Source organism: Neobacillus cucumis (genome assembly GCF_016908975.1).
In the GTDB taxonomy this organism is placed as follows: domain Bacteria; phylum Bacillota; class Bacilli; order Bacillales; family Cytobacillaceae; genus Neobacillus; species Neobacillus cucumis.
In genome coordinates, this window is the sequence record NZ_JAFBEX010000026.1 from 1 (window position 1) to 57,671 (window position 57,671).

Here is a 57,671-nt window from a genome sequence, read left to right on the forward strand (position 1 = left end):
TTGATTCGCTCGACTTGCATGTATTAGGCACGCCGCCAGCGTTCGTCCTGAGCCAGGATCAAACTCTCCAAGAAAGTTGATTAGCTCATTTTGTTCGTTGGCTTCATTTCACAAGAAATGAATATTATTGTTTGTTGACGTTTTTGTTTGTTTAGTTTTCAAAGAACAAGGCTTCTACGCTTGAAATATCTTCTCGAAATGCATCCTTAATTAGCTTCTTGCAACCTTGCGACAAGCTGAACATTACAGCTTCGAATATACAGTGGCGCAGGAGCAATTTCAAGTTGCTTTTTTGAAATTTCTATTTCTTCGCTCAAAAGCGACTTCCTTAATTTATCACATCACTCAACTTAATGTCAACAACTTTTTAAATTTCTTTTTGTTGATTGACTGCCTCGTTGAGGACGAGATTTAATATACCATGATAAAAAAATGATTGCAATAGATTTTTATATATTTTTTTATGTGCCTTTAATATTTTAACAAAGGACTTTCTGTTCTTCCCTTTTTCACTATATCTAGTTTAGAATCATCTTAAGCACTATCATCTAATCACCTTTGTATCGGAAGTGAATTGATATGAATACTACAGATGGCGATATATTGATTAAATTGGGAATTTCAGCAGTTTTCGGTCTTATTATTGGTCTTGAACGGGAACTAAAGAGAAAACCTGTAGGATTGAAAACAAGTCTTGTTATCTCGGTTGTGAGTTGCTTACTAACGATTGTATCGATTCAGTCTGCGTATATGTTTCCAAACTCAGATCATGTAAAAATCACTATGGATCCTCTAAGACTCGCTGCTCAGATTGTTTCAGGAATCGGTTTTTTAGGTGCAGGAGTTATTTTAAGAAGAGGCAATGATAGCATTTCAGGTTTAACCACAGCTGCGATGATTTGGGGAGCTGCTGGAATTGGAATAGCAGTTGGAGCTGGATTTTATCTAGAAGCATTTGCTGGTGTCGCTCTTCTGATTATCAGTGTGGAATTAGTTCCCTTTTTGATGAAGCTATTTGGTCCAAAGCAATTACGTGAAAAGGAAATTTCTCTCCAACTATTTATTAGAGACAAAACTCAAATTGAGTTAGCTATTTCTTTTTTAATAAGTAAAAAATATATTATTAGGCGGCTAAGGATAAAAGACTTAGATAACGGGGACCATCTTGTGCAAATCCTAGTTGCGGTGGATTATCGGGAAAAAACAACTGATGTTTATGCTGCTGTTTCAGAATTAGATGGGGTTAATAAAGTGGAAATCGAAAGTTTAAGCTAAAAAAATAGCTTATTCTTTAAATTTCCACTTGCAAGATTCTTATAATCCATATATAATTTTCATTGTACCAGATTGACGGGGGCTTAGCTCAGCTGGGAGAGCGCTTGCATGGCATGCAAGAGGTCGTCGGTTCGATCCCGATAGTCTCCATATTAGAAACTCTTTGCGATGGCAAAGGGTTTTTTATGTTACTTTGACGTCAACTTTCAAATAATAGTAAAATTATACTATTTTCATTATTTTCTATTGCCTATTTATTTCCATTTTTACTATAATGAAAATGCGATTTTAATTTTTTGAAAAATCAGAATTAACCAAGTGAGGAGGATTGGATACCGGTTCTATTTTATTGCTGCATTTTATTTAATGAGAGGGGGCTTCCAATGGAGGCGAGAAAAACGAAAATGAATTCTGAAAGCGATTACACTTCGATTGTTCATTCAGACGCATTTCAAAAATTACTCTCCGAAAAGAAAAAGTTTATTATTCCAATCACAATTTTCTTCTTTTGCTTTTATTTTGCATTGCCTATTCTAACTTCCTATTCTACTATTCTCAATCATAAATTTATTGGCAGTATTACTTGGGCATGGGTTTTTGCCTTCCTACAATTCATTATGACCTGGGGTTTATGTATGCTTTATTCAAGAAAAGCAGCTAAATTTGATAAATTAGCAAATGATGTGGTCGAAGGAGGAAAAGACGAATGAATACTCCTGCCTTTATCATGTTTCTTGGAATTGTGTTTGTTACCCTAATCATTACCTACTATGCATCGAAAAAAACGAAAAATGCCAATGAATTCTATACGGCTGGCGGAGGTTTAACAGGTTGGCAAAATGGCATGGCCATTGCAGGGGATTATATGTCAGCAGCCTCTTTCTTAGGAATCGCTGGAGCGGTTGCATTAACGGGGTTTGACGGATTTTTCTACAGTATTGGTTTCTTGGTAGCCTATTTAGTAGTTCTTTATTTAGTTGCAGAACCATTAAGAAATTTAGGGAAGTATACCTTTGCAGATATGATAGCAGCAAGGTTTGATGCTAAGAAAATTCGCGGATTTGCAGCAATGAATACAGTGGCTATCTCCGTTTTTTACATGATTGCTCAGCTTGTCGGAGCAGGTGCACTTATAAAATTATTATTAGGATTAAATTATACCACTTCAGTTTTAATTGTTGGTGTCTTGATGACTGTCTATGTGATATTTGGCGGAATGCATGCAACAAGTTGGGTTCAGATTATTAAAGCGATCCTTTTAATGGGTGGTACCTTCTTAATTTCTATTATTGTACTCGCTAAGTTTAACTGGAGTATCACTAATATGTTTGACCAGATGAAAACTGCTACACCATTGAAAGATTCTTTTTTAAATCCTGGTGTTAAGTACAAAATCGGTCTCGATACCATCTCTCTGAACATGGGATTGGTACTTGGAACTGCAGGTCTTCCTCATATTCTCGTTCGTTTCTTTACTGTTAAAGACGCGAAAACTGCCCGTTCCTCTGTTGTTTATGCCACATGGATCATTGGAATCTTTTATGTCATGACCATCTTCCTTGGCTTTGGTGCAGCCGCATTTGTTGGAAATTCAGAAATTATCACTGCTAACCCTGCCGGAAACATGGCTGCACCTCTATTAGCAAAAGCGATTGGCGGAGACATGCTGTTTGCTTTTATTTCAGCGGTTGCCTTTGCAACTATTCTGGCTGTTGTGGCCGGACTTGTGTTAACGGCAGCATCTGCCTTTGCTCATGACTTCTATAATGAAATTTTACGGAAAGGTAAGGCATCTGAAAAGCAGCAAGTCAGTATGGCACGATGGGCAGCCATTGGTGTATCTATCATCTCCATCATTCTGGCACTAGGTGCACAAACGCTTAATGTTGCTTTCCTTGTGTCACTTGCCTTTGCGGTTGCTGCAAGTGCGAACTTACCAGTCATTATTTACACCATTTATTGGAAACGTTTTAATACAACGGGTGCCATTTGGGCGATGGTAATAGGCTTAATCTCTGCAGTGGGACTAGTGCTTATTAGTCCGAATGTTTTCAGCCCTGAAGCAGGAAAAGCCATCTTTGTGGGCAACCCTATTTTCCCTTACACCACTCCTGGCATTGTTTCTATCCCACTAGGTTTCATTGCCGGCTATTTAGGAACGATTTTCTCAAAACAAAAAGCCGATGTGAAAAAGTTCGATGAGGTTCTTGTTAAATCGAATACTGGTATAGGGATTCGCGGCTAAAAAGTAAGGGACTGATTTGTGTAATCAGTCCCTTTTTGTGTCATAGTCTAGCGGCTCCTTTTACTTCTTCCTACTGCGGTTTTGGTGCTTCGCTTATTGGACTTGCTAGGAGAAGAAAAGCTAGGAGATTTTCCTTTATTAGATGTGTTCTGTTTTTTTCCTCTATCAGGTGTTTCTTTACGACTAGCCTTGTTCGTCCTTTCTGACCCACGCTCGTTTTTCCCCTTTGCACTACGGCGGTTTTCGTGATTACTGCTTTGCTTTTCTCTTATGGGTCCCCGAGTTTTGGCTGGGGCATGCCGACGTTCTCTTTTCCCCTCACCTGTATGTTCATTATCTTTTTTGTCATGGCCCCCATTTTGTTTCGGGATAGTAATCGATAGCTCTTTTTCCATTTCCTCAAGTACTGGTCTGTCGTCAGAAGAATATAAAGTTACAGCCAATCCGGTCATTCCGGCCCTGCCTGTCCGCCCAATTCGATGGACATAGCTTTCCGCATCTTGTGGGATGTCATAGTTAAAGACATGGGTAATCCCTTCGATATCTAGTCCTCTTGCCGCCACATCGGTTGCGACCAACAATTGGATTTCCGCATCTTTAAATCGTTTCATGACTTTTTCTCGTTTGGCCTGCGACAAATCTCCATGCAACTCGTCACATGAGAATCCATAGGCTTTTAAGGCATCGAATAACTTACTTACTCTACGTTTCGTCCGGCAAAAAATAACAGCTAAAAAAGGACGATAGGTTTCAATTAATTGAATCAGGGTAGCTTGTTTGGCCCTGTCGGTGGTATGAATGGCGATTTGTTTGACACTAATAGCGGGACCTTGCGTTTTTTCAATCTGAATATATTCGGGATTACGCATATACTGTGCCGCAAGACTCCTTACTTCCGGAGGCATGGTAGCTGAGAATAACAGGGTTTGTCTGGTCATTGGAGTTTTCTTGATAATCTCCTCTACTTCGCCCAAAAACCCTATATGGAGCATTTGATCGGCTTCATCTAAGACTAGATAAGAAGTTTTCTCCAGTTTAACTGTTTCTCTCCTGATATGATCCAAAAGCCGACCAGGTGTCCCCACAACAATTTGCGGATGCCTTTTTAGTTTTTTTAACTGCCTTTCAACATCTTGTCCTCCATAAACCGCTAAAACACTTACACCTTGAATTTCCGCAATTAATTTTTCGACTTCCTGTGTAATTTGTAAGGCTAATTCTCTTGTTGGCGCAACGATTAGCGCTTGGACATGGGAAGCGCTGCGATCTATTTTTTCCAGAATGGGCAGAATAAACGCAAAGGTTTTCCCTGTTCCAGTTTGTGCCTGGGCGATGACATCTGCTTCCTTTAATACTAATGGAATGGCTTGTTCTTGAACTGGTGTTGGAATGGCAATCCCATGATTCCGCAACTGTTCCACAAGCTCATTTGAAATACCTAACGATTCGAAATCTGACAAAAATACCCCTACTTTCTAATTTACCTACACCTAATATTGATTGTTTATAGTGGCAATTGCAAATATCCATTACCTATTTGTAGCAAAATAAAAAAAACATCTGTTGCCAATTTTGACTAAAAACATTATAATCTTAATAATACCAACTTAATCAATCGGAATAATGTAAATTAAAGGAGGGGTATAATGAATCAACAACATTTTCTTATTATTCACGGGTTAGGGGGAAGCGGTCAAGATCATTGGCAGACATGGCTGGCGGATACCTTAAGGGAAAAAAACTATCAGGTTACATATCCAACCTTTTCTTCGTATGATTCACCTGATTTAAAGATGTGGTTAAAGGAACTAGATGAAGCTATTGACACCATTCCGGCCAATACCGAACTCACAGTGATTACACATAGTTTAGGGTGTATTTTATGGCTTCATTACGCTGCAATAAAAACGAAAAAGTTAGCTAAACGCGTCATTCTTGTGGCACCGCCTTCTCCGGCAATTACGCTTACCTCAGCAAAAACTTTTTTTCCGGTTCCCTTAAGCAGTGACCATTTATCAAGAACTGCTGAAGATATTTTGTTTATCCTCTCAAATAATGATCCTTATTGCAATATCGAGGATGCAAATAACTATTTAAGTCTTGCACATCCCTCCATCGTCATACCAAATGCGGGTCATATCAATCCAGCATCAGGACATGGAAAATGGCAGACCATCCTTGATCTATTATTATCACACAAAATAGCTATCATGAATTAAGGAGTGGTATTCATCACTTCTTTTTTTTAATAAGCTCTGTTATTATTCACTGTTATTTGCGTGTAGGTATGCGAATTCATAAGCGGAGAATTTCCGGTTAAAGTATATGCTTGAAACTTAAGAACCAGATATAAACGGAGATATTCCGCTTAACTGCTCTAAATAAAACAAAATCCAAAGATTTGAATCATATAAACGGAAAAACTTCCTTTATTTTTAAGAAAATAGGGGTATTTCCCAATTTAAACGGAATTTTTCCGTTTATTTTTCAAACACAGTGAAATCAACATTCAGTTACAACAGAGCCTTTTAAAATAAAATAAGGGAAGAACGTGTTTCTCCCCTTTAAAGTAGAATACCTATTTCTTTTAGTTTCTTTTTATCGATTTTCCCCACATGGGTTTTTGGCAGTTCTTCTAAACAGATAAACTGTTTGGGAATTTTATATCGCCCTAATTTGGTTTCACAATACCTTTTTAATTCCACTTCATCTAATGTAAAAGGTTCTTTGAATGAAATAAAGGCCGTAACCGCCTCTCCCCATTTTTGATCAGGCAACCCAATGACTGCTGCTTCATTAATAGAAGGATGAGCGGCAAGCCAATGTTCGATTTCGAGTGGATACACATTTTCTCCCCCGGTAATAATCATATCCTTTTTCCTGCCGACAATATAAAAATAACCGTCTTCATCCCGTTTAGCTAAATCACCGGTATGAATCCACCCCTCCTGAATCGTTTCATTAGTAGCTTCTTTTTGGTTCCAATAAAACGAGAAGGAGTGCTTGCCTTTTATTAGAATTTCTCCTACCTCATCCGCTTTTGTCTCAGCTCCGTCTGATTTTAACAATTTAATCGAATTAAATAACATTGGCTTCCCAACAGAGCCCCGTTTGACTTGAGCATCCTCGGGACTAATGTAAAAATTATTGGGACCTGCTTCCGTTAAACCATATCCTTCCTTAAACGCTAACCCTTTCTTGTAAAAAGCTTCGTAAATCTGAAGCGGACAGGGTGCCGCTCCCGATAAAAAGATTTTCATAAAGGGAAAGCTGCTCTCTTGAAATTCCTCTGTTTGAATCATTGTATGATACATGGTCGGGACGAGGAGTACAATTGTACATCGATACTGGTTAAGGGATTCAACTGCTTTTGGTCCTTGGAAGTCGCTTCCGATTACAACCGTCCCGCCAGACATCAGAATCGGTATGCTCAAGGCATTTAATCCTCCCGTATGAAACATGGGTAGGTAATTGATTGTGGTATCCTCCATCGAAAGTCCCCAACTGATAATCGTGTTAATTCCATTCCAGACAATGGAGCGATGGCATAACACTACACCTTTTGGTTTACCGGTTGTTCCACCAGTATAGATCATAGCGAGCGGGTCAGTTTCTATAATTTCTTCCTTCAAAGCAGTGTCAATGGGATAAGAAACAATCTCTTCATAACTTGTATCTCCGATTAAAAAGGAGCTAAACGTATTGTTGGCTAATTGTGAACGGAGCACTTCAAATTTAGGATGAAAACCGATTAAGATGGGTGTACAATCCGCTAATATTTCCTTTAATTCACTGTCTGTTAAACGCCAATTTAACGGCACAAAAATGGCACCCATTTTTCCGCAGGCAAATAATAAATCAAAATAGCTAATATGATTAGGCGATAATAAAGCGATTCGATCCCCTTTTTTAACACCTTTATGATGCAGCCAGCTTGCAATCGAAAGGGCTCGATTATTTAATTCTGTGTAGGTCCATACTTTGCCCGAGTCCTCTTCGATCACTGCTGTCTTTCTAGGTGTTAATCTTGCTCTATGTTCCAACCAATCTAATTCCCACCACACCGAACAATCGCTCCTTCACCAATAAATAAGATAGCTCCATTTTACATGCTTTTAGTTACATAGAAGTTACAAAATGAGTTTATGAACAAATTTTCGGTGGATTTTAACAAATTTTTGAACTTTATTAACAAAAATACCGGATATATAAACAAATTTTTTGCACTTATTAACAAAACTCTGATTATATTTACAAAATGTAAAAAACGACCCTGAAAGGCCGTCGTTTCTCATCCCAAAAATTCGGTTATAACCGCTAACAATTGCGGCAAATCATCCACCAGCGGGGAATGCCCGCAATTTTTCAGTTCAATAAACGTTGCCTTTTCCCCTAGGTCTTTTATGATTTCTTGTGTCATTTCCGCTGTAACGACATAATCTCTTTCTCCACGCAATATCAGAACTGGGACATTTATGTCATCCACTTTACCATTTCCTTTTACAAGACCATTGTGACGATGGCTAATATTAAAGGTATTGTTAGAATGATGGACTTCTGCTAAATTTCGCTGTGTTCTCATATCTTGCAAATACTCCTCATACCGCTCGGATGACGGCTGATGATGTGTATAGATTACAGAATTCCAAATAAGCTTCAATAGTTCCGTATTATTGGTGTCATAGGCTGTTTGTACTGGGATGGTTTTGGTTACATCTTGTTTGATCTCTGCATGGGTGATAAAGCGCCGCTGTTCATCTTGTTCTTTTATTTTACCGTCAAAAGGATAGCCTCTCGTCGATTCGGATGCTAATAAAATAAGTTTGTTGCAATATCCAGGATAATCTGCTGCAAATTGCATGGCCACTGCGCCGCCAGTGGACCAGCCCACGACCGCAAAATCCCGTAAGCCCACCTCATCCACGAACAGCTTCACATCATCAGAAAAATCCTTAATAGACATGACTAGATTATGATAGGTAGACTTGCCAAAGCCTCGCAGGTCAACGGCATAAAGCTTATATTTGGCATCCATATTTTCATAGACTAAATCCCAGTGCTTCGATGATGTCATATTTCCATGAATCAGTAACACCTTTTGCTCCCCGCCTGCCCTTTCTCGATAAGCAAGTGTCTCTCCGTTTGGCAGATGAACTTCTTTCATTGTGACCTTCACCATTCCAATCATCCTTTCCCCCATTTAATGGCTGCTGCTCCCCAGGCATACCCGATACCAGCACTTACAAGAACGACAAGATCCCCATCCTTTATTTTCCCTTCCTTATTAGCAAGCTCTAATGACAAAATCTGATCAATTTGCCCGATATGGCCATAATCTTCAAGATAAATTGATTGTTCGGTAGACAAGCCTAGTTCCTTTAAAACATATTCATGGGCCGATCTTTTCATGTGAAGAATCGCTAAATAAGCAATATCACTTTCTAAATACCCGCTTTTCCGAATTGATTCCCTAATAACCTTCAAAAAGTTCGCCATTGATTTTTGTTCAAGACGAGACTTCATTCCCTCCGGATCAAGAACATCGAGCATATTAAGCCGATGCTCGATTGCCTCTTTGGTAATGGGATTCTTTGTCCCGCCTGATACAACGACCACATCTTCTGAAAAAGAACCGTCCGTAATCAACTCTGTTTCTAGCAATCTATTTTCCTGATGATCCTTTTTTAAAAGGATGGCTCCGCCGCCGGCACCCAGATTATACATAAATCGTGTCCTGGGATTTTCATAATCGATAAAGTCCACATTGCGATAGCCTCCTGCAAGCAAGACTGTTCGAATACCCTGGTCGGCTATCATCAGGCTTTTCGCAAGTTTTAAGGCCATTACGGTCGTTCCGCACCTTAAAGCTGCATCAAATGCCCAGGCATTCAATGCCCCAACCTCATGTTGAAGCTTAATTCCTGCTGTCCAAAGCGGATATTCCTTATGCTCTTCACCAATATAAATGACAACATTAATTTCCAAGGGATCAATCCCAGCTTTGTCGATGGCCCGTTTGGCTGCAATTATTCCCATTTCACAGGTATGGTCATCTTCTCCTGGGACATACTTTTTCTTTATCCCCATTTTTTCTTCCACAACATGAACCGGTAAACCTGACATTTGAGCAATCTGTTTACCCGTCACGAACTTCTCAGGCAGATAGATACCAGTACTAAGAATCCCGATGTTCAAACGTTCTGCCTCCCATCCTAGGCTTTTTCCGCGGTATTCTTCATATATTCCATCGCATCTTCCATACTTTCAAATAAAGATTCACATTCCTCTTGGACATGTGTAACCTTAATTCTCCACTGTTTTCTGCTAGGGCCATTTTCAACTGATGATAATTGAATCCGGACAACAAAGGAAGCAATTTGATTAATCTCCATTGGTCCCTCCTTTATCCCGCCACTTTTTCCTTCTTTTTCATAGCAGGTGGTTTGTTCCGTTTCCACGTGTAAGTACTTAATGTCCCCACAATTCCCTTTGGAAAAAACATAACGACTAAAATATAGATAATGCCGAAGAAAATAATCCAGCGTTCAAAGATGACATGTTCCTTCGCAAGTTCGGTCAACCAGTCATGTGCAAATTCTATCAACCCTGCCCCTATGATGGCCCCGACTAATGTACCCACTCCGCCAATAATCGTCATTAATAAAGCGTCTAAAGTAATATCCATAGAAAAGACGCTTGTATTGACAAATCTTAAGGAAATAGCATATAAAATTCCCGCTATTCCAGCTAATACTCCAGAGACGACACTAGCGGCAATTTTATAATGCAGCACTTGATACCCTAATGATTCGGTTCTTTGTTCATTCTCTCTAATGGCTTGAAGCACCCGGCCAAGCGGAGAATTGGTAAATCGCTTTAAAAATAGAAAGACGAGGACCATCATGATTAAGCAGAGCCAATAAAAATGAGTTCGGTCAATAAATAGGTCAGGAACCCGGAAAGTAAAGCCATCGTTTCCATACGTCATCGACCGCCATTTTTCTGCGAGTACTAAAAAGAGCCCGGAAAGTGCCAAGGTTAGCATCGCATAAAAATGACTTTTTAAGCGGAGGGTCAACAAGCCGACGATAAAGCTTACCAATGCCGTGATGATAATCGTTGATAGGACGGCTAAGAAGAAGTACGGCATGGTTGGTTCAAATTTTTTCATAAAAATCCCCATCAAATAGGCGCCAATTCCAAAAAACATCGCATGACCAAACGAAACAATTCCCGTAAAACCTAATAACAAATCATAACTCATGGCAAAAATGGCAAAAACAAATATTTGTGTTAATAAGATGAATAGGTTTCTTGACTCATAGACAAATGGCAGAATAATAAGAAGGGCTGCTATGACAAGAAAAGAAGCGGTCATTTTATTTCCTTGTACAACTTTCATCGGCTCACCCCTCTTGCACCAAATAAGCCCTGCGGCCGAATAATGAGCACAATCGCCATGAGCAGCATATTCACTGCCAATGACAAATCCGGTACATAGTAAGCCATGTACGAACCAGATAATCCTACTAAAATAGCAGCTAAAAGGGATCCCTTAAAATCTCCCATCCCGCCAATCACCACCACAATAAAGGCTAAGATGGCAAAATCCATTCCCATTCCAGCATGAATCACACCAGAGTATGGGGCAAACAAGACACCGCCAAGAGCTGCCATTCCCGCCCCCATCATAAACACAAACATAAAGACTTTTTGAATATTAATGCCAAGCGCTTGGACCATTTCTTTATTCATCACACCAGCCCGGACCACAAGGCCGAGCTTTGTTTTTTTTAGAATAAATTGAACGACCGCGAAAATAAGCAGTCCGACTATAATGATAAAGACCCTGTACTTAATAATAATGATTCCGTCCCATTCCCAGCTCCCTTTTAAATAATCAGGTGGTGCGACAGTCAATTGATTAGGACCCCATATGACTTTTAACATTTCGGATAAAACGAGCATAAGCCCAAGGGTAATCAAAATTTGCTGCACATGATTTCCATATACGGGTTTGATAATCCATTTTTCCGTAAGTATTCCAAGGATAAAACCTGTCATAATGGCCCCGATAATACCGATTACAAAACTGCCTGTTCGCTGATAAATCCAAAGTCCGCTGTAGGCCCCCCAGGCAAACAATCCACCATGGGCAAAATTCAAGACATCCATCAACCCAAAAATAAGCGTTAACCCGGCTGCTAATAAAAAAATCAGCATTCCGGTCGCAAGGCCATTTAAGGTTAAATTGGTTAATAAGTCCATCTAGTGGGTCCTCCTTTCTTTAAGCAATACCTAAATATTTTCGCTTCATCTCCTCATCTTCTTTTAATTGCTTCATCGTTCCAGAGCTGACCGTTCGTCCGTCATCAATCATATAAAAACAATCGCCAATGGTGCTGGCCATCATGAAATTTTGCTCGACTAACACGATGGTCGTTTGGTTCTTTATTTGTTGAATCGATTCCATTACTTTTTCCACCATAATGGGCGCAAGTCCCTTACTCGGCTCATCAATTAACAATAATTCATTTTCAGTAACATAGGCTCTGGCAATCGACAACATTTGTTTTTGCCCGCCGCTTAAATAGCCTCCAGGTTTTTTCCAAAACTTTTTTAGGTCAGGAAACAAATTTAAAATCCATTCCATTCGTCTGCTTGTTTCATCATTTTCTTTTTGCATGGCCACTTTCATATTTTCCTCAACCGTTAAACCTGCAAAGATTCCCTGATCTTCTGGGACATAGCCGATTCCCTTTTTCGCAATCTGATAGGTTGGCAGTGACTGAATTAACTCTTCTTTGAAGACGATGTTTCCTTTTGAAGCAGGATTTAGTCCCATAATTGTTCGTAATGTCGTGGTCTTTCCCGCCCCATTTCTTCCAAGAAGCACTGTCACTTCGCCTTTTTTTACTTGAAAAGATATTCCTTGAAGAATATGATATTGGCCGATATGTGTCTCCACTTGTTCAAGCTTTAACAGGTCGTTCATCTAGATGACCTCCTAAATAAGCAGACTGAACCGTTTCATTTTCCATGATTTCTTCAGGCGTCCCATCAGCAAGCAGCCTCCCATTAAATAGGACCATGACGGAATCTGATAAATCTAAGATCATATCCATTTTGTGTTCGATTAGGAGTATGGTCCGATTTCCTTGGTTTTTTATTCGTTTGATGACCTCTAAAATGGCTGGAACTTCTTCTAAAGACATGCCGGCAGTAGGTTCATCGAGTAACAAAAGCTCCGTTTCAAGTGCGAGTAGCATAGCGATTTCAAGCTTTCGTTTCTCACCGTGAGCGAGGTTCATGGCGAGCGAATCCTTTTTATCGTCAAGCAGGACAAGCTTTAGCCACTCTAGTGCCTTCTCTTCAAACCCCTTGTATTTTTTATGGTGAAACAGCATTTGATAGCGGACTCCCGCCTGTGATTGAACGGCCAATCTGACATTTTCTAATACGGTTAAATTCGGAAAGACATTTGTAATTTGAAAAGAACGGCCAATTCCTGTCCGAGTTCGGACTGTAGGTGAGAATTTGGTGATGTCTTTATCACGATAATAGATGTTTCCCTTTGTTGGGACTAATTGGCCGCTCAGAAGGTTAAAAAAGGTGGTTTTTCCCGCTCCGTTTGGTCCAATAATGGATTTAAAATGTTTTTCTGGAACGGCAATGCTGACTGAGTCTACTGCGGTATGTCCACCAAAGATAATGGAAAGATCTTTCGTTTCGATCAATGTTGACATTCGTTTCACCGCCTAAATGGTTTGCGTTAGAAAAAGGTGGTTGACCACGGTTCACATGGTCAACCCCACTCGTTTTTACACTGTTACTTATTCCGGATTGGTGGTGCAGTTTCTTCAGGAGAAAGTTCCCTCATGAGGACTGGTACTGGGTAAGGAACCCCGTCCTTTTTCTCCAGCTTAATAGCATACAAGGTTTGCAATGCTTGGTGGTCTTCCTTACGGTAGGTCATTTTGCCTTTAGGTGTTTCAAAGCTCATCCCTTCCATCGTACTGATTAATTTGTCAGTATCTGTGTTCCCATTCGTTTTCTTCAAAGCCTCCACAATGGAAATCGCGGCACTCATACCGCCAGGTGTAAACAAATCAGGTACATCCCCGTTAAATCTCTTTTTATGTTCAGCGACAAGCCAGTCATTAATTTTGTTTTTCGGCAGGTCATAGTAGTAAACAGTAAAGCCTTCCATCCCAATCAGCGGCTCCATTGTGGATAGGGCCGCAATATCAGGCGCACCCGTAGAAATCTTAATCCCCTTTTCTTGGACCTTCATGTCTGATAGCTGCTTCCATGGAGAGTTTGCTCCGGCCCAAACGACAAACAAATAATCAGGCTTCGCATCGATGATTTTTTGAATATTGGAGGTAAAGTCAGTAGCAGCAGGGTCTGCATATTCTTCTTTTACAATTTCAGCGCCAAGCTTTTGCGCCGCTTCCTTAAAAGCAGCCACTCCGTCCCGGCCAAAAGAGTAATCTGGCGCAAGTGTGGCAATTTTCACTCCTTTTTTAGCAATAGCGGCTGCACCAGCAACAGCATCTTGTGAAGAATTACGAGCAGAATGGAAAATATATTTATTAAATTCGGAACCTGTAATACTATCGGCAGCAGCCGGTTCTACCACCATTACCTTTTGATATTCCTCAGCAAGCGGAAGCACCGCTAACGTATCGGCTGAGCTGGAAGATCCTACTAAAAAGTCGACTTTATCTTCTTCTAATAGTTTGGTAGCTTTTTGGACGGCCACCTCTGGCTTTGTCTCTGTATCTTCTACAATAAATTGGATTTTTCGTCCAGCGACCTCGCGTTTTCCATCTGTTGCATAATCAAGCCCAAGTTCAAACCCTCTTAATGTTTGTTTTCCATATGCTTCTAAGGCACCTGTCTTCGAGGCTAGTACGCCAATTTTAATGGGGCCCTTTTTGGTGTCTCCCTTTGACTCTGATGATGATGAATTGGAACTGCAAGCGCTCGCAAAAATCATCATAAACATAAGCAAACCAACTAATGCCCATTTCCCACTAAACACCTTCACATATTCTCCCCCTTAAGATTTTACATTTTTAAAGCTTGATTATATGATAGAGAAATGCAGTTACATTTGAGTTACAGAAAGAAAAAAGCAACCCTAATTTTTAAGGCTGCTCCATCGAATGGATTCGTTCTGATTCAATAATCATTTGGTACATGTGCTTGGTCGGCTCTAGAGGGGTTACACCTAGTTCCTCTTCTAGTACTTCTGTACATTTTTTGTACCATCGCATCGCTTGGGGCCGATTATTTTTTCGATAATAACAGTACATCAATAAACGGTAAGCTTCTTCCCAGGTACGGTCACGATTCAAGATTTTTTCACACCAATTGATGGCGGCGTCATATTTTTCCGTTCGCACCATACCTTGAGCCATTTTCTCCGCACCTCGTAAAAAAAAGACTGCCATACTCTCTCTTTTACTTATACACCAATCATCATAGCGTCGATCAGGTAAATAATCACCATGATAGAATGCTAATCCCCTTTCTAAAAAAGAAATAACCTTGTCAGGATTGTTCTCATTTAAACCAGCCTCAATCCATTCCTTAAATGGTGTGGTATCCATCTCAATGACTGCATTCGGGTTTAATCCATAAAACATCCCTTCTCTTATAATAAAAAAGGGTGCTGCCCGAGCCTTGCGGTGTGGTTCAAGGACATGATGAAGGCAATTAAGCGCAACTTTAAAATCACGGTCCGCGCTTTTTTTATCCTGACTAGGCCAAAGAATGCTAATGATTTCATCCTTCGCCATTAATTCATTCACTGTAATCAGTAATTGAAAGAGCTCCTTTGCCTTTTCTCTCTGCCACTCTCTTTCGGACACCTCTTTTTCACCAAGCCATAGTTTAAACTGCCCCAAGGTCTGAACGCGCAGGGAATATCCCGGGTGGGAATCATAAGTGGTTATCCCCATATCCTGCAAAATTTTTCGAACAAAGGATGGCTGAATCTCTTTTTTCATACATTCAATTAAGAGCGGCACATAAATCTGTAAGTCTCTAGGTCCAAATACAGATCTTTTATGAAATAAGAATTCATAATCATACATTTGCACAAGCTTTAAAAAATGACTAATCGCAGCTTTAAACATCTCCTCCTGTTTTCCTAGGTAATAATGATAGGCCAGCCAAAATTGGCTTAGTGTTTGTCCGTAACAGTCCTCACATTGCACAAAGAGCCCTTCCGCTTTTGTCAATAGCGATAGTGTCTTGGGATGCTGATCATTATATACACAAGTAATTCCCAGACAGAGCGTAATAAAGGCTGACAGCCAAACATCGTGAACCTTATCTGTTTCCTGCAATGCTCTCCTGCCTGTTTCCAATGCCCGTTCTAGTTCACCTCTTGTTCCGTACAGAATACTTAAGCCCATAAGAGGCTCTGCTTTTCCTCTATCCACACGGAGCTGGTCCATGATATCCAACGCGGTTTGATAGCAGCTCTCAGCCAAACTCACATCATATTTATTCAGTAACTGGACCGCATGCCCCATACGAATCCAGCCGCACGCTTCTACAAAAGGGGCTTTATTGCTTATTCCTTGCTGAATCCCCGCCTGAGCGAGTTCTTTTGCTTTAACACCTTCTCCAATAAAGGCTTCGATTAAAGAGAGTATTAAATCTGTTTCACGATGCGATTGTGGCAGTGAATGGATGGTAGAACCTTTTAACTCTTCTTTTTTCTGTAGAAGTACGTTCTTAGCCGCCGTAAACCGTCCCGTTCTTAAGTACAATCTTGCTTCTAAATGGGCATCAGGCTGGAATTGGTTTACTCCCTTTGCTTTTTGAATCCATTTCTCCGCCTCATGAGCTTTTCCCGAGTTTAGTAGATTCTCAGATAATAAATGATATAATTGCCCCTTTTCCGTTTCTGCTCCCCTGCATTTTTCCCGCTGGTATATCGCTTCATATAATAGTTCTTCAGCTTGATGAGGCTGAATCGTATCGAGGAATATCCTGGCTTTTCCTTCAAGTGCCATGCTCATCCCAAGGTGATCCTTGTTCCTCTTGGCACCAGCAAAGGCCTTCTCATAACATTCCTCTGCTTCTTGATAGTTCGAACGATAGCGGAGGACTTCTGCTTTTAAATACCACAGCTGATAATAGATCTCCATTTCCGTTTCTGAAAGGATTCTTAACTGATCGTACAAGCTTTTCAGCTTTCCATTTTCAAGCATCCTTAAACCGATGTCTTGTAAAATCGAACTAATCGCTTTTAAGTGATTGATTTTATTATAATGATGAAGGGCTTTTTCCCATCGTTGATGTTTTTCATAATAACGGGCACAGCGCTCATGCAAAGCCGTATAGGAAGCTGGATTATTTTTTTGAAAGGTATCTTCCAGAAACTCCTTGAATAAGGCGTGATAGCGATATTGATTTATTCCAACCTTCTGAATAAATAAATTTCGGTCTTTCAGCTGCTCAAGAATACTAGAGGCCCCGTGGAAACCGATCACTTCATCACATATTTGTTCATCAATTTCTTCAAAAATGGACGTTTGTTCAAGAAACTGTTGAATCAGTGGCGGCTGTTTCGAAAAGACTTCCATAATTAGATATTGAAAAAAGTCTTGGAGCGATTGAGAGGAGTGTTGTAATATTTCGGTTATGTCCGTTTGTAATGGTATTTGCGCGGCAATCATGCAGAGGGCAATAATCCACCCCTCTGTTATGTCATAAATTGATTGTAGATCCTTTTGGTCTATCTCTAATCCATAAAGATCCGTTAATAATAATTCCATTTCATCCATTGTCAACACTAGGTCTTCCCTAGTTATTTCTAATAATTGACCGCATACCTTCATTTTTGTTAAATGGCTCCAGCCTGGACGGCTGCGGCTCGAAATAACAATATGTAAATTAGCGGGAATGTGTGCAAGCAGTCTTTCCATCCATGTATTAATCGTATAGGAATGTTCAATTTGATGGAAATCGTCAAGAATCAACGTGATCTCGGTCTTACACATGAGAATATCATTAATAAAAAGCGAACATAAAATGTTTAATTCCTCATCGCGTATATAACGATTCATGTTATCAAGAACAACCGACAACTCTTTTCCAAACGAAGGGTCCACTTGTTGAATCGTTTGAACCAGATGGGAGAGGAAGGTGAGGATATCATCATCCAAAGATGAGATCGAGTACCAGCATCCTGGTATTTTTTCATCCCGCAAAAATAAAGCAAGCGCCGTACTTTTTCCAAAACCCGCACCGGAATGGATAATGGTCAAAGGATACTCAGAAATCGTTTTCAATTTTCGAGTAAGTTTTGCCCTTCTGATAAACTCATCCTTTACCACCGGAATTCGTAGTTTTGATTGAATAATCGGCTGCTTCATAAGATCCCCCTTCCCTTTTTTTATCATATTTACACTATTTTACCATATTCTAGTGTAATCTTGGAAACTACTTTTGAGAGGTAGCTACTGGTTTATTCTTCCACATACATCATTTTTCTAGTCATCCCGCCATCGACGACTAAATTAATCCCTGTTACAAAATCATTGTAGGGATCGGTCAAATAAAGACAGGCACGAGCAATATCACTTGGTTTTCCTACACGTCTTGATAGATGCTGTTCATGGTCAGCCTGAGAAAGTTCCGCTTCATTTCCATTGTGGATCCAACCTGGTGAAATGGCATTAACGGTGATTCGATCTTGACTGAATGAGGCAGCAAGAGCATGTGTAATCGCGACGATTCCGCCCTTTGAGGCCCCATATGCTTCCGAGTTAGGCTCTGACATTAACGCACGAGTGGACGCCAAGTTTACAATCGCTCCACCTGTTGAATTTTTACGCATATATCGTGCCGCCTCTCGTGAGCAAAGAAATACACTGCGTAAATTCGTGTTAAGGACATCATCCCACTCCTCTATCGTTAATTCATACGGAGATTTAAATACACCTTTCCCAGCATTATTAATGAGAACATCAATGCGCCCATAGGATTTTTGGGCGGCTTCAAAAAGACGGATAATGTCCTTCTCGATTCGGACATCTGTTTGGACATAAAGGATATCTCCACCCCATTGTTGAAATTCATCCTTTGTTTGGGTATTGATTTTGGCTTCTACATCCGCGATTACCACTTTTGCGCCCTTTTCAGCATAAGCTTTTGCCACTCCCAGTCCAATTCCTCTCGCTCCACCGGTTATCACAACCACTTTATTTAAAAAATCCACTTCATTACCTCCTTATAGAAACCGTTACCTTTTCTTTATAGCATAATCAGCAAAATAGAAACAAAGCTTTTTTTCGCAAATTGGATATTTTTCCCGAGTAATAAAACCTTCCAATCCGAAAAAACTACAAAAAAGTAAAGCTTAGAAAGGGGTCTGATTATGGTGGAAAAATGCTTCTACTGTACAGATGACATCGAGGAAAAACAATTTCATATCGTTCCATTTGTTACTATGAACGAAGAAAGAGATGAAACACTATGTAATGATTGCTACAAGGAGTGGCTTGAGGGGATTAAGGGATAATTTCTTAATGATCATAAGAAATATCATGTACCTCTAAAGTCATAGTTACTGGAGTGTAGCAACATGTCCATTAAGAAAAAAATACCGTTGATCTTTTTTGTGCTTGTTTTGTTTATTTTAATAGTGAATAATACCTTTCATTATATTCGGTCAAAGAACCAACTTCTAGAAAATAATCAACGGGAAATATCGGTCATTACAAATGAAGTATCGTTCCAGGTTGAAAAAACGCGAGAGGGTTCACTATATGTTGAAAATATTCTAGGAAGAGACTTGAGAATTGCTTGTCTAACAATTGAACAAGCTCTTCCCGCAACCTATCAGCAGATCACTAATGATCAATTAAGGAAATTAGCAAGTGAGGTACGGGTATCACACATCACCCTATTAGCCAAAACGGCCAATGATATTATCGGTGTCCGTTCATCCGATCCCGAGGAAATTAATATGTCTACAAAGGGCTGGGGGTATTGGTATAAGGCGTACCAACAGTTATTCGCTCTAAAACCGGTCTCAGTAGGAAAAGGGTTAACGTTACCACACTATTGGTCTGGTCCAATTGAAATTGCGTCATCTGATCCTGATCATATTGATAAATGGGGCTATTATTATGATGGAACCACAAACTATATTATCAATCCTTATTTTCGTGATAAGGAAGTATTGGAGTTTGAAGAACGATTTGGACCAGGTAAAATCATTGAAGGCTATACAAAGGAACGTGGGATTCTAGAAATATCCGTTTTTAATCCTAAAAATTTCGGAAAAAAGAGTGAAGTGGTTCATTTAAACGGCAACAGCTATATACGAATTTCTGCAAGGCCTATTTGGTACGGTACATATAAATATCGCAATATTAACACAGATGCCGGTTATATAAAGAAGGCTGTTAACACCAAAAAGGTTCAATCCTACAATAAAAACTTGAATAAGAAAAGGGTGTTAAAAACCTTTGTTCCGGTCTTCCCGAAATCAGGACAGCCCTTTGTTATTGGACTTGTTTATAATTATGGTCTGATTCAACAGGAACTACGGCATGAGTTGTTTATGCATATTCTCCTCTCGCTTGGCATTATGCTAATCGTGTTCATCGTCAGTTTAATTTTTTCCCGTTCCATTACTCAGCCTATCGCTTATATTGCGGAACAAGTAAACGAGATTGCACAAGGAAATTTTGGGAAGCACTTCCACTTAAATCGAAAAGATGAATTAGGTCTTCTTACCGAAAATGTAAATGCAATGTCGACCGATTTACAACGATATGTGGAGGACTTACACCAAAGTAAAGCACTTATCGAATATCAAGCAAATCATGATCCCTTAACAGGATTTTTGAACAGAAGGTACCTGCAAGAAAATTTGAGCAGCATTATCTCCCAGGCGGATGAAAAGAGTAAAGGTGTCTCCGTTTTATTTTTGGACATGGATCGTTTTAAACAGGTAAATGACTCCTATGGGCACAACAAAGGGGACATACTTTTAAAAATCATCGCCGCGCGGATAAAAGATTGTGTTGATGAGAAAAACAGTCTATTAATTCGGCAGGGTGGAGATGAATTCATTATCGTACTTCGGCACCATAATCTAGAAGAGACGAAGACAATGACCGAAAGATTAATTGATACGCTTAAAAAACCCTACATAATGGATGGGAATGAAGTTTACCTCGGTGTCAGCATAGGAATCAGCCGTTATCCAGAACAAACAAACAATTGGAACACCTTGATTAGCTACGCTGATATGGCCATGTATAATGCCAAGAAGAACGGCGGAAATAAAGCGATTTTCTACTCAGAAAAATCTATGCACAGCGATTTTGATAGACCACGGCTTGAAGCCCATCTAAGAAGGGCGATTGAGAATAAAAAGATTGAAGTGTTTTATCAGCCGAAAATACAGGTCGATACGGGACTAGTTTTTGGTGCAGAAGCACTAGCGAGGTGGACAGACGAGGAATTCGGAAATGTTTCACCTGTCGTTTTTATCCCTATTGCGGAGGAAACAGGCTTTATCCAACCCCTATGGGAACTAGTCATGGAAAAGTCTTGTGAACAAATTAGTAAATGGAATCAATCTCGTTCACACCCTTTATCGGTCTCCGTCAACTTTTCAGCACGGCAGTTTCAAGAACCAGAATTAATGCTTAGGACTGTCAAGAAAATTCTTAAAGAGACCAAACTTTCACCAGAACATTTTGAAATAGAAATAACCGAGAGCATTTTATTAACGAATTCGGCAGAAATTGTAGAATCGCTTCAATCAATGCAAAATCAAGGGATTGCGATTTCAATTGATGATTTTGGAACAGGCTATTCTTCACTAAGTTACTTAAAAGATCTTCCTATTAATACCTTAAAAATTGATAAATGCTTTATTCAAAATATTAATGCGAGCTTCGAAAATACGGAAATACCTGAGGCCATTATTAATCTGGCCCGCGGTCTGCATTTGGATGTCATTGCAGAAGGCGTTGAAAAAGAGCATCAAAAAGAGTTTTTACTATCGAAAAATTGTGTCCTAATGCAAGGCTATTTATTTAGCAAACCTTTGAGCAGTGCTGAGTTTGAGAGGTTTCTTAGTGACTTTGAAAAGTAAGAAAAGCGCAAGCGCCTTGATTAGCCCCGACAAGCTTAAGACGCTCCCAAAAGGAAGGCGCTTTTTGCTTTCCTTTTGGGAGTAGCTTAAGACCTCGAGGGGCTAGGCGCTGGAGCTGGACAATTCTCAAAGTCAAAACATATGCATTCTTAGTATTCAACAAACGAGGGCAGCCCACTTCGCTGCCCTCGTTTGTTTTATTTGACTAATTCAACCACATTGCTGCCAGTATAATCAATTAATAGTTTTTTGGCTGTCATTGACGGAAAACCAGCTTCTAACGCCTTCACTAGGCCAGTCGCCTTGCCTTTTTCCGTAAAACAAATCATTGTCGGTCCTGCCCCGCTCAAGGCAGTCCCAAAAGCCCCATTCGCTTTAGCCGTTTGTTCAATTTCGTCATAACCATGAATAAGAGACTTTCGATATGGCTGATGGAAACGATCACTTTCCATCATTTTTCCGGCTAACTCCCAGTTATGGGATAATAAAGCCGCAACTAATAGATTAGCTGTAGAAGAAGCTTCAATCGCTTCCTGGCGAGTGTAGGAATTAGGCAAGACATCACGAGATGCCTTGGTTAATAAGATTTCTTGAGGGATTAACACCACTACCTCGATAGGCAGGTTTGTTAATGCAAGCATATCCACCTCATTTTCCTTGTAACAGCCAATCACAAGCCCCCCATAAATCGATGCTCCTACATTATCGGGATGACCTTCCCATTCTGTTGCAGAAATAAGCTTCTCATGTTTGGTTAACTGCAGTCCCCCAACAGTATCGGCAAGCTCAATCCCTGCGACAATCGCCGACGCACTTGAGCCAAGCCCTCTAGCTAATGGAATATTACTATCCACCTTGATTTTACAAGGAGGCAGCTCCACACCATAGTGAGCAGCTGTTTTAAGTGCTACCTGAACAATAAAATTGTCCTTCCCTGTTGGGAAGTCCTTTAGCTCCTCACACGTGGAGTAGCAGTGCCACTCTTTACTCTTCTCAATTTCTAATGTTAAATATAAATCCAATGCAAGCCCCATTGAGTCAAAACCGGGTCCTAGATTCGCTGTACTTGCAGGGACCTTAATCATGATGCGGTCATTGAGTCTCATAATGATTTCCTCACCACTCTGTATGCACTCTTTATTTCTTTTACTGCTGCCAAATCATTCAACTCTACTAAAATTTGATCGTAATTGGTTAACGAAGCCTTGTGTGTTACTAGCACAATTTCAGAAGTTTCATTTTTCTTGATTGGAAGCTGCAGGATTTTTTCAAAGCTTACACCGTATTTAGCAAAAATAGTCGTAATATCCGCGAATACGCCTACTTCATCCTGAACATGAATTCGTAAAAAGTATTTAGAAAACTTTTCTTGGTCTTCCTTAAGTCTTTTTGGATATTGCGGGGTAACCGCACTTCTGCCATTTACACCAAGCCTAAAATTCTTAATGACACCCACTAGGTCTGAGACAATCGAAGTCGCTGTTGGCAGGCTTCCTGCACCAGGACCATAGAACATCGTTTCGCCCACTGCTTCACCATATACATAAACCGCATTATATTCATTTTGCACTGATGCAAGAGGATGATTATTGGATAAAAAGGTTGGGGCAACACTTACTTCTACCTTTTCGCCTTCCCTATGGGCAAAACCAATTAATTTCATGGTATATCCTAGCTGTTTTCCGTAACGCAGGTCTTCTTCTGTAACGGAAGAAATTCCAGAGACTTTGACATCCTCGAGGTCAATATGCATCGAGAAGCCAAGTGTGGCAAGAATGGTCATTTTTCTTGCGGCATCTAGTCCTTCTACATCAGAAGTAGGGTCTGCTTCTGCAAAGCCTAGCTCTTGCGCTTCCTTCAAAACTTCCTCATATGAACGACCTTCATCGCTCATTTTCGTTAGAATATAATTGGTAGTACCATTGACAATCCCCATCATTTGCGTAATCCGGTCGGAGGCAAGACCATCAACCAAACCGCGTAAAATCGGAATACCGCCTGCCACACTTGCTTCATAATACAAATCGCAGCCATATTCTGACGCAACAGTTAAAAGTTCAGAGCCATGTAATGCCATTAAATCTTTATTGGCAGTGACGACATGCTTCCCTTGGCGAAGAGCTGTTATTAAGTAATCCTTTGTTTTACCAACTCCGCCCATTACCTCTATCACTACATCAATATCCTGATCAAAAAGAATATCTTCAGGATTAGACGTTAAAGAATTCGGATCCACATAAACCGGTCTGCTTTTATGTACATCTTGAACCAGAATTTTCTTGATGACTACCGGACAACCCACTTGATGGATTAGTTTATCCTGATGATTTTTAATAATTTTTACGACACCTGAACCGACGGTGCCTAAACCTAAAAGACCAATAGAGATTGCTTCCATGCTATTCCCTCCTACGCTGTCTATCTGAAGCGCACAATTGTTTTTCTATTGTAGACATTATATGATTCTCTTTATTTTTTTACAATAGATTTATTTTCCATTTCTTTTAATGTAACCGTTAAAAACACCGCTGTAAATGAATTATAGCAAACTTTTTAAATTTTTCAGAATTTTTTTGGTTTTAACTTTTTCCAGTCATTCCTGTTCGAAGTCTCTTGAAGAGAATAAAAAGGAACGGCGCCATTCCCTTTTTTATTAAACACTTTAATTTCAATTCCCCCCTTGACGGAATCTCAGTTTGCTTTTATACGCTATCGTAACATAGCAGACATAGTAATTTGAAGATATTGTCATTTTTCAAATAAAAAAGCCAATGAACAATCAATGTCAAGGCAGTGATTGTTCATTGGCAACATTTTCATAACCTAAATATCTAAACCTATGGAGATATATTTTACTTCTAAAAACTCCTCAATACCGTAATGTCCGCCTTCCCGACCAAGTCCGCTTTGTTTATATCCGCCAAATGGAGCTTGAACCACCGATGGCAAAGCATCATTTAAGCCGATAATTCCATATTCAAGCTGTTCAATAATTCTAAAAGAGCGGCTTAAATTTTCCGTATAGACATAAGCAGCCAAACCGTAGCAGGAGTGATTGGCCCGTTCAATTACTTCTTCTTCCGTTATAAACGTTGAAATCGGTGCGAGCGGTCCAAATATTTCATCTTTCATACAATCCATGTCATCATGTATTTGGGTTAAAATGGTCGGAGCATAGAAATACCCTTTTTCCTCCTCGGGTTTACCACCGCTATAGATCACCTTGCCGCCTTTTTTCACAGCATCATGGACCAATGATTCTACTTTTTTATAAGCGGATTTATCAATTAACGGACCGATATCTGTACCTTCTTCTAACCCATTGCCGACCTTAAGCGTTTCTAGCTCTGCTTGAAAAAGCTTAATAAATTCGTCCGCTACACTTTCCTGTACATAGACGCGATTGGTACAAATACAGGTTTGACCGGCATTGCGGAACTTTGATTGAACAAGACCCTTTGCTGCCTTTGCTAGGTTTGCATCATCCATTACGATAAATGGGGCATTTCCGCCAAGCTCAAGTGATACCTTTTTGACATTCTCTGCTGCCCCGCGCATTAAGGTTTTCCCGACTTCCGTTGAGCCAGTAAAAGTGATTTTCGTTACCCGCGAATCTTTTAACCAGACATCCCCAATTTCCGAAGATCGTCCCGTAATGACATTTAATACTCCTTTAGGGATGCCGGCTTCATGGGCCAGTTCGGCCAGCTTTAAAGCCGTTAATGGCGTTTGATTTGCTGGTTTTACAACCGCAGTGCATCCTGCTGCAAGGGCTGGGGCCACTTTCCTTGTAATCATCGCTGCCGGAAAATTCCACGGTGTAATAGCAGCAATTACCCCCACAGGCTCTTTTCTTACAAGGATTCGTTTATTAGGATGTGAGGCAGGAATGGTTTCGCCATAGACCCGTTTCCCCTCTTCCGCATACCAAGAGATAAAGCCGTTAGCATATGAAACCTCTCCTAATGCTTCGTTTAACGGTTTGCCTTGCTCGATCGTCATAATCCGCGCAATGTCTTCTTTATTTTTTTCAATCAGGTTATACCATTTCATTAAAAGCTGATAGCGTTCTTCTGCAGTCCGCTTCGACCAAGTTTTAAAAGCGGCATGGGCAGCATCCACAGCCCGTTCTGCTTCCGCGGCACCACCTGTTGGTACAGCACCAATAATTTCTTTTGTTGCGGGATTAATCACATCTGTAAAAACTTTATACTCTTCGCCTTCCCATTCACCATTTAAGTACATCGGATAGGTTTTTTGAAAGTGCTTTTTCGTTACATCCATTCTATTCTCCTCCAACTGATAAGGCAGGGTTATTTTTATAAACGGCTTCGATTGCTTCTTCAAGAATTTGTAATCCTTCCTCAAGCTGCTCATTAGTAATCGTTAATGGCATCAGGAGGCGGATGACATTGCTGTAGATTCCAGCGCTTAACAGCATGAGACCGCGACTGGCTGCAGCTTTAATAATTTTTCCAACGGTTTCTTTATCAGGCTCCTTCGACTGTCGATCCTTGACGATTTCCATTGCACACATGGCTCCTAAACCTCGAACATCGCCAATCCCCTCAAAACGAGTGGCAAGCAGCTGCATTTTTTCGATTACTCGCTCGCCTAAAATTCGAGCTCTGTCATTAAGTTGTTCACTTTCTATAATGTCTAAGACTGTTAAAGCAGCCCGGCATCCAAGCGGGCTTCCGGCGTAAGTACCGCCAATTTCCCCAATGTCAGCCGTATTCATGATTTCTGCCCTGCCAATAACCCCGCTGATAGGGACCCCAGCCCCCATTGATTTAGAGATGGTAATGATATCAGGAATTACATCAAAATGTTCAATGGCAAAGTATTTTCCCGTTCTTGCAAAACCTGTTTGAATTTCATCCGCAATAAACAATATTCCATACTGTGAACAGAGTTCTCTTACTCGCTTGACAAAGGCCTTATCCGGAATGATAAAGCCTCCTTCCCCCTGGACGGGCTCCATTACGACAGCGGCGAGCGTTTCCGGGGCGACCTCTGCCACTAAAAATTGTTCAAATTGATTTATGACCATGTCACTATATTGCTGTTCAGTCAACCCTTCTGGACGACGGTATACATATGGATACGGTGCCTTATATACTTCCGGAGCAAATGGTCCAAAGCCAAACTTATAAGGCTTGACCTTGCTTGTCATGGTCATCGTCATCAACGTTCTGCCATGAAATCCCCTTGAAAATGCAACGATGCCTTGACGTTTTGTGTATTTTCTAGCGATTTTAACCGCATTTTCTACAGCTTCCGCACCGCTATTGAAGAATGCCGCCTGTTTCTCAAAATCACCAGTAGCAAGCTTACATAGCCGCTCTGCTAAAGTTATATAGGATTCATACATCATGACATTAAAACCAGTGTGGATAAATTGGCTTGCTTGTTCCTGTAGAGCACTCACTACGCTTGGATGGGAATGACCAACATTAATCGATCCAATTGCACCAGCAAAATCAATGTAGTGGTTACCGTCCACATCTTCAACAAGTGCTCCTTGTGCTTTTTTTACAAAGGACTGGCAATTATTGCTGATTCCTTTTGGGACATATTTATTTCTTCGTTCCAAAATTTCCCGCGATTTAGGTCCTGGTATTTCGGTTTGGAGCTTCACAAATTTTCTTTCCAATTTCGTACTCCCCCTTTTATTAAAAACGACTAAATATTTACCGCTTTCAACATATATGGCATAGATATTACTATCTATATGTTCCATATGACGTTTATTTAGGATTAAATTGGATTTGTAGGTATAATTTCTATTGCCGGAAAGAAAATTCCTCCTTTTAGGAATATAAAAAAAGCAGTGAAATCCCATTTACTGAATGAATTTCACTGCTTTTATGTGTATATCAAATATTTTCATTGAAGATACTAATCATCGAGCAAATACATGATTTCCAATTCTAACTGTTACAGGACGTGATGCAACCCAAGAGCTTGTGGATGTTTTAGGATTGTAAAAGAATAAAGATCCGTTTCCTTTTCCAGTTAAAGCGATGGCTTCATTTACTGCTCTTTTAGATGCCGCATCAGCTGGCTGATTAATCTGTCCGTTTTCGACTGGTGTAAAGGCATAATGACCATTCGCAACTTGATAGATTACACCTCGCACTGTATTAGGAAAATCTGCACTTCTGACTCTATTAATAATAACTGTCGCAACCGCTACTTTTCCTGCATACGGTTCGCCCACAGCTTCTGCATGAACTAAACGAGCCATTAAGTCTTTTTCTGCAGCCGTGTACGGAGAGTTTGGTAATGTCATAGCTTGACCGGCAATAAGTGCCTTGCTATTATTTGCATTCATTACATTAGATACAGGAAGACCAAAACCTTTTGCGATATTCCAATATGTTTCACCATTTTGAATAGTATGTGTAGTTGCTGCCTCTGTTTGATTAGTTAATGTAAATGCTGAAATAGATACCAATAATCCAGCGGCTACTATTAGTTTTTTTAATTTTTTCATGTATATGACCTCCTAGTAGTCGTTCGCTTGTCTACTATTAGGCTATCAGATGTAATATATCTGTTCATGGTCCAAAACTTGGTAATTTAATAGAAATGCTTTCAACCTTTGCTATTAAACAACTACACTAGATAAAGTTAAATTTATCCACCTCTTTAAAAATTGAAGTAAAATCCATCAGAGGAAAAATAGTGTTCCATTTTTACAAAAGATTTCAGTCTGTAACATTCAAAATGGGGTTAAGAACACATCTTTCATTGAAAAACTTCACAAAATTGCCACCAGATCAGTTAAAAATGGTAGGATTTTCTTTTCAACTTTGGTAATAATAAAAGGGAAAGATATTGAAGGAGGAGATATCGTGGAAAATCAGTTAGTACAAGTTCTAAATAAACAAATCGCCAATTGGTCTGTTTTGTATATGAAGTTACATAACTATCATTGGTATGTAAAAGGGGATCAATTCTTTACCCTGCATGCCAAATTTGAAGAATTCTATAATGAAGCAGGACTTCATGTCGATGAATTAGCTGAACGATTACTAGCGATTGGCGGGAATCCTGTAGCTACTATGAAAGAATGTCTCGAACTTTCATCCGTCCGTGAAGCATCTGGCAGTGAAGCGGCTAGTGAAATGGTCCAGTCGATTATCAATGATTTCTCCATTATTATTGGAGAATTAAAAGAAGGCATGAGCCTTGCTGGAGAATTAGATGATGAAACAACCGGCGACATGCTGCTGGCAATTCACTCCGGATTAGAAAAGCACGTATGGATGTTAACTGCATTCCTCGGTAAATCTATTTAAACCTTAGCTAAGTTAAACGATACTGTTGTTTTTTACTCTGTTGATTGGAGCGGAAGGCGCTCGACTCCTCGAAAATGCTATCGCATTTTCTTCGTGCGTGGGCGAATTCGAGGAAGAATTTCAATGTCCTGTGGGAGTAGACCCCACAGGAGCTTCAGCGAGGCCACTGAAAAAGTCTGCGAAATTTAATGCGAAACTAATTCCTGAAAATTCCATCTCCACTTCCAGTTTATAATTAGTGGTAAAATAGACTGAATTCCCCCACTTTGATATTGGAAAACGGTGATATTTTGGGATTAGGTTTTTCGGAAATTTCATTATTAAACAGAAAAGAACTTTTTCAGTGCCCTCAGCTTCAGCGCCGAGGAGGCTCCCCGGCACGCCCGCGGGTAGCTTAACGCCTGGAGCGAAAATCAACAGCCAAATTTAACAGAGCCTAAACCTTTTTTGTCCAACACATGGTTGTTGGACTTTTCTTTTTCATCCCCTATTGTCAGAATCTGTCGTAAACTGTACAATTTTAAAATAACATTTATCCAATTTAAGGATTTACTGGGGGAATATCCATGAGACCTATCATTCTTTTTGTTCTTTCTGCACTAATACTTAGTGCATGCACTTCAAAAACCAATACCCAAAACTCGAAAGTGGAAAAAGCAGCAACAGTAGATAAAGGTACTAGTAATCAGGCAGCGAAACCTACAGAAAAGGTTGTTTCTAACCCATTAAAAGAAACAACTACTACAAAGAACAATAATGCTGAACAAGTCCAACAAGGTGCAACAAAGCCAGAACAACAAGAAACAACAAAACAAGAACCACAAGCATCCACGAAGCAAGAGGCCCAACCAAAAGTAGTACAACAAACTACAACTAACCAGCTAACCCATGAGCAGGCGGTACAGCTTGTCAAAGCACATCTAAATATACAATCCAATTCTAAGGTAAAAGCCGTCTATAAATATGATGCAGAAAATGGCGATTACATCATCCAAGTTTATGAATTTGTGGTAGATAATCCAAGTACCGGTGAAGGTCATACAGCTACACGAGGCTGGTATGGTGTGAACAAACAGACAAAAGTTATTTATGATGCTATGAAGTAAGAAAAGCGTAAGGCGCTTAGCTTTAGGCGACAAGCACAAGAGAAGCCGGCCGAAAGGTTGTTCTTTAACCTTTTGGACGGATTGATCTAAATGTGAAGGCGACTGTTCTGGGACTCTAGGCTAAGACGTACCCTGTAAGAAGGCGTTCTTTGCCTTCTTCAGGGAGTGGCTTATGACTTAAGTCCCAAGGGGCCCCAACTGGATAAGCTTGTGACCTCGAGCCGATGGCGCCTGGAGCTGGACAATTCTTAAAGTCTAATTATACCTTCTTATCTTTTAACAAAAGGCTGACTCTAATGAGCCAGCCTTTTTCTGTGATATCCTTAATCATTACTCCCATTCATAAATGGCGGTCTTGGATGGGTCCTTCTCCGCCTGCGAGCGGGGATTCCTCTTGCCTGCAAAAGGGTAAATGCCCCCCCGCCAATCATCATCATGACCCCTGCTGTTTGATTCTGTAACATAATCTGCGTACCCGATATGAATACACCAGTACCAAATACAGACAGAACGATTTTTCTTGTTTGTGTGTTCTGCTGTTGGAGAATTCTTTTTTCAAACGATTTTGATGGCTGGATTCGAATATCTCCGGATTCAAACTGATCCACTAGAGTAAATACTTTACGGGCAGCCGGAATAACTTGAAAGAATGTGTTTTTGACTTGATCGATAACTGTATCTTTTGCTGGATTTGCACTAGGGTTCCCCAAAATGTCTTCTACATATGGTTTCGTATTTGCGACGATATCAAACTCCTTATCCAAGCCATTTCATATACTAAAAACAGTCATAATAGCCTTGCCTAAAAAGGTCATCCGTGAAGGAATTTGAAATGGCTGTTCGTAAAGAAACTCCCGTAACTCTTCAAGAAAACGTTCATTATTAATCCTTTCAAAATTAAAACTCCCGTCCGAAAAACTGGAGATAATGACTTTTACATTCTTTGCTAAGAGTGATTTATCTGCCGTTTTTCTTAAAAAGCCGAGTTCATGAAAGGCCTCTACAATCCCTCCGGCATCCTTTAGATAAATTGACATAGCCAGCTTCACCATATTTTCCTTCATGTGATTCGAGATGGACCCAACCATGCCAAAATCAATATAAACAAGCGTTCCATCCTCTTTCACTAATAGGTTTCCCGGATGAGGATCGGCATGAAATACCCCATCTTCTAGTAATTGCTTTAAATAAGACAAATACAAAATCGATGCTAATTTCTTTTTATTGATGGAAGCTTGCCCCTTTAGAACAACTTCATTTATTTTGATCCCTTCAATAAACTCCATTACAAGCACCTTACTGGTGGTTAGCTCCCAATATACCTTCGGTGTTGCCACACCAGGAAACTCATCGAACGATTCTTTAAAAACTTCCAGATTTTTGCCCTCTGTCAGATAATTTAGTTCCTCCGTAATCACTTCCTCAAACTCTTGATAGACATCCTTTAAGTCTACAAATTGGCCAACCTTTGTGAAGCGGCTGGCAAGAGAAGTCAATACCTTTAATGTTGACAGGTCAAGTGCTACGATGGTTTCAATACCAGGACGCATTACCTTTACGGCAACGTCTTCTCCTGTTTTTAACACGGCCCGATGTACTTGTCCAAGAGAGGCTGCTGCAACTGGTTCCTGATTAAAAGAAGTAAATAAATTAGCTATTTTTCCAGACAATTCTTCCTCAATTCGGCTGACAGCCAATTCAGTGGGCACGGGTGCCACTGAATCCTGAAGCTGTGAAAGGATATCTGTATACTCTTTTGGTAATATATCCACCCTGGAACTGACAAACTGACCTAGTTTAATAATTAACCCGCCCTTTTCGACGGCTGCTCTAGCAAATTTGGCTGCCTGTGACGTATAGACGGCCTTATATTTTTTAGATGCTGTTTCTTTATGTAAAAATCTTTTTGTTTTCCCCAGCCACCAAAATTGAATAAAAAATCCAACGAACATAAAAAAAGTTGTCCGAAATCTCTTGTTGAACAGTAAGCGCATCATTTCACGCATTCTTGTCCTCCCCTTTCTACTAAAAGCCCCACGGGACAAGCCTGCGTGGTTATCTGATGTCTCATGATTGAAAAATCCTATTCTTCTTTATTCTCTTCTTCCACTTCCGTCTCGGTCTTTTCAAAAATCTCTCTTGCAATTTTTTCAAATCGCTTGGACTTGTTAAAAAAGAAATTAGCAAACTTATTCATTATTTCTGATTTTACTAGAATAACAGTCCCTTTCCTGGCATCACCAAAGACAACAAATTTCTCCCCTGATTGGATGCCCAATTCCTCTCTCGCTTCAGCGGGTATTACCACCTGACCTCTTTCACCCATACTAGTAGTTCCAAAAATTTTCCCGTGATTCATGATTATCACTCACCTTTCTCTTGTAGGATATATCATACTTTTCATACCAACCATACATGTCACTAAAAATACATATGGCGATTTTATGGCATAAAGAAAACTCGCCAATTGGCGAGCTCCGTAAGAGGCGGTTCATGAAGCGTTGTTGCACTTATGCCTGATAGAAAAGTTTAATTTCATATTGGTCATTGGTCAAAGTTTTCGGGTGCTTTCATATTTAAAGACACAAGTATTGACGGATGGATCGAGTGGGGCCGCACTTATCGGTTGGGGGATCGGGTTAAGAACCCGATCTGATAAATAGACGGAAAAATTCCGCTTAATTAGGAATTATTATTAAAAAAAGCTGAAATAGACGGAGAGATTCCGCCTATTGACTCGTGAAAATGCAAAAATAGGGAATTTTGCTTTGCATAAGCGGAAATCCTCCGCTTATTTACCCCCTAAACGAGCTTCATGCTACATTTAACCGGAAAATCTCCGCTTATTTCACTTTCGCGAGTTACTCGATTAAGGACAAGACATCTTATTTAAAAGGGACTTAGGGAAATATGGAATTTTTACGCAGTCTATGCACTTGTCCCTTTCCATTTACCTGTATCTTTCATAATTTATACTACTAGGATGTAGGAGGTGGATATTAATGAGCGACGGCAGACACAACAACTTTGCGCTAATCGTTGTTTTGTTTATTCTTTTAATCATCGTTGGTGCATCTTGGATGTACTAATTGATTAAAACCATCTTTGTTGCAAAAAAAGGGGTGAAAAACGTTAAGTTTTTCGCCCCTTTTCATTGTAATCTATATAATTAGAGATTTTCACCATTTGTCTCAATAACATCTTTGTACCAGTAATAACTTTTCTTTTTAATCCGGCGAAGGTCGTGGTCGCCCTCTTCGTGCTGGTTCACATAGACGAAGCCATAGCGTTTTTGGAAGCCATTCAGCCAGCTTAACAGATCAGTAAATGACCATGTGCAGTAGCCAAGCATTTCAACCCCATCAGTGATCGCAGCCTGAACCGTATTAAGATGGGAACGCAGGTAATCAATTCGATAATCATCGTTGACTACATCGCCTTCCTCCAATTTATCATACTCACCAAGACCATTTTCACTAATTAAAATTGGCAGCTGATAACGGTTGGTGATGCGGCGAAGACCGATGCGAAGTCCCGTCGGATCAATGTTCCAATCCCAGTTGGTTCTTTCCAGATTTTCGTTTTTAACGGTTTTAAAGATTCCAGGGATCCCCGTATCCTGTGATGTTCCTTTTTTTCCTGAAGTATTAAATACTCCTTCAGTAACTCCCCCGACAAGCGGATTCTGTTCATACGTAGTCGTTTGATAATAATTGACGCCCATAAAATCAGGGGTGCCCTCACGCAATAATTCAAAGTCCCCTTCTTCCACTTGAGGTGCTAAACCTTTACTTTCCAAGTAGTTCCAGGCCGCTTTCGGATATTTCCCCCATGCATAAACATCCATCCACCAATGATTGTTTAACTCTTCGGCATTCTCGGCTGCCAAGATATCTTCTGGTTTGGAGGAAGCAGGGTATGCCGGTCCATAGGCAAAGCTTGGACCGATTTTTCCATCTGGAACATATTTACGGAATTCTTTGATCGCACTGGCATTGGCAAGGTTAGCGTGATGGTTAACTTGATAGAATAGTTTTTCATCTTTTACACCTGGAGGATGTAGAGCCATTCTGTAGCCTAAACCAGTAAAAATATTTTGTTCATTTAAGCTGACCCAATATTTTACACGGTCACCAAAATGCTTATAAAGAGTAACCGCATAATTCGTAAAATCTTCGACAATTTGGCGTGATTCCCAGCCGCCGTATTCGTTTTGAAGTGCTTGTGGCAGATCCCAGTGATAAATGGTTAGAATTGGTTCAATTTTATATTTGATTAATTCGTTAATTAAATTGTTATAAAACTCAATTCCCTTTTGATTTACTTCCCCTTTACCTTGAGGAAAAATCCTTGTCCAGGCAACTGAAAAACGGTAAGCCTTCATCCCCATTTCAGCCATTAAACGGACATCTTCTTCATAACGGTGATAATGGTCAACCGCTACATCACCGTTTGTTCCTTTAAAGGTTTTCCCAGGAATTCGGACAAATAAGTCCCAGTTGGAAGGTCCTTTTCCATCTTCATTCCATGCCCCTTCTACTTGATAAGCAGCTGAAGCAGAACCCCATAAAAAGTTTTCTGGAAAAGCCTTTTGTTTTTCATGTATCATCAATGTCACTCCTTGAATAGATTTATGAAGCCCTTAAAACATAAGGAAGTTCCGGTAAAATCCATACCGGAACAGTAATTTATTACAGGAAGCAAGCGATGCTTTAAATGAAGCACATCTATCCAAACTTCTTGTTATTTATTAATAAGCGCCTGTGCTGTTTTTAATACTTCTGCACCATTACACATTCCGTAGTGAACAGGGTTAATGGCATCAACTGGAATTCCTTTTTCTTCACCTAATTTTTTCATTTGAGGTAATAGGTAACGAACTTGTGGTCCTAGTAATAATACATCTGCATTATCGATATGGCCTTTTACTGCATCAGCACTTTCTGCCCAGATTTTGCACTCTAAACCTTGATCAGCTGCTGCTTTTTCCATTTTAGTTACCAAAAGACTTGTAGACATTCCTGCTGCGCAACATAATAGTATATTCATTTTAAAATTCCTCCTAATATATAATCCATTTTTTAATCCAAGAGAAGGTTATCTCTTAAAATTTAAAATATAATTACATTCATTTTTATTAAACTCTTCATGTACTTTTTGTTTCCCTCTCTTGATGTCTTAATTATATTGTAAATGCACTCCTATGAAAACGCATTCTTTTTCCGTAACATAACGGAAATCGTTGTTCAGCTAAACGAAAATCAGTCAGCATAGTGCCCCTGCAAGAAGCGCACAAAAAAGTTCCGATAAAATCTTTACCGGAACTTACTTTTTTACGCTGACAATTTTAATCCCTTTTGTTATGCTTTCACGCCACCAGAAAGTTTAATAGTTTCATATAGATCAACAAATTCTGAAGCTAAATCTTTCATTGTGATGGCATTCATTAAGTGATCCTGTGCGTGTACCATAAGTAATGAAACCTCTGTTCTTTCGCCACGTACTTCATCTTGAATTAAAGAAGTTTGGATATGATGTGCTTCATTTAACGCATCGCTTGCTTCTTGTAATTTTGCACGAGCTTCAACAATATCTCCTTGCTTCGCTGCTGCAATGGCTTCCATTGAACAGCTTTTACCGTTTCCGCCGTGTAAAATAATTTGAAAAATAATGCCTTCTAAGTTTTCCATTTTGTATTCCTCCTGTTTTGGCATAATCCCCCACTAGATATAGCGGGGATTATGCGTTCTAAGATGGTTCGATCGATTAACTTGCTTTTTTAGTTGTTTCAAAACCCTTTTCTTGGTTATATAATCCCTTATCCCACATCTTATAGAATGGCAAGTAGATTAAGAAGTCGACAACGATATTGATTAGCTGCATGATTGAACCTGAAATATGTCCGCCAGTTGCCAAGTATCCACCGATGAGTGGAGGAGTTGTCCAAGGAATGGCGATACCAGCTGGCTTTACAACTAAACCTAAATCCATACCAACATATGTTAAGATAACGTTTGCAATTGGTGCTAAGAAGAATGGAATAATCATTAATGCGTTCATTACCACTGGCATACCGAAAATAATCGGTTCGTTAATCATAAACACGCCTGGAGGCATGGCAAGTCTTCCTAATTGTTTCATCTGTAAGCTCTTAGACCACATTACCATGATGATGACAAGACCAAATGTTGCTCCAGAACCACCAATGTTAACAAATACATCTAAGAATTGTTGAGTAATAATATGTGGAAGTGGATGTCCAGCTTTATACGCTTCCATGTTATCCCCAGTAGCGGCAAGCCAGATTGGGCTCATTACGCCCCCTACAATGTTGTTTCCATGTAAACCTGCTGACCAAAGAAGTTGAATTAAGAATACTGCGATTACCATACCCCATAAGCTTCCACCTAATAAACCAAGTGGCTTACCTAAAACTAATCCTACGATATCATGAATGCTTGAGATACCGAAATGTTCAACGATTAAACGAATAACCCAAATAATAAGAATAACTGCTAATCCAGGAATTAATGCAACAAATGATTTGCTGACTGCTGGTGGAACACCATCAGGCATTTTAATGACAATATTTTTCTTAACGATAAAACGATATACTTCAGTTGAAAATAAACCGATTAAGATGGCAACGAATAAACCTTTACTTCCCATATATGCGACTGGAATGGCTCCGCCGACTTCAACAGCTGTTTTTGCACCTTCTGGTGTAAATGGAACATTGAATGGTGTTGCAAGTAAGAATGCACAAAGGGAGATAACTCCTGATGTAATACCATCAAGACCATACTTTTCAGCTAAGCGGTACGCGATACCAAATGATGCGATCAGACCCATCATATTGAAGGTTGCATCTGTTGGGTAGGATAATTTGGTTAACCACTGATCACCAAATGTTTTGGCCATAAAATCAGCATAACCTGGAATCGGAAGGTAACCTAAGATTAGGAAGATGGATCCGATGATAATCATTGGCATCGCGAGGATAATACCATCACGAAGTGCCTGTAAATGTCTTTGCGCGGCTAACTTGCCGGCAACTGGCATGATTGTATTTTCTAAAATCGTCATAAATCTATTCATAGATGTTCACTCCTTATTTGTTTACAAGCCCGATAGCTGTTTTTAATACTTCTGCACCATTACACATTCCGTAGTGAACAGGGTTGATCGCATCAACTGGTATACCTTTTTCTTCGCCTAATTTTTTCATTTGAGGCAATAAGTAACGAACTTGAGGTCCTAATAATAGTACATCTGCATTATCAATATGACCCTTTACTGCATCAGCACTTTCTGCCCAGATTTTGCACTCTAAACCTTGATCCGCTGCTGCTTTTTCCATTTTAGTTACTAAAAGGCTTGTAGACATACCTGCAGCACAACATAATAAGATATTCATTTTAAAATTCCTCCTAATATATAATCATTTTTTAATCCAAGAGAAGTTATCTCTTAAACTTCGAAAATATAATTGTATTCATTTCAATTAAACTCTTCATTTACTTTTCTGTTTCCCTCTCTTGATGTCTTTATTGTATTTTAAAAACGTTTCCATGAAAACGCATTCTTTTTCCGTTACATAACGGAAATGGTTATTTAGACCTAAACGGAAAATAGAGTATTTTCCGTTTAAGATTTATCAAGCTATTACCCCCGCTAGGTGCAAAAAAAAGCTCCGGTAAAATCTTTACCGGAACTTACTTAATTAAGCTTCAACTTTTTTAAAGAATTGTGGTAAGTATTCTTTATGTGCTTCGAGCATTTCATCTAAGATTTCCTTAGCGACTTTATCAGATGGTACTAGTGGGTTAATCGTCATCGCTAATAGAGCTGTATTGTAATCACCTGTTACTGCTGCTTCTGCAGATACACGTTCGAACGATTTAATTTGTTGAACAAGTCCTCTAACTGCTACTGGTAGGTCGCCAACAGACACTGGTTTTGGCCCTTCTTTTGTGATAATACAGTTTACCTCAACGGCAGAATCATCTGGAATGCTCGCAATGGCACCATTGTTACGAGTATTAACCGGCTGAATATCACGTTTATCATTATAGATTGAGTTAATTAAGTTACATGCAGCATCACTATAGTAAGCTCCGCCACGTTTCTCAAGTTGTGGAGGCTTAATGGCCAACTCTGGATCCTTGTATAATTCAAATAATTCTTTTTCTACCTGTTTTACAACTTCTGCACGAGTCCCGTTTGTAGCGGCTGCTTCAAGTTCTTCCTCAAGCATTTCCTTCGTTTTGAAGTAGTAACGGTGATAACCGCATGGAATGGCATTTAAAGCGCGAAGAAATTCTGGCTCCCAACCAACAGCTGCAATATTTTTCATCGATAAGGCATTTTCAGGATCTGCCATTTTTTCAATGACTTCGTTAAGAACACTTACACCATCTAGATAAACATTTAAACCAAAGACCATATGATTAAGACCAGCAAAATCAACTTGAATTCTTTCTGGAGAGACATCAAACATTTTAGCAATACCCATGCGCATTCCTACTGGAACATTACATAGACCAACTACCTTTTTAATGTTGCTGTAGCGTAACACGGCTTCTGTCACCATGCCCGCTGGATTGGTAAAGTTAACGAGCCATGCGTTTGGACATAGTTCTTCCATGTCTTTACAGATATCTAAGATTACTGGAATGGTCCGTAAACCTTTAAATAAGCCGCCTGGTCCGTTTGTTTCTTGACCAATCACATTATATTTCAGTGGGATTCTTTCATCCTTAGCACGCGCATCTAATAGACCCACACGGAACTGAGTAGTTACGAAATCGGCATCCTTTAGTGCCGCACGGCGGTCTAATGTTAAATGAACCTCAATTGGAAGCCCTGCCTTTTCGACCATCCGTTTTGCTAATGAACCAACGATATTTAATTTTTCTTCTCCAGCTGGAATATCTACTAACCAAAGTTCACGAATTGGCAGTTCATCATATCTTTTAATAAATCCTTCTACAAGCTCGGGAGTGTAGCTGGATCCACCGCCGATGGTTACAATTTTAATCCCTTTTGTCATGCTTTAACGCCTCCAGAATGTTTAATAGTTTCATATAAATCAACAAATTCAGCCGCTAAATCTTTCATTGTGATGGCATTCATTAAATGATCTTGTGCATGTACCATTAATAGAGAAATTTCTGTTTTTTCGCCACGTACTTCTCCTTGAATTAAAGAAGTTTGGATATGATGTGCTTCATTTAAAGCATCGCTTGCTTCCTGTAATTTTTCACGCGCTCCAACAATATCACCTTGTTTGGCAGCCGCAATCGCTTCCATTGAACAGCTTTTACCATTTCCACCGTGTAAAATAATTTGAAAGATAATGCCTTCTAAGTTTTCCATTTTTTTGTCCCTCCTGTTTTCGCATACCCTCACTAGAAATAGTGGGGGTATGCGTTCTAAGAAAGTTGGATCAGATTAACCTGCTTGCTTAGATGTAATACCGTTTTCTTGGTTATACAATTGCTTATCCCACATTTTATAGAATGGCAAGTAGATTAAGAAGTCGGCAACCATGTTAATTAACTGCATAATGGAACCTGAAATGTGACCGCCAGTTGCTAAGTATCCACCGATAATAGGAGGAGTTGTCCAAGGAATGGCGATACCAGCTGGTTTTGCAACCAAACCTAAATCCATACCAACATAAGCTAAGATAGCGTTTACAATTGGTGCTAAAAAGAACGGAATAACCATGATTGCGTTCATTACAATCGGCATACCGAATGTAATCGGTTCGTTAATCATGAAGAAACCTGGAGGTAATGCAAGTTTTCCTAGCTGTTTCATCTGTAAACTCTTAGACCACATTAACATGATGACTACAAGTCCAAATGTTGCACCGGAACCACCGATATTAACAAACACGTCTACAAATTGCTGTGTAATAATGTGTGGAAGTTCATGTCCAGCTTTATATGCTGCCATATTATCACCAGTGGCCGCAAGCCAGATTGGGCCCATTACGCCTCCAACAATGTTTGCACCATGCAAACCTGCTGCCCATAGAATCTGCATTAATAATATCGAGATAATCATACCCCATAAACTTCCGCCTAATAATCCAAGCGGTTTACCTAGAACTAATGCTACGATATCGTGAATGCTTGAGATACCGAAATGTTCAACGATTAAACGAATAACCCAAATAATAAGAATAACTGCTAAACCAGGAATTAATGCAACAAATGATTTGCTGACTGCTGGTGGAACACCATCAGGCATTTTAATGACAATATTTTTCTTAACGATAAAACGATATACTTCAGTTGAAAATAAACCAATTAATATGGCAACGAATAAACCTTTACTTCCCATATAAGCGACAGGAATGGCTCCGCCGACTTCAACTACTGTTTTTGCACCTTCTGGTGTAAATGGAACATTAAATGGTGTTGCAAGTAAGAATGCACAAAGGGAGATTACCCCTGATGTAATACCATCCAGATTATACTTTTCAGCTAAGCGGTACGCGATACCGAATGCTGCAATCAGACCCATCATATTGAAGGTTGCATCTGTCGGATATGATAATTTTGCTAACCACTGATCACCAAATGTTCTAGCCATAAAATCAGCATAACCTGGGATTGGAAGATAACCTAAGATTAGAAATATGGAACCGATAATGATCATTGGCATTGCGAGAATAATACCGTCACGAAGTGCTTGTAAGTGCCGTTGCGCGGCTAGCTTGCCGGCAACAGGCATGATCGTATTTTCTAAAATCGACATAAATCTATTCATATAGGTTCACCCCCTTATTTGTTTACAAGCCCGATAGCTGTTTTTAATACTTCAGCTCCATTACACATTCCGTAGTGAACTGGGTTGATGGCATCAACTGGGATTCCTTTTTCTTCACCTAATTTTTTCATTTGAGGTAATAGATAACGAACTTGTGGTCCTAGTAATAATACATCTGCATTATCGATATGACTTTTTACCGCATCGGCACTTTCTGCCCAGATTTTGCACTCAAAACCTTGATCCGCTGCTGCTTTTTCCATTTTAGTTACTAAAAGACTAGTAGACATTCCTGCGGCACAACATAGTAAGATATTCATTTTAAAATTCCTCCTAGTGTATAGTCATTTTTTCAAGAGAAGTTTGATCCCTTAAAATTCGATAATATAATTTCAGTAATCCTATTAAGCTGTTAATCTAATTTTGGTCGCTCCTCTTGATGTCTTTATTCTATTATGAAAGCGTTATCATTTACACACAACGTTTTTCCTTTGCGCAACGGAAATGGTTGTGTGTAACATAAAAAAAAAGAAGTTCCGGTAAAATCATTACCGGAACTTCTGATTATTAAGCTTCTACAGTTTGAAAGAACTGTGGTAAGTATTCTTTATGAGCTTCAAGCATTTCATCTAAGATTTCCTTAGCCACTTTATCAGATGGTACAAGTGGGTTAATTGTCATCGCTAATAGAGCTGTATTGTAGTCACCTGTAACAGCTGCTTCTGCAGATACACGTTCGAACGATTTAATTTGTTGAACAAGGCCTCTAACTGCTACTGGAAGATCTCCAACAGATACTGGTTTTGGACCTTCTTTTGTGATAATACAGTTTACCTCAACAGCGGAATCGTCTGGAATGCTGGCAATTGCACCATTGTTACGAGTATTGACCGGTTGAATATCACGCTTATCGTTATAGATAGAGTTGATTAAGTTACATGCTGCGTCACTGTAATAAGCTCCACCGCGTTTTTCAAGTTGTGCCGGTTTAATAGCCAACTCAGGATCTTTATAAAGTTCAAACAATTCTTTTTCCACTTGTTTCACGACTTCAGCACGAGTACCTTTAGTAGCGGCTGCTTCAAGTTCTTCTTCAAGCATTTCCTTTGTTTTGAAGTAGTATCGGTGATATGGGCAAGGAACAGCATTTAGGGCTTTTAAGAACTCTGGCTCCCAGCCTAATGCAGCAATATTTTTCATAGATACGGAGTTATCAGGATTAGCCATTTTTTCAATGACTTCATCTAGAATACTAACGCCATCTAGGTAAACATTTAGTCCAAATACCATATGGTTTAGACCAGCAAAATCCACTTCGATTCTATCAGCTTCAACATTAAACATTTCAGCAATCTGCATTTTGATTCCAACAGGAACATTACATAATCCAACCACTTTTTTAATGTTGCTGTAGCGTAGTACTGCTTCTGTTACCATACCTGCAGGATTGGTGAAGTTAACGAGCCATGCGTTTGGACATAGCTCTTCCATGTCTTTACAGATATCTAAGATTACTGGAATGGTCCGTAAACCTTTGAATAATCCGCCTGGTCCATTTGTTTCTTGACCAATCACATTACATTTTAGTGGGATTCTTTCATCCTTAGCACGCGCATCTAATAGACCAACACGGAACTGAGTGGTTACGAAGTCAGCATCTTTTAGTGCTGCACGGCGATCTAATGTTAAATGAACCTCAATTGGAAGACCAGCTTTTTCGACCATCCGTTTTGCTAATGCACCAACAATATTCAGTTTCTCTTCCCCAGCAGGAATATCCACTAACCAAAGTTCACGAATTGGCAGTTCATTATATCTTTTAATAAATCCTTCTACAAGCTCAGGTGTATAACTAGATCCTCCACCAATAGTTACGATTTTAATCCCTTTTGTCATGCTCTAACGCCTCCAGAAAGTTTAATAGTTTCATATAAATCAACGAATTCAGACGCTAAATCTTTCATTGTGATCGCATTCATTAAATGATCTTGTGCATGTACCATAAGTAAGGAAACTTCTGTTCTTTCTCCGCGTACTTCTCCTTGGATTAAAGAAGTTTGGATATGATGTGCTTCATTTAAAGCATCACTTGCTTCTTGTAATTTTGCACGAGCTTCAGTAATATCTCCTTGTTTTGCAGCGGCAATAGCTTCCATTGAACAGCTTTTTCCGTTTCCACCGTGTAAAATAATTTGAAAAATGATTCCTTCTAAGTTTTCCATTTTTATGTTCCTCCTGTTTTAGGATAACCCCCACTAGATATGGTGGGGATTATGCGTTCTATGATAGTTCAATCGATTAACTAGCTTTTTTAGTTGTGTCAATACCATTTTCTTGGTTAAATAATTGCTTATCCCACATTTTGTAGAATGGCAGGTAGATAAAGAAGTCAGCAACGATACTAACTAGCTGCATAACTGCACCTGAAATATGTCCGCCAGTTGCCAAGTATCCACCGATTAGTGGAGGAGTTGTCCAAGGAATGGCGATACCAGCTGGTTTGGCAACCCAACCTAAATCCATACCAACATATGTTAAGATAACGTTTGCAATTGGTGCTAAGAAGAATGGAATAATCATTAATGCGTTCATTACAATTGGCATACCGAAAATAATCGGTTCATTAATCATAAATGCACCTGGAGGGAATGCAAGTTTCCCTAACTGTTTCATTTGCAAGCTCTTAGACCACATCATCATGATGACGACTAGACCAAATGTTGCACCTGAACCACCGATGTTAACAAACACTTCATAGAATTGCTGTGTAATAATATGTGGAAGTTCATGACCGGCTTTATATGCTTCCATATTTTCACCCGTTGCCGCAAGCCAGATTGGCTGCATAACACCACCAACAATATTGGAACCATGTAATCCAGCAGACCAAAGAAGTTGAACCAAAAATACAGCGATAATCATACCCCATAAGCTTCCACCTAATAAACCAAGCGGTTTACCTAAAACTAATGATACGATATCGTGAATGCTTGAGATACCAAAATGTTCAACGATTAAACGGAGAACCCAGACAATCAGAACAACAACAAGACCAGGAATTAAAGCAACAAATGATTTACTTACTGCTGGTGGAACACCATCAGGCATTTTAATGACAATATTTCTCTTAACGATAAAACGGTAAACTTCAGTTGAAAATAATCCGATTAAGATGGCAACGAATAATCCTTTACTTCCCATATAAGCGACTGGAATGGCTCCGCCAACTTCGACTGCTGTTTTTGCACCTTCTGGTGTAAAAGGAACATTGAATGGTGTTGCAAGTAAGAATGCACAAAGGGAGATAACCCCTGATGTAATTCCATCAAGTCCATACTTTTCAGCTAAACGGTAAGCAATACCGAATGCTGCGATCAGACCCATCATATTAAAGGTTGCATCAGTAGGATAGGTTAATTTTGCTAACCACTGATCACCAAATGTTTTGGCCATAAAATCAGCATAACCTGGGATCGGAAGATAACCTAAGATTAGGAATATAGAACCGATGATAATCATTGGCATCGCGAGGATGATACCATCACGAAGTGCCTGTAAATGCCTTTGTGCAGCAAGTTTGCCGGCAAATGGCATGAAATAATTCTCCAATAGAGACATAAATTTGTTCATATTTTTCACTTCCTATCTGATTATTTATTAATAAGTGCTTGAGCTGTTTTTAATACTTCTGCACCATTACACATACCGTAGTGAACTGGGTTGATGGCATCAACTGGGATTCCTTTTTCTTCACCTAATTTTTTCATTTGAGTCAATAAGTAACGAACTTGTGGTCCTAGTAATAATACATCTGCATTATCGATATGACCCTTCACTGCATCAGCACTTTCTGCCCAGATTTTGCACTCTAAACCTTGATCCGCTGCTGCTTTTTCCATTTTAGTTACTAAAAGGCTTGTAGACATTCCTGCTGCACAGCATAATAAGATATTCATTTTAAAATTCCTCCTAAAAGATGATTTTTTTCTGTTTCAAGATAAGGTTATCTCTTATTAATTTCGAAAATATTATTTCTTTCATTCTATTAAACTCTTTAATCCATTTTTGTTTCCCTCTCTTGATGTCTTTATTGTATAAAAAAAGCGTTTTCATTTACACTCATCCTTTTTCCGTTACACAACGGAAAACACTGTTCAGAAATAACAGAAAATAGAAAGCGTTTTCCGTTGACATAAAAAAGGATGAGAACTCATCTCATCCTTTAGTCTTTAAATTATACATTTGTTGGGCTAACCGAAGTACTTCTTTCGCATTAAATGTTCCGTAATGGACAGTGTCAATTACTTCAACGGGAATTCCTTTTTGCTCGCCTAATTTTTTAAATTCAGGAAACATAAACCTGACTTGGGGCCCAATCAGTAAGATGTCAGCCTGATCTATATGCTTAGAAACAATATCTACAGGAACAGCCCAAATTTTGCAATCCAGCCCCTGTTGTACAGCTGCTTTTTTCATTTTTGACACTAATAAACTAGTCGACATGCCCGCAGCGCAGCATAATAAAATATTCATCTTCTCTTCACCCAATCACTCTATTTTTAATTTTTCATGAAGATGGCTTGAAATTCTTTAAACGTTTTACATTTCAACAATTGCTGTACTACTTGGCTGCTATCAATAATTTCCATAAGAGAATCATACATACATTGTAAGTCATTCGTACTGTTTCTCTCTACATTTAATAGGCAAACAAATTGCACTCTCTTACCACCCCAATCAAGTGGCTTCTTTAAAGTACATATCGTCCAAAAGGTTGAATTGGTTTGCGGGGTAATGGGATGTGGTATGGCTACAAAATTCCCATAACTAGTTGGGGAAAGTGCCTCTCTTTCGTAAACCTTTTCGATATATTGATCCTTCACCAAGCCAAATGATTGCAGCTGCTTTCCTAAGAAATCTAGTACTTCCTCCCTTGTTTCAAATGACTTTTGGAGAAAGACAAGTTCTTCTCTAATATATTTTAACTTGTGTCCTGTTTCTTCTAATAAAACTTGTTCAATTTTTTCCAAATCACCAGCACCTAAGATGGTGTTCACATGAATAACAGGTATTGGCAGCTCCATTTGAACAGGAATCGTACTAATAAGGAAATCGACGGCATGCATGGTTATCTGATTCAGCTTATAAAATTCCGTTGTCCCGATAATTTCAAGCCTAGTTCCAAATTTAGATTGAAGTTTGGAAGCCAATAGCCGTGCACTTCCCACTCCAGAAGCACAAACAATGATACATTTCTTCGGGCGGAAACCAATTCGTTGATTTTCTATCGCTGCACCTAAGTGGAGGGCTAAATATCCAATTTCATTTTCATTTATATCAATTTCTAATTTTCGTTTAAGGACGATTCCCGCAATAATAGCTGCCTGAAAAGCAACTGGATAATTTGCTTTAATATCCTCTAGCAGCGGGTTTGATAGGTTTATATCGTAATGGAAACGATGAATCGCTGGCTTCAAATGAAGACACATGGCAACAATCAGTTCTTGATCATCTTTTATATTAAGGTTGAGCTCTTTATCAATGGTTTCTAAAATTTCCTGAACAAGGTCATAGATTTGATGATCAATCAGTTCATGAATATCCTTTTCATCAAAGTGCAAATCTGTGACCATTTTTGTTCCGAGTAAATGAATCGTTATATAGGCAATTTCCGTTTCAGGAAATTTCACCTCAAATTCCCGTTCTAGTTGTTTAACAATTTCCTCGGCAACTTTATACTGCTTTTGATTATGCAATTCCTCTAATTCTTGGTTGAAAAAGGTTATATACTTTTCATTCTTGATTCGATTATAAGCAATCGCAATATGAATCACTAAATTATTTAAACCAATATCAGAAAGCGCGATATGATTTACTTTGATTTCTTCTAATATGATTTTTCGAATAATCGTTAAATCATGTTTAGAAAAGTTGGGAATACTATGGCCTAACTCCAATTCATTTTCCATATCATTAAAGATGTGGTCAGCCATACAAAGACGAAGCATGAATTCAGTGCCTTCTAATTTAAGTCCGAAATTTGGACGTTTACTTATCGTAATTCGATAACGACATAAAATTTCTTTTACATCTTTTAGATCATTTTGTAAAGTTGATTTACTGATAAATAATTCATCTGCTAAATCATCGAGTTTTATATATCCATCCATCAATAAGAATCTTTTAAGAACATATTGGACTCGATCTTCCGGTAATGTAGGAAGATCACCATCTTGATGGTGTTGTTCTGTTACTTCCTGCAGTAATTGCCGAAATAAATGATCCTCTTGGACGTGAAGTTGATAGCCTGTACCGCGAATGGATTTAATACTGGCACCAAATTTAGAGACAATTTCTTCTAATTCCTTTATATCATTTCGTACCGTTCTTGAAGTTACATCTAACACTTTGGCTAAATACTCACTTGTTAATGGAGTATCCGCTTTCATTAACTCACGTATGATAACTGTCATTCGAGTATTTAACATAAGAATCCTCACTTCCCCGAAAATCATTAGCTCATAATTAATGTATTTTATCATACTATTTATCACTTTTAGTAATAAATTTGTTTTTTTAAATAAAAATTTGGTGAAAATTAAAAAAAATTGTCACATTATGACTCTTAAATCAATTTCTTCTAAACTGTGGAAAAAACATGTGAGTAGAATACGAGGTTAATAGATTACAGTAATAGAATAATGTGCTGTGAAAACGATTTATTTTTTCTAGAGAGAGGTTTAAAATAATGGTAAGATTGACAGTTTGATTCAAATCTGTACGAGGAAAACTGAAAAAATCCTTCTAAAAATTTAATTTACAGATAATGAAGGGAATGAGATTCATTGGGAGACGTTTTCGTTAACGGTATAACATTAAAAAATATAAAGGTAAATGAAATAAGTGGTTATAGTGGTGTTGATGTTGAATTTACGATTAATGGATTGAACTATCTTTTTATGATCGCCAAAAGGGAACAATTTTTCCCATTAAATATCCTCCATAAATATAAGGAACTAGATGTTTGCCCACTATGTAAACGGCGAATTTACCCATATCCAATTGGTCAACAGCCATGTTTAGAGTTAAAAAAAATCGATAGGTTGCTTTTAGAAAGATTGAATAAATTTTTACCAAAGATTTGAATTGAAAAAGGGAGGCTTCTGCAGCCTCCCTTTTTCACTTTCTATTCTGCACTTTTGTTACGGGCTAGAACGACTAAACAAACCGTAATGATGGTAAAAGCAATAAAGGCTAACAATGGAATCGTAATAAAACCAAGCCAGTTGATGTAATCCTTGGAACATGGTACACCTGTTGTACACATTTCAAATTGCTGTAAATAAGGGAGTTTTTGCAACAGGGTATGATACCCCGATATTAGCATCCCAATGATTGATAGTGGAAGGACATACCGATAAATACCTTGATCATTTCGATAAAAGGCTACCCCCAAAATAATCGCTAACGGGTACATAAAGATCCGCTGGTACCAGCAGAGGGTACAAGGAATAAAGTGCATCACTTCACTAAAATATAAACTACCAAGTGTGGCGATGATTGCGGCAATCCAAGAGAGCAGCAAAGGCTTATTCATTGTCTTTCCCCTTCGCTGCATTTTCTACCATTTTCTTCAGATCATCAATCGTCTGACCTTGAAACATTTCTCCGTCGACAAAAATCGTAGGTGTCCCGGTAACACCCAATTTTTCAGCATAATCCATATCCTTTTGCCACGCAGCATCACTGTCTTTGGCTTCGAAGTTTTTCACAACCTTGTCCACTTCTTGAGCACTTGCCACTTCTTTTAACGTATTGGTTAAAAACTCTTCCGTATAAACATCCATCTTTTCGTATTTTGAGTCGGTTGGTTGTTTCTGATAAAGGAGTTCGTGGAATTTCCAAAACGTATCATTTCCCAATTCTTTATAGACCGATTCAGCAAATTTAGCTGAGCGGATTGAATCAGTATTAATAAAAGAATCATTCATAAAATAGAGCTTAGCTTTTCCTGTATCTACTAAGTCTTTTTCAATAACCGGTACCACTGTCGCAGCAAAGTTCTTGCAATTAGGGCATTTATAATCACCAAATTCAATAATCGATACTGGCGCATTCTTATCCCCGAGATAGGGCTGGTTGGAATAATCAATCGTATTGTTGGAGTTTTTGGTATCAGTTGTTTCTTGGTTTTTGTTATGATTCCCTAGAAATATAAATGCCACAAGACAGACTACCACTAAACCAACCATCCAAAAGATAAACTTTGCAGAAGAATTACTACCACTTTTCTCGTTTTTCTTTTTATTAGCCATATATTAGCTCCTTTATCTTTCACTACTACCTACAACATCCTATACCATTAAATTTTACTAAACTGAAACGATAATGCAAATAAAACAGTTTAGCTTCACAAAAGAATAGAAGCATTCGTCAAATGGTGAATGCTTCTTTTGCCTATTTTTATTACATAGGTGATTTTACCATTCTAACCCCATAGACCCCGCCTGCCAATTGCGTCAACCGCGAGGGTTCTGATAACAAAATCAACAAATGCCTTTAACACAGCCTTTTATAAAAAAAGATTTACTAATTAACGAAAAGAGTGAAAATAATTTTTCACTCCCTTTCAATGTTAATATCCACTTAATTAAAAATTCTGTACCTTCGTTTTACTAGCTTTAGAATTCTTTACTTTTTCCTTCCCTAAGAAAACCAGGAAGAGTAAGCCTACGGCTGCCAAAACGGTATACATGATAATTAAACTGCCATAATTCGTCACTTGTGAAATAAAGCCGAATAACAAATAACCTAGTGTTGACCCGATTGAAGTTGTATTCATATAAAGGGTTGTAGCCGTTCCTTGTGCTTCAGGAATAAAATCCTGAAAGTAAGAAATCGCAATCCCTCCGGTTATGGAAACTTGAGCCGCACTTAATACCTGCAGGGGATAAATTTGCCATGGCTCCGTTACAAAGTTTAATAAAAGAAAATAACTACACGCGGTAGCAAACCCGATTAAAATTAATTTGGCATTATCCATCTTTGTAGCCAGAATCCCGACAATAATCATCATCGGAACTTCAAACATTGGCGGGACACTAAAAATGATCCCTACATCCATCTCCGTTCCATGTAATACTTTTGTTACAAACTGAGGCATGTTTAACATATGGATGGATGTAGCTGTTGATAATAAAAAAGCTGCCGCAAGAAAGGCAAAAATATGAACTTTTTTTACATATTTACCTACTGCAGGCGCTTTTTTCATGGATACCTGCCCTCTTGGTACATCCTTTAATAAAAAAACAATTGTCAGTAATGCCATTAAATTACCTGCAGCGACCGATAAAAATAATCCTTTAAACCCAACTGATATAAGAAGAGCTGAACCTAGTGCCGGACCCACGGTCCATGACAGTGCAAAAAACATTCGAAAAATATTCATGATAAAGGGTGTTTGTTCTGCTGGTATGTTGGCTTGTTTAAGGGCATCGCGAGCATATGCCCATAATTGTGGAACCGCTGCTCCTGCTGTGCCCAAGACAAAAAAACCGGTTAAGGATAAGGCAAGATAATTTCTTAAGAATGCGAACAGAGTATAGCCGATGACACCAGCCGCTGCAGCAATAATCATTAATTTTTTTCGACTGGTTCTTGTATCCGATCGTTTGGCAATATAACTGCTTATCGTTACCCCGCCTATGGCCATAATCGTCATAAATACACCAAATCCAATATTACTCATCCCTGCCTCATCAATGCCAAATATAGATGAAAAAGGGGCAAAAAAGGAGGAAGAAAGTCCAAAAATAAAATTGATTAAAAATAAGGCTGGAAAAGAAGGGATGCGCCATACAAACAAACTCTTTTCTCTTACATTCACCCACAGATTTTTTTTCATTTTCCTTCATTCCCATCATTTATTACTCTAGCTGTTTAGAAAACTAATTCCTTATTTATATTCAGTTTTAACCAGTGGTATTTCTCTTTTCTTACTAATAGGTAAACCAATAAAATGGAGATTAGTATCAGGACCAATCTCCATTTATTCAGACTGCTGGAAAACCCAGCATTATATTTATTTTAGAGAGACGCTTTGCTTATATTCTAAATCTTGACCATTTGTAGAAATGACCTGCTTGTACCAGTTAAAACTCTTTTTCTTATATCTTTTTAAATCTCTCATATCTGTTTCACCGCGATTCACAAAAATGAAACCATAACGCTTTTCAAATTGACCGCCTGAGCTAATCAAGTCAGTAGATCCCCATGTAAGGTACCCAATTACCTCTACGCCCTCTTCCATTGCCAATTTCATTTGCTTAATATGCTCACTTAAGTATTCCATCCGGTAATCATCTTCAACCGTGTTGTGTTCATTTAACTCTTCTCTTACACCGATGCCGTTTTCAGTAATAAAGATCGGCAAACGATAACGGGCATACATATCTTTTAAGCAAACTCTTAAACCGATTGGATCAATCGCCCAGCCCCACTCATTTGCCTTTAAGTTAGGGTTAGGAGTCACACCTGAAATTAACCACTTACCATCAGCTTTTTCCGCACTTACGGTTTGACTCTGATAATAGCTAATGCTTAAATAATCAACTGTATTTTCTTTCAGTAATTCAGCATCGCCTTCTTCAAATATAGGCATAATCCCTTTTCTCTGAAGATCTTTTGTCACATACGATGGATATTCCCCATGCGCGAAAACATCAAAATAGAAATCTACTAATAGTTCCTTTGCTTTCATATTCGCAATGGCATCTTCAGGCTTGCATGTATGCGGGTATGTAACTTGATAGGTAACCATTCCCGCCATTTTTCCGCCTGGAACTAATTCATGAAGTGATTTAACTGCCTTTGCATGTGCAACGAATGCATTATGGGTAACTTGATATCTTAATGCCTCTTCATTTTCGGCAACATCTAGCTTGACTCCCCAGAATTGAGGATTTGTTAAAACAAGGTTCTGTTCATTGAATGTTAACCAGTATTTTACCTTATGACCAAAACGCTTAAATACGGTTCTTGCATAGCGGTCAAATAAATCGACGACCTTTCTTGAAGCAAAACCATTATATTTTTCAGCAAGTGCTAGCGGTAAATCAAAATGGTAAAGCGTAATGACCGGCTGAATTCCACTAGCTAACATTTCATCAAATAGATCATCATAGAACTGAAGACCTTCTTCGTTTACTTCCCCTTCACCATCCGGGAAAATTCTTGACCAGGAAATGCTTGTACGGTAGGCATTAAAGCCCATTTCTTGAAAAAGAGCAATATCTTCCTTGTAACGATGATAAAAATCAACAGCGGTTGTCCAATCTGATTGCCCTTCTTTTACAGGACGTGCATCGACGATGGAAGGACCCTTTCCTCCTTCATTCCAAGCACCTTCTGTTTGAAACGATGTTACAGCTCCCCCCCATAAAAATCCTTCTGAAATTACATTGTGCTTTTCCATACTTATTACTCCTCTCAGAATATAATCATTTCATATTTTAATCATTGGCTTTGTTAAACATGGATGTTGATTTCCGCTCCAGGCGCTCAGCGAACCTGCGGGCGTGCCGAGGAGCCTCCTCGGCGATGAAAGCGCCTGTGGGGTCTCCCCTGCCCCGTACTCCCGCAGGAGTCGAGCGCCCTCCGCTCCAATCAACATCGTTCCACATTCAACAATAATCATTAACTGAACTTATTCATCTATCAATTTCCAAGGTGATAGTTAAATACCCTATGTTACCAGTTAGGTACAAATCCATTAATTTCAGCTAATACCAAAGCTATTTCATCAAGAACAGGTTGTGGAATCTCAATCTCTAAAGCTTTTACATTTTCTTCTACTTGTTCTGGTCGGCTGGCGCCAATAATGGCAGAGCTTACTCCAGGATGTTTTAAGACCCAAGCTAGCGCTAATTGGGATAGTTTAACCCCTAAATTTTGCGCAATATTCTCTAATTTTTGGACATGGCTTAGGACATCATCATTTAAGTAACTGTTAATCACGGAATTGGTTCGATCATTTGCAGCACGGCTTGAAGATGGTATTGGCTGACCCGGCTTGTATTTTCCTGTTAAAATCCCTTGTGCTAACGGGGAGAACACCACTTGACCAAGACCTTCTCGTTCACATACTGGTAATACTTCTTTTTCAATGTACCGAACAAGCATGTTATAAATAGGCTGATTCGAAACAAGTGGTCTTAGGTTTTTCTCTTTGGCAATATGTACCGCATCCGTTATTTGAGCAGCAGACCATTCACTTACCCCCGTGTAAAGAACCTTTCCTTGTGATACTAAATCATCAAGCGCTCTTAAGGTTTCCTCTAAAGGAGTCTCGGTATCATAACGGTGACATTGATATAAGTCGATATAATCAACACCAAGACGCTTTAGGCTGGCATCACATTGTTCAATGATATGTTTTCTAGATAGTCCCCGATCATTTGGTCCTTTTCCCATTGAAAAGTAAACCTTTGTAGCCAAGACATAACTTGAACGTGAATATTCTTTTAGTGCTTCCCCGAGAACAACTTCTGCTGCCCCTTTGTTATACGCGTTAGCGGTATCGAAAAAGTTAATTCCCAGCTCATATGCTTTATGGATACAAGCAGCGGACTGATCCTTTTCCACAGCCGTTCCATATGTTAACCAGCTTCCTAAACCAATCTCACTTACTTTTAATCCAGAGTTTCCTAACTTTCTATATTTCATTTTAACCCTCCTAGCGACTTATTTTTTTAGCAAAAGGACTACATTCATCTTATATATGTAAAACGTTTACAACTCCTATTATAAATCTTATTTTCTATTTGTCTATCTATTTTATATAAAAAGTATAGACATTTTAATAAATTAAATCAACCTACTCCCAATGAGATATGTTGAGATTTTTGCAACCTCCAGTAAAATCCCTTTTTGTTTAACAACTCCTCATGTGTACCCTCTTCAAGAATTTTTCCTTTATCAATAAATAAGATCTTTGTCGCCGATTGAATCGTCGACAATCTATGGGCAATGATAAAAGAAGTTCGGCCTGCTAATAAGGTTTCCAAACCTCTTTGCAGTGCAAGTTCCGTTTCTGTATCAATCGATGATGTCGCCTCATCTAAAATAAGGATTTTCGGATCCGCTAATAACGCCCTTGCGAAGGAAATGAGCTGTCTTTGACCAGTAGAGAGCCTCGTTCCCCTTTCATTTACTTCTGTTAGATAGCCATCTTTTAAGTAGATAATAAATGGATGAGCTTGAACAGCCTTCGCAGCCTTGATCACTTCTTCATCCGTTGCATCAAGGCGGCCGTAACGGATATTGTCCATGATCGTACCTGAAAAAATAAAAGGATCCTGCAGCATTACCCCCATTTGTTTCCGAAGAGATGGAAGCGTTACAGTTGCAATATCAACATCATCCACTTTAATTTCACCGCTTTTCAGATTATAAAAACGACTGATTAAACTAACGATGGTCGTCTTTCCTGAACCTGTAGCACCAACAAGTGCAATGGTATCACCTGGATTTACTTTTATATTAATGTTATCCAGAATTCGTTCTTCTTCATATCCAAACACAACATGGTTAAACTCTACTTTTCCTTTTATGGTACCAAGTTCAACGGCTTGTGGATGATCGATTATGGTTGGCTTTTCATCCATCATTTCAAAGATCCGCTCTAAATAAGCCATCGCATTAATGATCGCATTGTAGAAGTTCCCAATATTTGCAAGAGGGGTCCAAAACATCCAAATATAACCAACGAACGCAACTAGTGCACCTACGGAAACTCCATGACCGATTGAAGCAATTCCTATCACATAAATCAACGAAACAGTGAGGACAGAAATGTTCTCAATCGAAGGCCAAAGTAAGAATTGAATATATACCGCTTTCATCCAAGATTTTCGATACCCATCTGAAACCTCTTCAAATATTCTTTTATTTTCTTCTTCCCGGGTAAAGGCTTGCGTTACTTTCATTCCATTAATACTTTCATGAATATAGGCATTCATATTGGACTGCTTATTACTTAAGTCTTGCCATGCCTTACGCTGCGCATTTTTTATCAGGAAAATAACCACTGCCAAGATGGGAAAACCCGCCATCGTATAGAGCGTAAGCTTCATATCAATCGATAGCATAAACCCCAAAATGACAATTAAGCTAAATAGGTCGGTAACTAGATTAATCAACCCATTCGAAAGTAAATCACTTAAGGAATTCACATAATTGACGACACGAACTAAGATTTTCCCGTGTGGTCTGTTATCAAAAAAGGAGAAGGAAAGCTTTTGTAAATGGACAAATAGATCTTCTCTCAATTTTTGGATGACACTTTGTCCGATTTCAGACATCATTCTAATCCGATATTTCATACATATTCCCGTTAGTACCAATGCCAATAGGTAAATTCCTGCAAGAATTAGAAGACCTGTAACATTCTTATTTGGGATTTCTTGATCAATGGCTTGCTTTATTAAGTAGGGACCAAGCAGATTTGCCCCACTGGCCACAAGCATTATCAGGACGGTTAGTACGATTTTTTGCTTATATGGCTTCAAATAGCCAAACAACCTCTTTAAATGCAAAAAACTAAAGGGAGTTTCAAGCTCTTCGTCTACATTAAATTTATTACGCGCCAACTAATATCACATCCTGACCAAGGAGCTTTTGATCAAAGTTTCCAAATTGATTTTGATACACGGTAAAATAATAACCTTTTTTCTTTAGCAGCTCCTCGTGTTTTCCTTTTTCAATAATCCTGCCATGATCCATTACTAAAATGAAGTCAGCTTCTTTTACAGACGAAATCCGATGGGCAATAATAAAACAGGTTTTATTTTGTTGAGTCGATTTTAACGTGTTTTGAATCTTTAACTCTGTTTCCATATCGACACTCGATGTTGTATCATCAAGAATTAAGATCGAAGGATTCTTTAAAATGGCGCGGGCCAATGCAATCCGCTGTCTTTGACCACCGGAAAGTCCGACCCCACGCTCACCCACGATTGTGTCATATCCATCTTGAAGTTCCAAAATAAAATGATGAGCCTCAGCCATTTTAGCAGCTGCCTGTACTAACCCAAGCGTGGCATTGGGATTTCCATAGGCGATATTTCCCTCAATCGTATCGGAAAACAGAAAAATATCCTGCATCACCATAGCCATCTCTTGTCGCAACTTATAAAGATCCCACTCCTTTACATTGACACCATCGATTTTAACTTCTCCATGGGTCGCATCATAGAATCGGCTAAGCAGATTGACTAAGGTCGATTTTCCCGCACCAGTTGGACCAATGATTCCTATTGTCTGACCAGGTTTTGCTTTAAAACTGATATCCTTAAGAACGGGTTTATCACCGTAACTAAAGTGGACACGCTCAAACTCAACCACACCTTTGAATTCTTCTAACTTCACAGTTTTGCCGTTATTGGTAATATTCGATTTTGTCTTCAGTAAATCTTCCACTTTTTCCGCTGAAGCAATAAAGCGCTGCACATCATTAATTAACCAGCCAGCCATGCGCATCGGATTACTTAAAGTCCAAATTAAAGAGTTAAAGGTAACTAACTCCCCAAATGTTAAGGAACCTTTAATAACCATGATTCCGCCAATAAGGATCATAACCACTGTTAAAAAACCTGCCAGTGAATCCAGAATGGGCAAATATTTTTCCCAAACTCTCGCTGATAGTAAATTTTTTTCCTTAAAGGCTTCATTTTCAACATTAAGCTTTTCAATTTCATAATCTTCCTTTGCGAATGCTTTTACGACCCGATTACCCGAGATATTTTCCTGTACAACTGAGTTTAACCTAGCAAACTGATTTCTAATTTCTGTAAATGTCGGGCGAACCGCAAAGGTTAATCGATAAGCAAAAAAACCAATAAAGGGAGCTACTGCTAATAAAGCTAACGCCAATGGGGGATGGATATAAAACATAAATCCAAGTCCAAAAACTAAAAGCATGGCATTCTCAAATATCATATAGATGGACCAAGCAGTAAAATGACGAACAGCCTCAAGGTCACCAGTCATTCGAGCCATGAGATCTCCTGTTTTTGTTTGGTCATAAAAACTGAAGTCTAAGCGATGGAGCTGATCATATAAATCTTTTCTCATCTTATAAATGACATTTTGGGCTAATTTTTCAAACATCATTTGATATCCGTAACGAACAACTGTCCTAATAAATGTGAAGCCAATCATCACGATTAGGAATTTCCATAATAGGTTGTCTTGATGTCCATAAATAACCTTATCGACAATCTTGCCAGCCAAATAAGGATTGATCATATTTAAGGCTGAAACCACTAATGCTAGGGTCAGACCCATGATTAATCTAGTCCGGTAGGTTCGAATATAGCTCCAAGCCCAACGTAAGCTGTGCATACTCTCCTGCCTCCCTCCTATGCACCTAAGATTAGGGTGCGTATTTTTCGATTTTCGAAATATCGGGTATAAAGAATTCAAGTTATCCAAAGAGTAATAATCTACTAATTTGAAAATAAATCCAGATTCACAAAATCAGCCATCGCTTTTGCTCCCTGTTTACTTGGATGCAAATGGTCACCTGAATCATAGGCCGGTAAAAGTTCTCTCGTTTTTTTAGGATTTTGTACTGCCTCATCAAAATCGATCACCCCATCAAATTTTCCGGACGTTCTAATCCAATGGTTGACTGCCTGTCGTTTTTCTTCCTCATGTGAAGTAATCCCGTTATAGCCATCAAACGGCATAATGGTGGCACCATATATCTTCATCTTTTTTTCATGAGCCCATTCTGCGTAGCTTTGTAATCCTTT

At 39.0% G+C, this 57,671-nt stretch carries 52 protein-coding genes, 1 tRNA gene, 1 rRNA gene and 1 pseudogene (1 of these 55 running past the window's edge); 11 read left to right on the forward strand and 44 right to left on the reverse strand.

The window, feature by feature from the left end; all coding sequences use genetic code 11:
• Positions 1-74: ribosomal RNA gene (locus JOC76_RS24615) — 16S ribosomal RNA — on the reverse strand; the annotation flags it as partial.
• A 505-nt stretch (positions 75-579) separates the two neighbouring features.
• Here JOC76_RS24615 and JOC76_RS24620 point away from each other — a divergent pair.
• The 4 genes from JOC76_RS24620 to JOC76_RS24635 all read left to right on the forward strand — a co-directional run bounded on the left by JOC76_RS24620 (position 580) and on the right by JOC76_RS24635 (position 3,520).
• The gene (locus JOC76_RS24620) at positions 580-1,275 is read left to right on the forward strand and encodes an MgtC/SapB family protein (protein WP_205181423.1); all 696 of its coding nucleotides are present in this window, start codon (positions 580-582) and stop codon (positions 1,273-1,275) included.
• 77 nt (positions 1,276-1,352) lie between these two features.
• Positions 1,353-1,425, forward strand: a tRNA-Ala gene (locus JOC76_RS24625).
• A gap of 233 nt (positions 1,426-1,658) precedes the next feature.
• Entirely contained in the window at positions 1,659-1,985 is a 327-nt protein-coding gene (locus JOC76_RS24630; protein ID WP_205181424.1) for a DUF485 domain-containing protein, read from the forward strand.
• Positions 1,982-3,520, forward strand: coding sequence for a solute symporter family protein (locus tag JOC76_RS24635; RefSeq protein ID WP_205181425.1), 1,539 nt, complete (start codon positions 1,982-1,984; stop codon positions 3,518-3,520). The genes JOC76_RS24630 and JOC76_RS24635 overlap by 4 nt, the downstream gene beginning before the upstream one ends.
• A gap of 47 nt (positions 3,521-3,567) precedes the next feature.
• Here the strand turns inward: JOC76_RS24635 and JOC76_RS24640 are convergent, their stop codons facing one another.
• Positions 3,568-4,980: a DEAD/DEAH box helicase gene (locus JOC76_RS24640; RefSeq protein WP_205181426.1), complete on the reverse strand. Its 1,413-nt coding sequence runs from the start codon at positions 4,978-4,980 to the stop codon at positions 3,568-3,570.
• Positions 4,981-5,166: 186 nt separating this feature from the next.
• Here JOC76_RS24640 and JOC76_RS24645 point away from each other — a divergent pair, with 186 nt between their 5' ends.
• Positions 5,167-5,739 carry an RBBP9/YdeN family alpha/beta hydrolase gene (locus tag JOC76_RS24645; protein WP_205181427.1) on the forward strand — a complete coding sequence of 191 codons (573 nt, stop codon included), beginning with the start codon at positions 5,167-5,169 and terminating at the stop codon, positions 5,737-5,739.
• 345 nt (positions 5,740-6,084) lie between these two features.
• Here the strand turns inward: JOC76_RS24645 and JOC76_RS24650 are convergent, their stop codons facing one another.
• The 11 genes from JOC76_RS24650 to JOC76_RS24700 all read right to left on the reverse strand — a co-directional run bounded on the left by JOC76_RS24650 (position 6,085) and on the right by JOC76_RS24700 (position 18,764).
• Positions 6,085-7,584 (reverse strand): acyl-CoA synthetase, encoded by a 1,500-nt coding sequence (locus JOC76_RS24650; protein ID WP_205181428.1) that lies wholly within the window; start codon positions 7,582-7,584, stop codon positions 6,085-6,087.
• A gap of 227 nt (positions 7,585-7,811) precedes the next feature.
• Positions 7,812-8,699, reverse strand: a complete 888-nt coding sequence (gene phaZ, locus JOC76_RS24655; RefSeq protein ID WP_205181429.1) for an intracellular short-chain-length polyhydroxyalkanoate depolymerase — start codon at positions 8,697-8,699, stop codon at positions 7,812-7,814.
• 5 nt (positions 8,700-8,704) lie between these two features.
• Complete coding sequence (locus JOC76_RS24660; RefSeq protein ID WP_205181430.1) at positions 8,705-9,715, reverse strand: 3-oxoacyl-ACP synthase; 1,011 nt, start codon at positions 9,713-9,715, stop codon at positions 8,705-8,707.
• Between the two features lie 17 nt (positions 9,716-9,732).
• Entirely contained in the window at positions 9,733-9,912 is a 180-nt protein-coding gene (locus JOC76_RS24665; protein WP_205181431.1) for a hypothetical protein, read from the reverse strand.
• Positions 9,913-9,923: 11 nt separating this feature from the next.
• Positions 9,924-10,922: a branched-chain amino acid ABC transporter permease gene (locus JOC76_RS24670; RefSeq protein WP_205181432.1), complete on the reverse strand. Its 999-nt coding sequence runs from the start codon at positions 10,920-10,922 to the stop codon at positions 9,924-9,926.
• On the reverse strand, positions 10,919-11,788 hold the full coding sequence (locus JOC76_RS24675; protein ID WP_205181433.1) for a branched-chain amino acid ABC transporter permease: 870 nt from the start codon (positions 11,786-11,788) through the stop codon (positions 10,919-10,921). Before JOC76_RS24675 ends, JOC76_RS24670 begins: the two co-directional genes overlap by 4 nt.
• A 19-nt stretch (positions 11,789-11,807) precedes the next feature.
• Complete coding sequence (locus JOC76_RS24680; RefSeq protein WP_205181434.1) at positions 11,808-12,515, reverse strand: ABC transporter ATP-binding protein; 708 nt, start codon at positions 12,513-12,515, stop codon at positions 11,808-11,810.
• A complete protein-coding gene (locus JOC76_RS24685; protein WP_205181435.1) occupies positions 12,493-13,266 on the reverse strand; it encodes an ABC transporter ATP-binding protein in 774 nt (257 codons plus the stop codon). Before JOC76_RS24685 ends, JOC76_RS24680 begins: the two co-directional genes overlap by 23 nt.
• A gap of 83 nt (positions 13,267-13,349) precedes the next feature.
• Positions 13,350-14,573: a substrate-binding domain-containing protein gene (locus tag JOC76_RS24690; RefSeq protein WP_372442005.1), complete on the reverse strand. Its 1,224-nt coding sequence runs from the start codon at positions 14,571-14,573 to the stop codon at positions 13,350-13,352.
• Between the two features lie 100 nt (positions 14,574-14,673).
• Complete coding sequence (locus tag JOC76_RS24695; RefSeq protein WP_205181436.1) at positions 14,674-17,919, reverse strand: winged helix-turn-helix domain-containing protein; 3,246 nt, start codon at positions 17,917-17,919, stop codon at positions 14,674-14,676.
• Positions 17,920-18,011: 92 nt separating this feature from the next.
• Positions 18,012-18,764 carry an SDR family NAD(P)-dependent oxidoreductase gene (locus JOC76_RS24700; RefSeq protein WP_205181437.1) on the reverse strand — a complete coding sequence of 251 codons (753 nt, stop codon included), beginning with the start codon at positions 18,762-18,764 and terminating at the stop codon, positions 18,012-18,014.
• Between the two features lie 159 nt (positions 18,765-18,923).
• Between JOC76_RS24700 and JOC76_RS24705 the strand changes: the two genes are divergently transcribed.
• The gene (locus tag JOC76_RS24705) at positions 18,924-19,067 is read left to right on the forward strand and encodes a hypothetical protein (RefSeq protein ID WP_205181438.1); all 144 of its coding nucleotides are present in this window, start codon (positions 18,924-18,926) and stop codon (positions 19,065-19,067) included.
• Positions 19,068-19,130: 63 nt separating this feature from the next.
• Entirely contained in the window at positions 19,131-21,662 is a 2,532-nt protein-coding gene (locus tag JOC76_RS24710; protein ID WP_205181439.1) for a putative bifunctional diguanylate cyclase/phosphodiesterase, read from the forward strand.
• A 197-nt stretch (positions 21,663-21,859) separates the two neighbouring features.
• On the opposite strand, the gene thrB is transcribed toward JOC76_RS24710, so the two are convergent.
• The 5 genes from thrB to JOC76_RS24735 all read right to left on the reverse strand — a co-directional run bounded on the left by thrB (position 21,860) and on the right by JOC76_RS24735 (position 28,161).
• The gene (gene thrB / locus JOC76_RS24715) at positions 21,860-22,768 is read right to left on the reverse strand and encodes a homoserine kinase (protein WP_205181440.1); all 909 of its coding nucleotides are present in this window, start codon (positions 22,766-22,768) and stop codon (positions 21,860-21,862) included.
• Entirely contained in the window at positions 22,765-24,060 is a 1,296-nt protein-coding gene (locus JOC76_RS24720; protein WP_205181441.1) for a homoserine dehydrogenase, read from the reverse strand. Before JOC76_RS24720 ends, thrB begins: the two co-directional genes overlap by 4 nt.
• Before the next feature lie 425 nt (positions 24,061-24,485).
• Entirely contained in the window at positions 24,486-25,907 is a 1,422-nt protein-coding gene (locus JOC76_RS24725) for an NAD-dependent succinate-semialdehyde dehydrogenase (protein WP_275591411.1), read from the reverse strand.
• Between the two features lie 40 nt (positions 25,908-25,947).
• Positions 25,948-27,318 (reverse strand): 4-aminobutyrate--2-oxoglutarate transaminase, encoded by a 1,371-nt coding sequence (gene gabT / locus JOC76_RS24730; protein WP_239557954.1) that lies wholly within the window; start codon positions 27,316-27,318, stop codon positions 25,948-25,950.
• Between the two features lie 249 nt (positions 27,319-27,567).
• A complete protein-coding gene (locus JOC76_RS24735) occupies positions 27,568-28,161 on the reverse strand; it encodes a cell wall hydrolase (RefSeq protein ID WP_205181444.1) in 594 nt (197 codons plus the stop codon).
• Positions 28,162-28,522: 361 nt separating this feature from the next.
• On the opposite strand from JOC76_RS24735, the gene JOC76_RS24740 reads away from it, so the two are divergent.
• Together JOC76_RS24740 and JOC76_RS24745 are read left to right on the forward strand one after the other, a co-directional pair.
• Positions 28,523-28,969: a Dps family protein gene (locus JOC76_RS24740; protein WP_205181445.1), complete on the forward strand. Its 447-nt coding sequence runs from the start codon at positions 28,523-28,525 to the stop codon at positions 28,967-28,969.
• A gap of 566 nt (positions 28,970-29,535) precedes the next feature.
• Positions 29,536-30,075, forward strand: coding sequence for a hypothetical protein (locus JOC76_RS24745; protein WP_205181446.1), 540 nt, complete (start codon positions 29,536-29,538; stop codon positions 30,073-30,075).
• A gap of 323 nt (positions 30,076-30,398) precedes the next feature.
• On the opposite strand, the gene JOC76_RS24750 is transcribed toward JOC76_RS24745, so the two are convergent.
• The 3 genes from JOC76_RS24750 to JOC76_RS24760 all read right to left on the reverse strand — a co-directional run bounded on the left by JOC76_RS24750 (position 30,399) and on the right by JOC76_RS24760 (position 32,434).
• Entirely contained in the window at positions 30,399-30,839 is a 441-nt protein-coding gene (locus JOC76_RS24750) for a hypothetical protein (protein ID WP_205181447.1), read from the reverse strand.
• Between the two features lie 6 nt (positions 30,840-30,845).
• Positions 30,846-32,081 carry an ABC1 kinase family protein gene (locus JOC76_RS24755; RefSeq protein WP_205181448.1) on the reverse strand — a complete coding sequence of 412 codons (1,236 nt, stop codon included), beginning with the start codon at positions 32,079-32,081 and terminating at the stop codon, positions 30,846-30,848.
• Positions 32,082-32,158: 77 nt separating this feature from the next.
• Positions 32,159-32,434 carry an AbrB/MazE/SpoVT family DNA-binding domain-containing protein gene (locus JOC76_RS24760; protein WP_239557955.1) on the reverse strand — a complete coding sequence of 92 codons (276 nt, stop codon included), beginning with the start codon at positions 32,432-32,434 and terminating at the stop codon, positions 32,159-32,161.
• 643 nt (positions 32,435-33,077) lie between these two features.
• Here JOC76_RS24760 and JOC76_RS24765 point away from each other — a divergent pair.
• Entirely contained in the window at positions 33,078-33,164 is an 87-nt protein-coding gene (locus tag JOC76_RS24765; protein ID WP_205181514.1) for a YjcZ family sporulation protein, read from the forward strand.
• A gap of 80 nt (positions 33,165-33,244) precedes the next feature.
• Here JOC76_RS24765 and JOC76_RS24770 read toward each other — a convergent pair whose 3' ends face one another.
• The 15 genes and pseudogenes from JOC76_RS24770 to JOC76_RS24840 all read right to left on the reverse strand — a co-directional run bounded on the left by JOC76_RS24770 (position 33,245) and on the right by JOC76_RS24840 (position 47,330).
• Positions 33,245-34,684, reverse strand: a complete 1,440-nt coding sequence (locus JOC76_RS24770; protein WP_205181452.1) for a glycoside hydrolase family 1 protein — start codon at positions 34,682-34,684, stop codon at positions 33,245-33,247.
• A 134-nt stretch (positions 34,685-34,818) separates the two neighbouring features.
• Positions 34,819-35,124 (reverse strand): PTS sugar transporter subunit IIB, encoded by a 306-nt coding sequence (locus JOC76_RS24775; protein ID WP_205181454.1) that lies wholly within the window; start codon positions 35,122-35,124, stop codon positions 34,819-34,821.
• Between the two features lie 311 nt (positions 35,125-35,435).
• Positions 35,436-35,765, reverse strand: a complete 330-nt coding sequence (locus JOC76_RS24780; RefSeq protein WP_205181456.1) for a PTS lactose/cellobiose transporter subunit IIA — start codon at positions 35,763-35,765, stop codon at positions 35,436-35,438.
• A 76-nt stretch (positions 35,766-35,841) separates the two neighbouring features.
• Positions 35,842-37,173: a PTS cellobiose transporter subunit IIC gene (celB, locus tag JOC76_RS24785; protein ID WP_205181458.1), complete on the reverse strand. Its 1,332-nt coding sequence runs from the start codon at positions 37,171-37,173 to the stop codon at positions 35,842-35,844.
• A gap of 13 nt (positions 37,174-37,186) precedes the next feature.
• Entirely contained in the window at positions 37,187-37,492 is a 306-nt protein-coding gene (locus tag JOC76_RS24790) for a PTS sugar transporter subunit IIB (RefSeq protein WP_205181464.1), read from the reverse strand.
• 306 nt (positions 37,493-37,798) lie between these two features.
• A complete protein-coding gene (locus tag JOC76_RS24795; RefSeq protein ID WP_205181466.1) occupies positions 37,799-39,127 on the reverse strand; it encodes a 6-phospho-beta-glucosidase in 1,329 nt (442 codons plus the stop codon).
• Positions 39,124-39,453, reverse strand: coding sequence for a PTS sugar transporter subunit IIA (locus JOC76_RS24800; protein ID WP_205181468.1), 330 nt, complete (start codon positions 39,451-39,453; stop codon positions 39,124-39,126). Before JOC76_RS24800 ends, JOC76_RS24795 begins: the two co-directional genes overlap by 4 nt.
• Before the next feature lie 75 nt (positions 39,454-39,528).
• Positions 39,529-40,857 (reverse strand): PTS cellobiose transporter subunit IIC, encoded by a 1,329-nt coding sequence (celB, locus tag JOC76_RS24805; protein ID WP_205181470.1) that lies wholly within the window; start codon positions 40,855-40,857, stop codon positions 39,529-39,531.
• A gap of 14 nt (positions 40,858-40,871) precedes the next feature.
• On the reverse strand, positions 40,872-41,177 hold the full coding sequence (locus tag JOC76_RS24810) for a PTS sugar transporter subunit IIB (RefSeq protein WP_205181471.1): 306 nt from the start codon (positions 41,175-41,177) through the stop codon (positions 40,872-40,874).
• Between the two features lie 247 nt (positions 41,178-41,424).
• Positions 41,425-42,753: a 6-phospho-beta-glucosidase gene (locus tag JOC76_RS24815; RefSeq protein ID WP_205181473.1), complete on the reverse strand. Its 1,329-nt coding sequence runs from the start codon at positions 42,751-42,753 to the stop codon at positions 41,425-41,427.
• Positions 42,750-43,079 carry a PTS sugar transporter subunit IIA gene (locus JOC76_RS24820; protein WP_205181475.1) on the reverse strand — a complete coding sequence of 110 codons (330 nt, stop codon included), beginning with the start codon at positions 43,077-43,079 and terminating at the stop codon, positions 42,750-42,752. Before JOC76_RS24820 ends, JOC76_RS24815 begins: the two co-directional genes overlap by 4 nt.
• A gap of 76 nt (positions 43,080-43,155) precedes the next feature.
• Positions 43,156-44,487 (reverse strand): PTS cellobiose transporter subunit IIC, encoded by a 1,332-nt coding sequence (celB, locus tag JOC76_RS24825; protein ID WP_205181477.1) that lies wholly within the window; start codon positions 44,485-44,487, stop codon positions 43,156-43,158.
• A 20-nt stretch (positions 44,488-44,507) separates the two neighbouring features.
• Positions 44,508-44,825: pseudogene (locus JOC76_RS24830) on the reverse strand (PTS sugar transporter subunit IIB); the annotation flags it as partial.
• A 247-nt stretch (positions 44,826-45,072) separates the two neighbouring features.
• On the reverse strand, positions 45,073-45,390 hold the full coding sequence (locus JOC76_RS24835; RefSeq protein WP_205181481.1) for a PTS sugar transporter subunit IIB: 318 nt from the start codon (positions 45,388-45,390) through the stop codon (positions 45,073-45,075).
• Positions 45,391-45,416: 26 nt separating this feature from the next.
• Positions 45,417-47,330, reverse strand: a complete 1,914-nt coding sequence (locus JOC76_RS24840; protein ID WP_307784769.1) for a BglG family transcription antiterminator — start codon at positions 47,328-47,330, stop codon at positions 45,417-45,419.
• 372 nt (positions 47,331-47,702) lie between these two features.
• Here JOC76_RS24840 and JOC76_RS24845 point away from each other — a divergent pair, with 372 nt between their 5' ends.
• Positions 47,703-48,002, forward strand: a complete 300-nt coding sequence (locus JOC76_RS24845) for a hypothetical protein (RefSeq protein ID WP_205181485.1) — start codon at positions 47,703-47,705, stop codon at positions 48,000-48,002.
• Between the two features lie 41 nt (positions 48,003-48,043).
• Here JOC76_RS24845 and JOC76_RS24850 read toward each other — a convergent pair whose 3' ends face one another.
• The 8 genes from JOC76_RS24850 to JOC76_RS24885 form a co-directional block, all read right to left on the reverse strand.
• Positions 48,044-48,454 (reverse strand): disulfide oxidoreductase, encoded by a 411-nt coding sequence (locus tag JOC76_RS24850; RefSeq protein WP_205181489.1) that lies wholly within the window; start codon positions 48,452-48,454, stop codon positions 48,044-48,046.
• Entirely contained in the window at positions 48,447-49,172 is a 726-nt protein-coding gene (locus tag JOC76_RS24855) for a DsbA family protein (RefSeq protein ID WP_205181491.1), read from the reverse strand. The genes JOC76_RS24850 and JOC76_RS24855 overlap by 8 nt, the downstream gene beginning before the upstream one ends.
• Positions 49,173-49,507: 335 nt before the next feature.
• Positions 49,508-50,761 carry a sugar efflux transporter gene (locus tag JOC76_RS24860; protein ID WP_205181493.1) on the reverse strand — a complete coding sequence of 418 codons (1,254 nt, stop codon included), beginning with the start codon at positions 50,759-50,761 and terminating at the stop codon, positions 49,508-49,510.
• 177 nt (positions 50,762-50,938) lie between these two features.
• On the reverse strand, positions 50,939-52,330 hold the full coding sequence (locus JOC76_RS24865) for a glycoside hydrolase family 1 protein (protein ID WP_205181494.1): 1,392 nt from the start codon (positions 52,328-52,330) through the stop codon (positions 50,939-50,941).
• A 275-nt stretch (positions 52,331-52,605) separates the two neighbouring features.
• Complete coding sequence (locus JOC76_RS24870) at positions 52,606-53,580, reverse strand: aldo/keto reductase family protein (protein WP_205181496.1); 975 nt, start codon at positions 53,578-53,580, stop codon at positions 52,606-52,608.
• 146 nt (positions 53,581-53,726) lie between these two features.
• Entirely contained in the window at positions 53,727-55,505 is a 1,779-nt protein-coding gene (locus JOC76_RS24875; RefSeq protein ID WP_205181498.1) for an ABC transporter ATP-binding protein, read from the reverse strand.
• Entirely contained in the window at positions 55,495-57,258 is a 1,764-nt protein-coding gene (locus JOC76_RS24880) for an ABC transporter ATP-binding protein (protein WP_205181499.1), read from the reverse strand. The genes JOC76_RS24875 and JOC76_RS24880 overlap by 11 nt, the downstream gene beginning before the upstream one ends.
• A 104-nt stretch (positions 57,259-57,362) precedes the next feature.
• Positions 57,363-57,671: the final stretch of an SGNH/GDSL hydrolase family protein gene (locus JOC76_RS24885; protein WP_205181501.1), read on the reverse strand. 831 nt of this gene lie beyond the right edge of the window; only the last 309 of its 1,140 coding nucleotides appear in the window; its start codon lies off the right edge, out of view; it ends in the stop codon at positions 57,363-57,365.

Coding starts and splice junctions, on each gene's coding strand:
- JOC76_RS24620 (WP_205181423.1), top strand. CDS start 580: ATGAATACTACAGATGGCGATATATTGATTAAATTGGGAATTTCAGCA.
- JOC76_RS24630 (WP_205181424.1), top strand. CDS start 1,659: ATGGAGGCGAGAAAAACGAAAATGAATTCTGAAAGCGATTACACTTCG.
- JOC76_RS24635 (WP_205181425.1), top strand. CDS start 1,982: ATGAATACTCCTGCCTTTATCATGTTTCTTGGAATTGTGTTTGTTACC.
- JOC76_RS24645 (WP_205181427.1), top strand. CDS start 5,167: ATGAATCAACAACATTTTCTTATTATTCACGGGTTAGGGGGAAGCGGT.
- phaZ (WP_205181429.1), bottom strand. CDS start 8,699: ATGGTGAAGGTCACAATGAAAGAAGTTCATCTGCCAAACGGAGAGACA.
- JOC76_RS24665 (WP_205181431.1), bottom strand. CDS start 9,912: ATGGAGATTAATCAAATTGCTTCCTTTGTTGTCCGGATTCAATTATCA.
- JOC76_RS24670 (WP_205181432.1), bottom strand. CDS start 10,922: ATGAAAGTTGTACAAGGAAATAAAATGACCGCTTCTTTTCTTGTCATA.
- JOC76_RS24675 (WP_205181433.1), bottom strand. CDS start 11,788: ATGGACTTATTAACCAATTTAACCTTAAATGGCCTTGCGACCGGAATG.
- JOC76_RS24680 (WP_205181434.1), bottom strand. CDS start 12,515: ATGAACGACCTGTTAAAGCTTGAACAAGTGGAGACACATATCGGCCAA.
- JOC76_RS24685 (WP_205181435.1), bottom strand. CDS start 13,266: ATGTCAACATTGATCGAAACGAAAGATCTTTCCATTATCTTTGGTGGA.
- JOC76_RS24695 (WP_205181436.1), bottom strand. CDS start 17,919: ATGAAGCAGCCGATTATTCAATCAAAACTACGAATTCCGGTGGTAAAG.
- JOC76_RS24705 (WP_205181438.1), top strand. CDS start 18,924: ATGGTGGAAAAATGCTTCTACTGTACAGATGACATCGAGGAAAAACAA.
- JOC76_RS24710 (WP_205181439.1), top strand. CDS start 19,131: ATGTCCATTAAGAAAAAAATACCGTTGATCTTTTTTGTGCTTGTTTTG.
- thrB (WP_205181440.1), bottom strand. CDS start 22,768: ATGAGACTCAATGACCGCATCATGATTAAGGTCCCTGCAAGTACAGCG.
- JOC76_RS24720 (WP_205181441.1), bottom strand. CDS start 24,060: ATGGAAGCAATCTCTATTGGTCTTTTAGGTTTAGGCACCGTCGGTTCA.
- JOC76_RS24725 (WP_275591411.1), bottom strand. CDS start 25,907: ATGTACTTAAATGGTGAATGGGAAGGCGAAGAGTATAAAGTTTTTACA.
- JOC76_RS24735 (WP_205181444.1), bottom strand. CDS start 28,161: ATGAAAAAATTAAAAAAACTAATAGTAGCCGCTGGATTATTGGTATCT.
- JOC76_RS24745 (WP_205181446.1), top strand. CDS start 29,536: ATGAGACCTATCATTCTTTTTGTTCTTTCTGCACTAATACTTAGTGCA.
- JOC76_RS24755 (WP_205181448.1), bottom strand. CDS start 32,081: ATGCGTGAAATGATGCGCTTACTGTTCAACAAGAGATTTCGGACAACT.
- JOC76_RS24760 (WP_239557955.1), bottom strand. CDS start 32,434: ATGAATCACGGGAAAATTTTTGGAACTACTAGTATGGGTGAAAGAGGT.
- JOC76_RS24765 (WP_205181514.1), top strand. CDS start 33,078: ATGAGCGACGGCAGACACAACAACTTTGCGCTAATCGTTGTTTTGTTT.
- JOC76_RS24770 (WP_205181452.1), bottom strand. CDS start 34,684: ATGATACATGAAAAACAAAAGGCTTTTCCAGAAAACTTTTTATGGGGT.
- JOC76_RS24775 (WP_205181454.1), bottom strand. CDS start 35,124: ATGAATATACTATTATGTTGCGCAGCAGGAATGTCTACAAGTCTTTTG.
- JOC76_RS24780 (WP_205181456.1), bottom strand. CDS start 35,765: ATGGAAAACTTAGAAGGCATTATTTTTCAAATTATTTTACACGGCGGA.
- celB (WP_205181458.1), bottom strand. CDS start 37,173: ATGAATAGATTTATGACGATTTTAGAAAATACAATCATGCCAGTTGCC.
- JOC76_RS24790 (WP_205181464.1), bottom strand. CDS start 37,492: ATGAATATCTTATTATGTTGTGCTGCAGGTATGTCTACAAGCCTTTTA.
- JOC76_RS24795 (WP_205181466.1), bottom strand. CDS start 39,127: ATGACAAAAGGGATTAAAATTGTAACCATCGGCGGTGGATCCAGCTAC.
- JOC76_RS24800 (WP_205181468.1), bottom strand. CDS start 39,453: ATGGAAAACTTAGAAGGCATTATCTTTCAAATTATTTTACACGGTGGA.
- celB (WP_205181470.1), bottom strand. CDS start 40,857: ATGAATAGATTTATGTCGATTTTAGAAAATACGATCATGCCTGTTGCC.
- JOC76_RS24810 (WP_205181471.1), bottom strand. CDS start 41,177: ATGAATATCTTACTATGTTGTGCCGCAGGAATGTCTACTAGTCTTTTA.
- JOC76_RS24815 (WP_205181473.1), bottom strand. CDS start 42,753: ATGACAAAAGGGATTAAAATCGTAACTATTGGTGGAGGATCTAGTTAT.
- JOC76_RS24820 (WP_205181475.1), bottom strand. CDS start 43,079: ATGGAAAACTTAGAAGGAATCATTTTTCAAATTATTTTACACGGTGGA.
- celB (WP_205181477.1), bottom strand. CDS start 44,487: ATGAACAAATTTATGTCTCTATTGGAGAATTATTTCATGCCATTTGCC.
- JOC76_RS24835 (WP_205181481.1), bottom strand. CDS start 45,390: ATGAATATTTTATTATGCTGCGCTGCGGGCATGTCGACTAGTTTATTA.
- JOC76_RS24840 (WP_307784769.1), bottom strand. CDS start 47,330: ATGACAGTTATCATACGTGAGTTAATGAAAGCGGATACTCCATTAACA.
- JOC76_RS24850 (WP_205181489.1), bottom strand. CDS start 48,454: ATGAATAAGCCTTTGCTGCTCTCTTGGATTGCCGCAATCATCGCCACA.
- JOC76_RS24855 (WP_205181491.1), bottom strand. CDS start 49,172: ATGGCTAATAAAAAGAAAAACGAGAAAAGTGGTAGTAATTCTTCTGCA.
- JOC76_RS24860 (WP_205181493.1), bottom strand. CDS start 50,761: ATGAAAAAAAATCTGTGGGTGAATGTAAGAGAAAAGAGTTTGTTTGTA.
- JOC76_RS24865 (WP_205181494.1), bottom strand. CDS start 52,330: ATGGAAAAGCACAATGTAATTTCAGAAGGATTTTTATGGGGGGGAGCT.
- JOC76_RS24870 (WP_205181496.1), bottom strand. CDS start 53,580: ATGAAATATAGAAAGTTAGGAAACTCTGGATTAAAAGTAAGTGAGATT.
- JOC76_RS24880 (WP_205181499.1), bottom strand. CDS start 57,258: ATGCACAGCTTACGTTGGGCTTGGAGCTATATTCGAACCTACCGGACT.